General features: G+C 72.0%; 45 protein-coding genes and 2 pseudogenes (1 of these 47 running past the window's edge). 14 read left to right on the top strand and 33 right to left on the bottom strand.

The features are described from left to right. The 7 genes from AB0F62_RS27070 to AB0F62_RS27040 all read right to left on the bottom strand — a co-directional run. Window positions 1–453: the start of a substrate-binding domain-containing protein gene (locus tag AB0F62_RS27070; protein ID WP_361804388.1), read on the bottom strand. It extends 651 nt beyond the left edge of the window; 453 of the gene's 1,104 nt are visible here — the first part of the coding sequence; it begins with the start codon at window positions 451–453; the stop codon falls past the left edge of the window. Window positions 454–599: 146 nt separating this feature from the next. Beyond that, a complete protein-coding gene (locus tag AB0F62_RS27065) occupies window positions 600–1,796 on the bottom strand; it encodes an ROK family transcriptional regulator (RefSeq protein ID WP_361804385.1) in 1,197 nt (398 codons plus the stop codon). Window positions 1,797–2,022: 226 nt separating this feature from the next. Further along, window positions 2,023–2,955 (bottom strand): carbohydrate ABC transporter permease, encoded by a 933-nt coding sequence (locus tag AB0F62_RS27060; RefSeq protein ID WP_361804382.1) that lies wholly within the window; start codon window positions 2,953–2,955, stop codon window positions 2,023–2,025. Window positions 2,956–2,970: 15 nt separating this feature from the next. Then, on the bottom strand, window positions 2,971–3,903 hold the full coding sequence (locus tag AB0F62_RS27055) for a sugar ABC transporter permease (RefSeq protein WP_361804379.1): 933 nt from the start codon (window positions 3,901–3,903) through the stop codon (window positions 2,971–2,973). 105 nt (window positions 3,904–4,008) lie between these two features. Continuing rightward, window positions 4,009–5,400, bottom strand: a complete 1,392-nt coding sequence (gene ngcE / locus AB0F62_RS27050; protein ID WP_361804421.1) for an N-acetylglucosamine/diacetylchitobiose ABC transporter substrate-binding protein — start codon at window positions 5,398–5,400, stop codon at window positions 4,009–4,011. Window positions 5,401–5,666: 266 nt separating this feature from the next. Next, entirely contained in the window at window positions 5,667–8,381 is a 2,715-nt protein-coding gene (gene acnA, locus AB0F62_RS27045) for an aconitate hydratase AcnA (RefSeq protein WP_361804376.1), read from the bottom strand. 388 nt (window positions 8,382–8,769) lie between these two features. Continuing rightward, window positions 8,770–9,597, bottom strand: a complete 828-nt coding sequence (locus AB0F62_RS27040; RefSeq protein ID WP_361804373.1) for an isocitrate lyase/phosphoenolpyruvate mutase family protein — start codon at window positions 9,595–9,597, stop codon at window positions 8,770–8,772. 132 nt (window positions 9,598–9,729) lie between these two features. Here AB0F62_RS27040 and AB0F62_RS27035 point away from each other — a divergent pair, with 132 nt between their 5' ends. From AB0F62_RS27035 to AB0F62_RS27010, 6 genes are all read left to right on the top strand, one after another. Continuing rightward, window positions 9,730–11,220, top strand: a complete 1,491-nt coding sequence (locus tag AB0F62_RS27035) for an AlkA N-terminal domain-containing protein (protein WP_361804370.1) — start codon at window positions 9,730–9,732, stop codon at window positions 11,218–11,220. A gap of 9 nt (window positions 11,221–11,229) precedes the next feature. Further along, window positions 11,230–11,730, top strand: a complete 501-nt coding sequence (locus AB0F62_RS27030) for a methylated-DNA--[protein]-cysteine S-methyltransferase (protein WP_361804367.1) — start codon at window positions 11,230–11,232, stop codon at window positions 11,728–11,730. 14 nt (window positions 11,731–11,744) lie between these two features. After that, window positions 11,745–13,274, top strand: a complete 1,530-nt coding sequence (locus tag AB0F62_RS27025; protein ID WP_361804364.1) for a UDP-N-acetylglucosamine 1-carboxyvinyltransferase — start codon at window positions 11,745–11,747, stop codon at window positions 13,272–13,274. Window positions 13,275–13,492: 218 nt separating this feature from the next. Beyond that, complete coding sequence (locus tag AB0F62_RS27020) at window positions 13,493–14,419, top strand: hypothetical protein (protein ID WP_361804361.1); 927 nt, start codon at window positions 13,493–13,495, stop codon at window positions 14,417–14,419. A gap of 51 nt (window positions 14,420–14,470) precedes the next feature. Then, window positions 14,471–16,315 (top strand): HSP90 family protein, encoded by a 1,845-nt coding sequence (locus AB0F62_RS27015; RefSeq protein ID WP_361804358.1) that lies wholly within the window; start codon window positions 14,471–14,473, stop codon window positions 16,313–16,315. Continuing rightward, window positions 16,315–19,230: a hypothetical protein gene (locus AB0F62_RS27010; RefSeq protein WP_361804355.1), complete on the top strand. Its 2,916-nt coding sequence runs from the start codon at window positions 16,315–16,317 to the stop codon at window positions 19,228–19,230. The genes AB0F62_RS27015 and AB0F62_RS27010 overlap by 1 nt, the downstream gene beginning before the upstream one ends. Before the next feature lie 94 nt (window positions 19,231–19,324). Here the strand turns inward: AB0F62_RS27010 and AB0F62_RS27005 are convergent, their stop codons facing one another. Beyond that, a complete protein-coding gene (locus tag AB0F62_RS27005) occupies window positions 19,325–19,723 on the bottom strand; it encodes a RidA family protein (protein ID WP_361804352.1) in 399 nt (132 codons plus the stop codon). Next, window positions 19,720–20,826: an acyl-CoA dehydrogenase gene (locus tag AB0F62_RS27000; protein WP_361804349.1), complete on the bottom strand. Its 1,107-nt coding sequence runs from the start codon at window positions 20,824–20,826 to the stop codon at window positions 19,720–19,722. The genes AB0F62_RS27005 and AB0F62_RS27000 overlap by 4 nt, the downstream gene beginning before the upstream one ends. 95 nt (window positions 20,827–20,921) lie before the next feature. Here AB0F62_RS27000 and AB0F62_RS26995 point away from each other — a divergent pair, with 95 nt between their 5' ends. The 3 genes from AB0F62_RS26995 (at window position 20,922) to AB0F62_RS26985 (ending at window position 23,980) form a co-directional block, all read left to right on the top strand. Further along, complete coding sequence (locus AB0F62_RS26995; RefSeq protein ID WP_361804346.1) at window positions 20,922–22,526, top strand: AMP-binding protein; 1,605 nt, start codon at window positions 20,922–20,924, stop codon at window positions 22,524–22,526. Window positions 22,527–22,530: 4 nt separating this feature from the next. Continuing rightward, entirely contained in the window at window positions 22,531–23,355 is an 825-nt protein-coding gene (locus tag AB0F62_RS26990) for a PaaX family transcriptional regulator C-terminal domain-containing protein (RefSeq protein WP_361804343.1), read from the top strand. A gap of 64 nt (window positions 23,356–23,419) precedes the next feature. Then, the gene (locus AB0F62_RS26985; protein ID WP_361804340.1) at window positions 23,420–23,980 is read left to right on the top strand and encodes a Uma2 family endonuclease; all 561 of its coding nucleotides are present in this window, start codon (window positions 23,420–23,422) and stop codon (window positions 23,978–23,980) included. Window positions 23,981–23,993: 13 nt separating this feature from the next. On the opposite strand, the gene AB0F62_RS26980 is transcribed toward AB0F62_RS26985, so the two are convergent. The 11 genes from AB0F62_RS26980 to AB0F62_RS26930 all read right to left on the bottom strand — a co-directional run bounded on the left by AB0F62_RS26980 (window position 23,994) and on the right by AB0F62_RS26930 (window position 37,963). Continuing rightward, on the bottom strand, window positions 23,994–26,261 hold the full coding sequence (locus AB0F62_RS26980) for a bifunctional salicylyl-CoA 5-hydroxylase/oxidoreductase (protein WP_361804337.1): 2,268 nt from the start codon (window positions 26,259–26,261) through the stop codon (window positions 23,994–23,996). 2 nt (window positions 26,262–26,263) lie between these two features. Beyond that, on the bottom strand, window positions 26,264–27,091 hold the full coding sequence (locus AB0F62_RS26975) for an enoyl-CoA hydratase family protein (protein ID WP_361804334.1): 828 nt from the start codon (window positions 27,089–27,091) through the stop codon (window positions 26,264–26,266). A 98-nt stretch (window positions 27,092–27,189) separates the two neighbouring features. Further along, a complete protein-coding gene (gene argF / locus AB0F62_RS26970; RefSeq protein WP_361804331.1) occupies window positions 27,190–28,194 on the bottom strand; it encodes an ornithine carbamoyltransferase in 1,005 nt (334 codons plus the stop codon). Between the two features lie 131 nt (window positions 28,195–28,325). Further along, entirely contained in the window at window positions 28,326–29,549 is a 1,224-nt protein-coding gene (locus tag AB0F62_RS26965; RefSeq protein WP_361804328.1) for an arginine deiminase, read from the bottom strand. 75 nt (window positions 29,550–29,624) lie between these two features. Then, on the bottom strand, window positions 29,625–32,171 hold the full coding sequence (locus AB0F62_RS26960) for a polynucleotide kinase-phosphatase (RefSeq protein ID WP_361804325.1): 2,547 nt from the start codon (window positions 32,169–32,171) through the stop codon (window positions 29,625–29,627). Then, the gene (locus AB0F62_RS26955; protein WP_361804322.1) at window positions 32,168–33,625 is read right to left on the bottom strand and encodes a 3' terminal RNA ribose 2'-O-methyltransferase Hen1; all 1,458 of its coding nucleotides are present in this window, start codon (window positions 33,623–33,625) and stop codon (window positions 32,168–32,170) included. Before AB0F62_RS26955 ends, AB0F62_RS26960 begins: the two co-directional genes overlap by 4 nt. Next, on the bottom strand, window positions 33,616–34,581 hold the full coding sequence (mmuM, locus tag AB0F62_RS26950) for a homocysteine S-methyltransferase (protein ID WP_361804319.1): 966 nt from the start codon (window positions 34,579–34,581) through the stop codon (window positions 33,616–33,618). Before mmuM ends, AB0F62_RS26955 begins: the two co-directional genes overlap by 10 nt. A gap of 31 nt (window positions 34,582–34,612) precedes the next feature. Further along, window positions 34,613–35,536, bottom strand: a complete 924-nt coding sequence (locus tag AB0F62_RS26945) for an LLM class F420-dependent oxidoreductase (RefSeq protein ID WP_361804316.1) — start codon at window positions 35,534–35,536, stop codon at window positions 34,613–34,615. A 214-nt stretch (window positions 35,537–35,750) separates the two neighbouring features. Continuing rightward, window positions 35,751–36,206 carry a DUF6099 family protein gene (locus AB0F62_RS26940; protein WP_361804313.1) on the bottom strand — a complete coding sequence of 152 codons (456 nt, stop codon included), beginning with the start codon at window positions 36,204–36,206 and terminating at the stop codon, window positions 35,751–35,753. Window positions 36,207–36,345: 139 nt separating this feature from the next. Beyond that, complete coding sequence (locus tag AB0F62_RS26935; protein ID WP_361804310.1) at window positions 36,346–36,678, bottom strand: nucleotide pyrophosphohydrolase; 333 nt, start codon at window positions 36,676–36,678, stop codon at window positions 36,346–36,348. Between the two features lie 10 nt (window positions 36,679–36,688). Beyond that, a complete protein-coding gene (locus AB0F62_RS26930) occupies window positions 36,689–37,963 on the bottom strand; it encodes an ATP-binding protein (RefSeq protein ID WP_361804307.1) in 1,275 nt (424 codons plus the stop codon). 102 nt (window positions 37,964–38,065) lie between these two features. Here AB0F62_RS26930 and AB0F62_RS26925 point away from each other — a divergent pair, with 102 nt between their 5' ends. Next, window positions 38,066–38,608, top strand: coding sequence for a DUF1697 domain-containing protein (locus AB0F62_RS26925; RefSeq protein ID WP_361804304.1), 543 nt, complete (start codon window positions 38,066–38,068; stop codon window positions 38,606–38,608). 39 nt (window positions 38,609–38,647) lie between these two features. On the opposite strand, the gene AB0F62_RS26920 is transcribed toward AB0F62_RS26925, so the two are convergent. From AB0F62_RS26920 to AB0F62_RS26910, 3 genes and pseudogenes are all read right to left on the bottom strand, one after another. After that, window positions 38,648–39,643, bottom strand: a complete 996-nt coding sequence (locus AB0F62_RS26920; RefSeq protein WP_361804301.1) for a PHB depolymerase family esterase — start codon at window positions 39,641–39,643, stop codon at window positions 38,648–38,650. Window positions 39,644–39,710: 67 nt separating this feature from the next. Continuing rightward, window positions 39,711–39,866, bottom strand: a pseudogene (locus AB0F62_RS26915) (GTP-binding protein); the annotation flags it as partial. 198 nt (window positions 39,867–40,064) lie between these two features. Further along, window positions 40,065–41,078 carry an alcohol dehydrogenase gene (locus AB0F62_RS26910; protein WP_361804298.1) on the bottom strand — a complete coding sequence of 338 codons (1,014 nt, stop codon included), beginning with the start codon at window positions 41,076–41,078 and terminating at the stop codon, window positions 40,065–40,067. A gap of 147 nt (window positions 41,079–41,225) precedes the next feature. On the opposite strand from AB0F62_RS26910, the gene AB0F62_RS26905 reads away from it, so the two are divergent. Continuing rightward, on the top strand, window positions 41,226–41,618 hold the full coding sequence (locus tag AB0F62_RS26905; protein ID WP_361804295.1) for a PPOX class F420-dependent oxidoreductase: 393 nt from the start codon (window positions 41,226–41,228) through the stop codon (window positions 41,616–41,618). Window positions 41,619–41,667: 49 nt separating this feature from the next. Here AB0F62_RS26905 and AB0F62_RS26900 read toward each other — a convergent pair whose 3' ends face one another. Both AB0F62_RS26900 and AB0F62_RS26895 read right to left on the bottom strand, forming a co-directional pair. Continuing rightward, window positions 41,668–43,341: an acyl-CoA dehydrogenase family protein gene (locus tag AB0F62_RS26900; protein WP_361804292.1), complete on the bottom strand. Its 1,674-nt coding sequence runs from the start codon at window positions 43,339–43,341 to the stop codon at window positions 41,668–41,670. Window positions 43,342–43,370: 29 nt separating this feature from the next. Beyond that, window positions 43,371–43,988: a TetR/AcrR family transcriptional regulator gene (locus tag AB0F62_RS26895; protein ID WP_361804289.1), complete on the bottom strand. Its 618-nt coding sequence runs from the start codon at window positions 43,986–43,988 to the stop codon at window positions 43,371–43,373. A gap of 479 nt (window positions 43,989–44,467) precedes the next feature. Here AB0F62_RS26895 and AB0F62_RS26890 point away from each other — a divergent pair, with 479 nt between their 5' ends. Further along, entirely contained in the window at window positions 44,468–46,138 is a 1,671-nt protein-coding gene (locus AB0F62_RS26890) for an ATP-binding protein (RefSeq protein ID WP_361804286.1), read from the top strand. 216 nt (window positions 46,139–46,354) lie between these two features. On the opposite strand, the gene AB0F62_RS26885 is transcribed toward AB0F62_RS26890, so the two are convergent. Next, a complete protein-coding gene (locus tag AB0F62_RS26885; protein ID WP_361804283.1) occupies window positions 46,355–47,698 on the bottom strand; it encodes a class I SAM-dependent RNA methyltransferase in 1,344 nt (447 codons plus the stop codon). Window positions 47,699–47,774: 76 nt separating this feature from the next. Beyond that, a complete protein-coding gene (locus AB0F62_RS26880; RefSeq protein WP_361804280.1) occupies window positions 47,775–49,826 on the bottom strand; it encodes an APC family permease in 2,052 nt (683 codons plus the stop codon). 137 nt (window positions 49,827–49,963) lie between these two features. On the opposite strand from AB0F62_RS26880, the gene AB0F62_RS26875 reads away from it, so the two are divergent. Both AB0F62_RS26875 and AB0F62_RS26870 read left to right on the top strand, forming a co-directional pair. Beyond that, entirely contained in the window at window positions 49,964–50,632 is a 669-nt protein-coding gene (locus tag AB0F62_RS26875; RefSeq protein ID WP_026251763.1) for a TrkA family potassium uptake protein, read from the top strand. Then, entirely contained in the window at window positions 50,629–51,306 is a 678-nt protein-coding gene (locus tag AB0F62_RS26870; protein ID WP_361804277.1) for a TrkA family potassium uptake protein, read from the top strand. The genes AB0F62_RS26875 and AB0F62_RS26870 overlap by 4 nt, the downstream gene beginning before the upstream one ends. Before the next feature lie 77 nt (window positions 51,307–51,383). Here AB0F62_RS26870 and AB0F62_RS26865 read toward each other — a convergent pair whose 3' ends face one another. The 6 genes and pseudogenes from AB0F62_RS26865 to AB0F62_RS26840 form a co-directional block, all read right to left on the bottom strand. Further along, on the bottom strand, window positions 51,384–52,142 hold the full coding sequence (locus AB0F62_RS26865; protein WP_361804274.1) for a DUF3159 domain-containing protein: 759 nt from the start codon (window positions 52,140–52,142) through the stop codon (window positions 51,384–51,386). Between the two features lie 3 nt (window positions 52,143–52,145). Continuing rightward, window positions 52,146–52,544: an OB-fold nucleic acid binding domain-containing protein gene (locus AB0F62_RS26860; protein WP_361804271.1), complete on the bottom strand. Its 399-nt coding sequence runs from the start codon at window positions 52,542–52,544 to the stop codon at window positions 52,146–52,148. A 39-nt stretch (window positions 52,545–52,583) separates the two neighbouring features. Further along, entirely contained in the window at window positions 52,584–53,267 is a 684-nt protein-coding gene (locus AB0F62_RS26855) for a response regulator (RefSeq protein ID WP_361804268.1), read from the bottom strand. Between the two features lie 58 nt (window positions 53,268–53,325). Further along, on the bottom strand, window positions 53,326–55,869 hold the full coding sequence (locus AB0F62_RS26850) for a sensor histidine kinase KdpD (RefSeq protein WP_361804265.1): 2,544 nt from the start codon (window positions 55,867–55,869) through the stop codon (window positions 53,326–53,328). Between the two features lie 830 nt (window positions 55,870–56,699). Beyond that, the gene (gene kdpC, locus AB0F62_RS26845) at window positions 56,700–57,329 is read right to left on the bottom strand and encodes a potassium-transporting ATPase subunit KdpC (protein WP_361804262.1); all 630 of its coding nucleotides are present in this window, start codon (window positions 57,327–57,329) and stop codon (window positions 56,700–56,702) included. Between the two features lie 21 nt (window positions 57,330–57,350). Beyond that, window positions 57,351–57,671: pseudogene (locus AB0F62_RS26840) on the bottom strand (potassium-transporting ATPase subunit B); the annotation flags it as partial.

Here is a 57,671-nt window from a genome sequence, read left to right as displayed (position 1 = left end):
CTTCTCGTTGTCGAAGGAGACGTACGCGGAGACCGGACCCTGGGCGAGGCGGTCGTACGCGATGACCTTGATGCCCTTGTCGACGGCCGCCTGGACCGAGGACTTGATGGCCGCGGCGTCCTGCGCGCTGATCACGATCACCTTGACACCCTTGGTGATCATGGTGCTGACCTGCTGGGCCTGCTTGCCGGAGTCGCCCGCGGCGTTCGCGTACTGGACGTCGCAGTCCGCGCACAGCTCCTTGACCTTGGCCTCGAACAGGGGCTTGTCGAACTTGTCGTAGCGCGCGGTGACGCTGTCGGGAAGCAGCAGACCGATGGTCTTGCTCTTGCTGCCGGCGCTGCTGCTGCCGCCGTCCGCCTTGTCGTCGCCGGCCTTGCCGCACGCAGCAACGGAAAGGGCCATGGAGACGGCCGCGGTGCCGATCACGACGCGACGCATCATTGCGTTCATGTGGGGTTGCCTCCCTGACAGGGCCGCAAGAGACTGCGGCCGAGGTGAGCGTGAGTCAACTCGGCCACAGGCTTGACGTCAAGAAGTAAATACTTAACGAGATGGCAACGGTGCGTTTCGTTATCTAGATGAACGCAGAGTGATCTCTACGACACAGCCACCGCTGCGGGAACATTAGCATCCAAAAGGGTCGAATCCCCCACCTCGCTGAGGGCCAGCGCGAGAGCGCCCAGCACCTCCGCGCGGGCCCCCAGACCCCCTGAGACGACCGAGAGGCGGCGGGCGGCACTGGGGATCGCGTAGCGCGCCACGGACTCCCTTATCGGGGCCAGGACCAGCTCCCCGGCCTCCGCCAGGTCACCACCGAGCACGACCCGGCTCGGGTTCAGAAGATTGGCGAGGCTCGCGACGCCCATGCCGATGTGCCGGCCGACGTCCGCGATGACCCGGCGGCAGCCGGGGTCGCCCTCCCTGGCCAGCTGCACCATGCGCGCCAGGGTCAGGTCGGGGCCGTGGCTGCCGCGCAGCAGGTCCAGCACGTAGCGGGCGGCGGTGAAGGTCTCCAGGCAACCGCGGTTGCCGCAGCGGCAGACCGGGCCGGACTCGTCCAGCGTGATGTGGCCGATCTCGCCGGCGGTGCCGCCGGGCCCGCGGTAGATCCGGCCGTCGATCACCAGCCCCGCGCCGACACCGCTGGCCACCTTGATGTACGCCAGGTCCTTCACCCCGCGGCCGCCGCCCCAGACCAGCTCGCCCAGCGCCCCGAGGTTCGCGTCGTTGTCCACCTGCACCGGCATGCGCAGCCGCTCGGCCAGCTCGTGGCGCGGGTTGATGCCGCCCCACCCCGGCAGGATGGCGGTGGACCCCAGCGCGCCGGTCTCGACGTCGATCGGGCCCGGGACGCCGAGACCCACGCCGATCACCTTGTCGGCGCCGATCCCGCTCGACTCGATGAGGCGCGCGACCAGTTGCTCGGCCCGGTCGAAGCCCTCGGACGCCGAGGCGTCCACGTCGATCGGCTCGGACTGCTCGGCCAGCACCTGGTGGGCCAGGTTGCCGACCGCGACCCGCAGGTGCGAATGCCCGAAGTCGACGCCCACGACGACGCCGGCGTCCCCGGACAGGGTGACCGCGCGGGCCCGGCGGCCGCCCGAGGACGTGGGGGTGACCTGCACGGTGCCGTTGTCGCGCAACTCGCGGACGATGTTGGAGACCGTCGCCGCGGACAGCCCCGTCGTACGGGCGATCTCCGCCTGCGTCAGCGAACCCGCCAGCCGTACGGCCCGGACCACCCGTTCCAGGTTGGCCCGGTGCAGCGACGACTGGGATCCCGGAGTCTCCACGACCATTCCACTCCTGCCGAACCGGACGGGAGCCACGCCGATGAGACCCCGTCGTCTACAACATGTGAACTCTAAGCAAGCCTTTTGGCTCGCGTCCCGTCAAGGGGGAGAACCAGACCGCTCACGGAATGCCCAAAAAATCCGGAAGCGGCCCCGCATGTGGCGGGACCGCTTCCGCTCCGCGCCCGGACGACCCGGACGGCGGCGACGTGGAGTGACCGAACGACTACTTCAGGGTGCCGGCCGTCAGACCGGCCTGCACCTGCCGCTGGAAGGAGAGGTACACGACGAGCACCGGCAGCATCGCGATCGTCATGCCGGCGAAGAGCGCCGGGTAGTCGCCCGAGTACCCCTGCTGCTGCGCCAGGTTCACCAGCCCCTGGGCCAGCATCGAACGGTCCGGGTCGCTGCTGGACTGCTGCTGCTGCAGGGTCATCGGCAGGATGTACTGGTTCCACTGGCCCAGCACGTTGAAGATGCCCACGCTGATCAGGCCCGGCTTCGCCATCGGCAGCATCACCTGGAAGAAGGCCCGGGTGTGCGAGCAGCCGTCGATCATCGCCGCCTCGTGCACCGCGGTGGGCAGCGTTCTGAAGAACGAGTGCATGAAGAAGACGGTGAAGGGCAGCGAATAGGCGATGTAGACCAGGATCAGGCCCTGGTAGGTGTTGAGCATGCCCAGGTTGCTGACCATGAAAAACAACGGCACGAGGGCGAGGTACACCGGGAACATCGCGCCGCCGACGAACAGGTAGAAGATGATCCGGTTGCCGGGGAACTCGTAGCGCGCCAGCACATACGCGGTCATCGAGCCGAGGAGCATCGTCAGCGGCACGGAGAACACCAGAACGATCACGGTGTTCACGAAGAAGTCGCCGATGCCCTTCTCCCAGGCCCGGGAGAAGGCGTCGAAGGACCAGTGCGAGGGCCAGGACCAGGCGCTCGCGCCGATCTCCGAATTGTTCTTGAAGGAACCGAGGACGATCCATCCCAGGGGCAGGAGGATCATCACGCCCCACAGGACCAGGAAGCCGTGCGAGAAGACGTTGAGCGTCGCGCCGCCGTCGGCGAAGCGTTCCCGTTCCGTCTTCCTGCTGCTGATGACGGGGGGCCGCTCGAGGACGGGCACCGGGGTGGGCTGCTTGATGGGAGTGGCCATGGGATGCGCTCCCGCTCAGTACTCGATGCGATCGCGGCGGCTGAGCCGCAGCGCGATGGCGGAAAGGATCAGGGTGAGGAAGAGGATGACGACGCCCATGGCACAGGCGTAGCCGCTCTTTCCGAAGGTGAGGAAGTTGCGCATCAGGTAGGTCGCCATGACCTCACCGTGGTAGTCCGGGCCGCCGCCGAAGCTCGACCCCGGGGTGAGGACCGAGGCCAGTACGAAGAAGTCCATCGCGGCGATGGCCAGGTACACCCAGGCGGTCTGCACGCTGTCCCACAGCAGTGGGAGCGTCACCTTGTAGAAGGTCTGCAGACGGCCGGCGCCGTCCAGCAGGGCGGCCTCGTAGATGTCCTTGGGAACGGACTGCATGGCCGCCGAGAACAGCACCAGATAGAAGCCGACACCGGCCCAGATCTGTACGCCCAGCAGGCACCACATCACCAGGTTGGGACTGTTCAGCCATTCGATCGGGGCGTTCGGATCCTCGAGGTGCAATTTGATGAGGATGCCGTTCAGCAGGCCGCTTCCGTCACTGCGGTAGACCGCCTGGAACAGCACGACGAGAATCGCGACGGAGAGCACCTGGGGGAAGAAGAAGACCACCTTGTAGAAGGCGGATCCGTGCACGCCCCGGACACCCGTGGTGCCACCGCGGCCGCCCACGTTGAGCATGAAGGCGAAGAAGAGCGCCAGCAGGATCGTCACCAGCGGCAGGAACACCAGCAGCAGCACATTGTGCTGCAGCGCCTGCAGGAATACGTGGTCCCGGAAGAGCGTCGTGTAATTCTCCAGACCGACGAAATGCATCGTCTGGGACTGACCGGACCAGTCGGTGAGGGAGTACCCGAACGTCTGGAGGTAGGGCCAGATGACGAAGACGACGTAGAGCACGACCGGAATGAAGAGGAATCCCGCGATGAACGGGTACTTGCGATAGCGCATGGCGCTGCTCCTGCCATCGGGTGGATCGTCGCACCGGGGTCCCGAACGCCCCCTGGTCCATCAGGGGGCACCGGGACCCCGGTGCGCAAGGGCCGGTGGGAACGATTAGCCCTTCTTGGCCTTCTCGGCCGCGGCCTTGACCCGCTTGAGCCACTCGGCGGGCTTGATGCGCTTGGCCATCAGCTCGGCGCTGGCGTTCTGCACGTCCGTGTCGAAGGCGCTCTGCGTGTTGGGGTAGTTGTAGTTGAAGACGTTGCTCCCGGCCGCGCCGAGCGCCGTGACGGTGGACTTGGTGCCCGGGCGCAGCTGGACGTCGGAGCCGACGCCGTCCTTGAGCACGGTCAGCGAGTTGGCCGTCTGGGCGAACTTGCTCGACGCTTCCTTGGTGAGCATGATCCGCAGGAACTCCAGGCCGCCGGCCTGGTTCTTGGCCTTCTTCGGGACGATGAAGGGCTCACCGGCGCCGGCGCGCATCGCCTCGAAGGGCAGCTTGTCGCCGTCGAGCGAGGGGATCGGCAGGAAGGTCATCTCGAAGTCCGACGGGGTGGCCTTCAGCTGCTCGTTCTCCAGCCACGAACCGCAGGGGATGAAGGCGGCCTTGCCCTCGTTCCAGGCGGTCTGGGACTCGATGTGCGTCATGCCGTTGGTGCCGGGGAGCAGGTAGCCCTTGTCGGCGATCTGGTAGACGGCCTCGACGGCCGCCTTGGCGGCGGGCTCGTCCCAGACGGTCGGGTCCATGTCGTCGATGCGCTTCACCAGGTCCGGACCGCCGTGCTTGGCGATGAGGTCCATGACGACGATGTTGATGTAGTACGGGTACTTGCCCTGGTGGCAGAAGGGCGCGATGCCGGACTTCTTGATCTCCTCACAGAGCGACATGAAGTCGGCCCAGGTCTTGGGCGCGGTCCAGCCCTTCTCCTTGAAGAGCTTGCCCGAGTACCACAGGCCCCAGACGGTGTAGATGTAGGACAGCTGGTACATCTTGCCGTCGTCGAAGCTGCCCGTCTCGATGGTGCCGGGCTGCAGGACGTCCCGGACCTTCTTGCTCGGGTCGTCGAGGTAGGGCGCGTCGAGAAGCGGGGTGAGGTCGGTGAGCTGGCCGCTCTTGTAGAGCACGTCCAGCTTGATCTGCTGGGCACCGGAGTCGTCGATGACGTCCGGCGGGTTGCCGGCGTTGAAGCGGGGCTGGAGCTTGCCAGTGATCTCCTGGGTGCCCAGGTGGCTGATCTTCGCTCCGGAGAACTTCTTCTTGTAGATCTTCTCGAACTCGATGGCGTACGCGTCTCCGTAGCCGCCCTTGAAGATCACGACGTCCAGAGGGGCGTCGTTGGCCACGCCGAACGGGTTCTCCTTGGACTTCTCGCCCTTCTCGGTGCCCTTGTCGTTGCCGCTGCCGCTGGACGCGCAGGCACTCAGCAGACCCGCGGCGGGAGCGGCCAACAGGCCCACCGCTGCGGCCCGCTTGATCAGATCGCGCCGGTTGACGTCGGATCTCATGCTCAAGTCCTCACCTTCCCCAGGACCCATGCGGTGCGGAGTTGAATCTGTGCACGGGCCACGCACCCGTTGTTCCCCCCGCGCAAGCCCGCGTTCAGCGGGCCTCCTGGACGCCGACAGGTATAGTCCACTTCCCGCGAGGTGGGCAAGGTCATACGCGCTTTTGACGGACAGCTTTCCCTAGTTGAGACCTGCCGGTAACGCGAACGGGCCCGCACCCCGGGCGGGGGTGCGGACCCGTTCGTCGTGCCCGGCGGCCGTGATCCTTACTTGCGGATCAGGGAGCGCAGGACGTACTGCATGATGCCGCCGTTGCGGTAGTAGTCCGCCTCACCGGGGGTGTCGATGCGGACCACGGCGTCGAACTCGACGCCGGTGTCGGTCGTCACCTTGACGGTGCGCGGGGTGGTGCCGTCGTTGAGCTCGGTGATGCCGGTGAACGAGAAGGTCTCCTCACCGGTCAGGCCCAGCGAGTCCGCCGAGGCGCCCTCGGGGAACTGCAGCGGCAGAACACCCATGCCGATCAGGTTCGAGCGGTGGATGCGCTCGTAGGACTCGGCGATGACGGCCTTGACGCCCAGCAGCGCGGTGCCCTTCGCGGCCCAGTCGCGGGAGGAGCCGGAGCCGTACTCCTTGCCCGCCAGGACGACCAGCGGGGTGCCGGCGGCCTGGTAGTTCTGCGACGCGTCGTAGATGAAGGAGACCGGGCCGCCCTCCTGCGTGAAGTCGCGGGTGAAGCCGCCCTCGGTGCCCGGCGCGATCTGGTTGCGCAGGCGGATGTTGGCGAAGGTGCCGCGGATCATGACCTCGTGGTTGCCACGGCGGGAGCCGTAGGAGTTGAAGTCGCGGCGCTCCACACCGTGCTCGGTGAGGTACTGGCCGGCCGGGGTGTCGGCCTTGATGGCGCCGGCCGGGGAGATGTGGTCGGTGGTGACCGAGTCGCCCAGCTTCGCCAGCACACGGGCACCGGCGATGTCGGTGACCGCGTCCGGCTCCATGGTCATGCCCTCGAAGTACGGGGGCTTGCGGACGTAGGTCGACTGCGGGTCCCACTCGAAGGTGTTGCCGGTCGGGATCGGCAGCGACTGCCACTGGGCGTCGCCGGCGAAGACGTCCTGGTAGGAGGTGCTGAACATGTCCTGGCCGATCGCGGAGGCGACGACCTCGTTGACCTCCTGCTCGGAGGGCCAGATGTCCTGCAGGAAGACCGGCTTGCCGTCGGTGTCGGTGCCGATGGCGTCCTTGGTGACGTCCACCTTCATCGAGCCGGCGATGGCGTACGCGACGACCAGCGGCGGGGACGCCAGGTAGTTCATCTTGACGTCCGGGTTGATCCGGCCCTCGAAGTTGCGGTTGCCCGACAGGACCGAGGTGACGGCCAGGTCGTGCTCGTTGACGGCCTTGGAGACCTCGTCCGGCAGCGGGCCGGAGTTGCCGATGCAGGTGGTGCAGCCGTAGCCGACGAGGTTGAAGCCCATCTTGTCCAGGTACGGGGTGAGGCCGGCCCGGTCGTAGTAGTCCATGACGACCTTGGAGCCCGGGGCCAGGGTGGTCTTCACCCACGGCTTGCGGGTCAGGCCCTTCTCGACCGCCTTCTTCGCCACCAGGGCGGCGGCGACCATGACGTACGGGTTCGAGGTGTTGGTGCACGAGGTGATCGCGGCGACGGTGACGGCGCCGTGGTCGATCTCGTAGGTCGACCCGTCGGGGGCGGTGACCACGGTCGGGCGGGTCGGCACGCCGTTGCTGGCGGCCGGGGCGTCGGAGGCCGGGAAGGACTCCTTGCCCGCCTCGTCGGCGTCGTCCACGTAGTTGCGCACGTCGCTCGCGAACTGCTCGGCGGCGTTGGCGAGGATGATGCGGTCCTGCGGACGCTTGGGACCGGCGATGGAGGGTACGACCGTGGAGAGGTCGAGCTCCAGCTTCTCGGAGAAGTCCGGCTCGGCGGCCGGGTCCAGCCACAGGCCCTGCTCCTTGGCGTACGCCTCGACGAGCGCGAGCTGCTGCTCCGAACGGCCGGTCAGCTTCAGGTAGTTAATGGTCTCCGCATCGATCGGGAAGATGGCCGCGGTGGAGCCGAACTCCGGCGACATGTTGCCGATGGTGGCGCGGTTGGCGAGCGAGGTGGCGGAGACGCCCTCGCCGTAGAACTCGACGAACTTGCCGACGACACCGTGCTTGCGCAGCATCTCGGTGATGGTCAGCACGAGGTCGGTGGCGGTGGTGCCGGTGGGCAGCTCGCCGGTCAGCTTGAAGCCGACGACGCGCGGGATCAGCATGGAGACCGGCTGGCCGAGCATGGCGGCCTCGGCCTCGATGCCGCCGACGCCCCAGCCGAGCACGCCGAGGCCGTTGACCATGGTGGTGTGCGAGTCGGTGCCGACGAGGGTGTCGGGGTACGCCTGACCGTTCCGGACCATCACCGTGCGGGCCAGGTGCTCGATGTTGACCTGGTGGACGATGCCGGTGCCCGGCGGGACGACCTTGAACTCGTCGAACGCGGTCTGGCCCCAGCGCAGGAACTGGTAGCGCTCCTTGTTCCGGCCGTACTCCAGCTCCACGTTCTGCGCGAACGAGTCCGGGGTGCCGAACTTGTCGGCGATCACGGAGTGGTCGATGACCAGCTCGGCCGGGGCCAGCGGGTTGATGCGGGACGGGTCGCCGCCCAGCTCCTTGACCGCCTCGCGCATGGTGGCGAGGTCGACCACGCACGGCACGCCGGTGAAGTCCTGCATGATCACGCGGGCCGGCGTGAACTGGATCTCCTGGCTCGGCTGCGCCTGGGAGTCCCAGCCGCCGAGCGCGCGGATGTGGTCGGCCGTGATGTTGGCGCCGTCCTCGGTGCGGAGCAGGTTCTCCAGCAGCACCTTCAGGCTGTAAGGGAGGCGCGCGGAGCCCTCGACCTTGTCCAGCCGGAAGATCTCGTACGACTCGTCGCCCACCTGCAGGGTGCTGCGGGCGTCGAAGCTGTTCGCCGACACGACAGTCTCCTTCGTAACTTTGCGCGTACCACCGCAATGCTGCCGCTACGGCCCCCCGGGCCGATCCGCTAAGGTAAGGCTAACTAAGGTGAGCCTTACCTCTGGCGGCAGCGGTGCGCCTCGGCAGATATCTCGATGTCGAGATAACTCTAATACATCACCGCTGCGGGGTCATGCGCCGGGCCGCCTGTGTGCGGTGTCACCCTGCCCCGTGCGCCCGGACCACGGTCGGCCAGGGCTGCCCGCGGCGGCACCCCGCACCCGTCCCCCCACGCCTTCCCGGACGGCCCCCGGGCATTCGGGGACCGGACGGCCCGCGGCTTCGTCCGGGCACCGCGCGTCGGCGTGACGTCCGGCCCGGCCGCCGGACGTCACGCCGGCACCGCCCTCACGCCTCCGGGCGCAGCAGCGCGTTGAGGTCGCCCCAGGGGATGCCGCCCTCGACGGCGGTGTAGGTGCCGGCGGCCGACAGCTCACGGGCGGCGCGGTCGACGAGGGCGTACGCGGCTTCGGCGACGGCGCTGCCGAGGCTGACGCGGGCGGCGCCGGCGGAGGCGAGTACGGACACCGGCGGCGCTCCCGGCCCGGCGAGGATGCCGACGGGCGCGTCGATGCCCTCGGCCAGGGCGCCGACGACGGCGGGGTCGGTCACGCCGGGCACGAAGACGCCGTCCGCGCCCGCCGCGATGTACTGGGCGGCGCGCTCCAAGGTCTCCGCGAGATCCCCGGGGCCGCGCAGGAAGGTGTCGGTGCGGGCGTGCACGAACAGCGGCACCCCCGCCTCGTCGGCGGCGCGCCGGGCGGCGGCGATGCGGGCCGCCTGGTCGGCGGCCGCGCGCAGCGGCCCGGGGCCGCCCTCGTACGAGTCCTCGATGTTGACGCCGACGGCGCCCGCGGCCAGGACGGCCCGCACGGTGGCCGCGACGCCCTCCGGGTCGGCCGCGTAGCCGCCCTCGATGTCGGCGCTGACGGGGACCGCGACGGCCGCGGCGACCCGCGCGGTCAGTTCCAGCGCGAGTCCCGGGTCGACGTGGCCGCCGTCCGCGGTGCCCAGGGTCCAGGAGACCCCGGAACTGGTCGTGGCGACGGCGGCGGCCCCGGCGCGCTCGGCGACGCGGGCACTGGCGGCGTCCCAGGCGTTGGCCAGCAGCAGCGGGCGGCCCGGGACGTGGAGGGAGCGGAAGAGTTCGGCCTTGGCCTTGAGTTCGCTGATCACGGACCGCAGTCCATCACCGCTCCGCGGGGGCGTCCGGCGGATTTCCGACACCTGCGTCCCGGGGCGCCCCGCCGCACGTCGATGTCGCATTCTCGCTAGCCCCGGCCCCGCCCGGCCGCCGATGCTGAGGGGGTGCACGAGGACTTCGAGCGCTGTGTGCGCGCCGTTCAGTCGAAGGACTCCCGTTTCGACGGGTGGTTCTTCACCGCGGTGCTGACCACGCGCATCTACTGCCGGCCCGGCTGCCCGGCCGTGCCGCCCAAGCCGCGGAACATGACCTTCTACCCGAGCGCGGCCGCCGCCCAGCAGGCCGGGTTCCGCGCCTGCAAGCGCTGCCGTCCCGACGCCGCCCCCGGATCCCCGCGGTGGAACGAGCGGGCGGACCTGGTGGCCCGCGCGATGCGGCTGATCGCGGACGGGGTGGTCGACCGGGACGGTGTGCCCGGGCTGGCGGCCCGCCTCGGCTACAGCACGCGCCAGGTCGAGCGGCAGCTGCGCGCCGAGCTGGGGGCCGGGCCGCTGGCCCTCGCCCGGGCGCAGCGGGCGCAGACGGCCCGCCTGCTGGTCGAGACCTCGGCACTGCCCATGGCCGACGTCGCCTTCGCCGCCGGCTTCAGCAGCATCCGCGCCTTCAACGACACCGTGCGCGAGGTCTTCGCGCTCACCCCGACCGAGCTGCGGACCCGGGCCGCCCGCCGGCGCCACCGCGCCCCGGCCGCGGACGTCTCCGGGTTGCTGACGCTGCGGCTGCCCTTCCGGGCGCCGCTGTGCCCCGACAACCTCTTCGGGCACCTCGCCGCGACCGCCGTGCCGGGCGTCGAGGAGTGGCGGGACGGCGCGTACCGCCGCACGCTGCGACTGCCGTACGGCCATGGGATCGTCGCCCTGCGGCCCGGGTCCGACCACATCGTCTGCCGGCTCTCCCTCACCGACTGGCGGGATCTGTCGCACGCGATCAGCCGCTGCCGTCGGCTGCTCGACCTGGACGCCGACCCGGTCGCCGTGGACGGGCTGCTGCGCGAGGATCCGCTGCTCGCGCCGTACGTGGACAAGCACCCCGGCCGCCGGGTGCCGAGGACGGTGGACGGCGCGGAGTTCGCGGTCCGCGTGGTGCTCGGCCAGCAGGTGTCGACGGCGGCGGCGCGCACCCTGGCCGGGCGCCTGGTGACGGCCCACGGCGAGCCCGTGGCCGACCCCGAGGGCGGGCTGACCCACCTCTTCCCGGCGCCCTGGACGCTGACGGCCCTGGATCCGGAATCCCTGGCGATGCCGCGCAGCCGGCGGGCCACGCTGGCCGCGCTGGTGGCGGCGCTCACCGAGGGCGGCCTCGACCTGGACGTCGGCAGCGACTGGGAGAAGGCGCGGGAGCGGCTCACCGCGCTGCCCGGCTTTGGCCCATGGTCGGTCGAGGCGGTCGCGATGCGGGCGCTCGGCGACCCGGACGCCTTCCTCCCCACCGATTTGGGTGTACGGCTGGCCGCGGAAAAACTGGGCCTCCCGGGCACCCCCGCCGCCCTCGTCCGGCGGGCCGCGGCCTGGCGGCCGTGGCGCGCGTACGCCGTCCAGCACCTGTGGGCGACCGGCGACCACCCGATCAACGTCCCCCCCACCGAAGGAGCCTGAAGCACGCTCATGTCTGCTCGCACACACACCCTCATCGACAGCCCGGTCGGCCCGCTGACCCTGGTCGCGACCGACGGCGTCCTGTCCGGTCTCTACATGACGGGGCAGCGCCACCGGCCGCCGGAGGAGTCCTTCGGCGAGCGCCACGACCCGGCCGGGTCCCCGTTCGCCCGGGCCGCCGAACAGCTCGGGGCCTACTTCGCGGGCGAGTTGACCGCCTTCGACCTGCCGCTCGACCTGCGCGGCACCCCCTTCCAGCAGCGCGTCTGGGCGGGTCTGCGGGCCATCCCGTACGGCACGGTCATGACATACGGTCAGCTCGCGGACAAGCTCGGCAGCCCCGGTGCGTCGCGCGCCGTCGGGCTCGCCAACGGACGCAACCCGGTCGGCGTCATCGTGCCCTGCCATCGCGTGGTCGGCGCCTCCGGCGGCCTCACCGGATACGGGGGCGGGCTGGAGCGCAAGCGCTACCTACTGGACCTCGAACTCGGGTTGACATCTCATATGTGAGATACTCTCTCCTCATGGGAGACGACTACCTCGCACGCATCGGCAAGCTCATCCGTGACGCCCGCCAGCACCGGGGCTGGACCCAGTCGCAACTGGCGGAGGCTTTGGGAACCAGCCAAAGCGCGGTGAACCGTATTGAACGCGGGAACCAGAACATCAGCCTTGAGATGATCGCCCGAATCGGTGAAGCACTCGACAGCGAGATCGTCTCTCTCGGCTACGCGGGCCCCATGCATCTGCGCGTCGTCGGCGGGCGCCGGCTCTCCGGCTCCATCGACGTCAAGACCAGCAAGAACGCGTGCGTCGCGCTGCTGTGCGCCACGCTGCTGAACTCCGGGCGGACCACCCTGCGCCGCGTCGCGCGGATCGAGGAGGTCTACCGCATCCTGGAGGTGCTCAACAGCGTCGGCGTGCGCACCCGCTGGATCAACGACGGCAACGACCTGGAGATCGTCCCGCCCGCCCGCCTGGAGCTGGACGCCATGGACACCGACGCCGCCCGCCGCACGCGCAGCGTCATCATGTTCCTCGGCCCCCTGATGCACCGCACCGACCGCTTCCGCATCCCGTACGCGGGCGGCTGCGACCTCGGCACCCGTACCGTCCAGCCGCACATGACCGCCCTGCGCCACTTCGGCCTGGAGGTCACCGCCACCAGCGGGATGTACCACGCCCGGGTCACCCCCTCGGTGGCCCCGCGGCGGCCGATCGTGCTGACCGAGCGCGGCGACACCGTGACCGAGAACGCGCTGCTGGCCGCCGCCCGGCACGACGGGGTCACCGTCATCCGCAACGCCAGCTCGAACTACATGGTCCAGGACCTGTGCTTCTTCCTGGAGGAGCTGGGGGTGCGGGTGGACGGCATCGGCACCACCACGCTGACCGTGCACGGCGTCAAGGACATCGACCGGGACGTGGACTACGCGCCGTCGGAGGACCCGGTGGAGGCCATGAGCCTGCTGGCGGCGGCCGTGGTCACCGAGTCCGAGCTGACCATCCGCCGAGTGCCGGTGGAGTTCCTGGAGATCGAGCTGGCGGTCCTGGAGGAGATGGGCCTGGACCACGAGCGCTCGCCCGAGTACCCCGCCGACAACGGCCGCACCCGGCTGATCGACCTCACGGTGCGCCCCTCCAAGCTGCGCTCCCCCATCGACAAGATCCACCCCATGCCCTTCCCGGGCCTCAACATCGACAACGTGCCCTTCTTCGCGGCCATCGCCGCCACGGCCCAGGGCTCGACCCTCATCCACGACTGGGTCTACGACAACCGCGCCATCTACCTCACCGAGCTGACCCGGCTCGGCGCCAACGTCAAGCTGCTGGACCCCCACCGGGTCCTCGTCGAGGGACCCACCCGCTGGCGCACCGCCGAGATGATGTGCCCGCCGGCCCTGCGGCCCGCCGTGGTGACCCTGCTGGCGATGCTCGCCGCCGAGGGCACCTCGGTGCTGCGCAACGTGTACGTCATCAACCGCGGCTACGAGGAGCTGGCCGAGCGGCTGAACTCCATCGGGGCGCAGATCGAGACCTTCCGCGACATCTGACCCGTCCCGCCCCTCCCGGCCGGGAAACCGGCTACTCCCCCGCAAGGCGGCCGTGATAGTCATGCTCCGGGCCGCGATCATGGCCCATGGGGGAGGAACCGCCAGGCCAGGAGGGGGTCTGCAAGGTGACGGTCGGAGGGGGTCCCGCGAGCGGGACGGTGGACGGGGGCACGAGGAGCGGATCGGCGTTCTCGCTGAGACGCTGGGCGCCGCGTCCCGTGGCGCGGCTGAGCCCGGCACAGGGGAACCCGCGGCTCGCACGACTGCTCGCGGCGGCCAAGGCGGCCGACTGGCCGGCAATGCGCGAGGAGCTGTCGGCGGTGGCCGACGACGGCGAGCGCGGCTGGCTGATCGCGAACGCCACGGAGGTCGCGGGCTACGAGCAGTGGATGCCCAAGGCCGTCGAGAACGAGCCCGATTCGGGCCTGGCGCTGCTGGTGGCCGGTGCCCGTCAGGTCGCCTGGGCCTGGGAGGCGCGGACCGGACTGCGGGCCAAGCACGTCTCGCGTGAGCAGTTCCGGATCTTCCACGAGCGCCTCGAGGTCGCCGAGGACCTGCTCTACCGGGCCGCCGAGCTCGAACCCGGCTGGGCGTCCCCCTGGTACTTCCTGCAGATGTCGGCGCGGGGGCTGCAGCTGGGCCAGGACATCTCCCGTCTGCGCTTCGAGGCCGCCGTCCGGCGGTTCCCGGAGCACCTGGGCGCGCACCAGCAGCAACTGCAGCAGGTCTGCGCGAAATGGGGCGGCTCCCACGACGAGATGCACGCGTTCGCGCGCGCGTCCGTGCGGGGCGCCCCCGAAGGCAGCGTGCTGGGCGTGCTCGTGGCGGTCGCACACCTGGAGCACTGGCTCGACCTCGACGGCACCACCGACAGCGCGTACATGCGGCGGGGCGACGTCGTCGCGGAACTGCACGCGGCCGCCGACCGCTCGTACCGGCACCCCGCGTACGGAGAGCCGGTCAGCCGGCTGGGCACCCTTAACACCTTCGCCCTGGCCTTCACCCTGGCCGGCGAGAAGAAGGCGGCCGCGGCGGCCTTCACCGCCACCGGCGGACTGGTCACGGAGTTCCCGTGGCAGTACCTCGACGGCGACGTCCCGGTCTCGCCCTACCGCACCATGCGGTTCCGCGCCGGACGCCCCTGACCGCCCCGCGCCCCGTTCCCCGTCCCGCGCTCCGCCCGGAAGGCCTTCTCGGTGTCCCAGTCCCCGTCAGCGCACACGTTCCAGGTCGACCTGCGCGGCCTGGTCGACCTGCTCTCCCACCACCTCTACTCCAGCCCCCGCGTCTACCTGCGGGAGCTGCTGCAGAACGCCGTCGACGCGATCACCGCCCGGCAGGCGCTCCAGCCCGGCGCCCCGGCCAGGATCACCGTGCGGACGGGGGACACGCTCAGCGTCACCGACACCGGTGTCGGGCTGAGCGAGGCCGACGTGCACACCTTCCTCGCCACCATCGGGCGCAGTTCCAAGCGCGCCGCCGACGGCGAGCTCGAGGCCGCCCGCGGCGACTTCATCGGCCAGTTCGGCATCGGCCTGCTGGCCTGCTTCGTGGTGGCCGACGAGATCACCGTCGTGAGCCGGCCCGCGACCGCCCCCGGGGCCCCCGCCGTCGAGTGGCGCGGCCGCTCGGACGGCAGCTACACCATCCGCACGCTCCCGCCGGACGCGCTGCCCGAACCGGGCACCCGTGTGACGCTGACGCCGCGCGCGGACGGCACCGAGTGGACGCGACCCGACCGGGTGGTCTCCCTCGCCCGGCACTACGGCAGCCTGCTGCGGCACGAGGTGACCGTCGTCGACCCCGGCGGCGGCACCACACGGATCAACGACACCGCGCCCTGGGAGCGCCGCCACGGCTCCCCGCTGGCCCGCCGCGAGGCACTGGCCGAGCACTGCCGGACGACGTTCGGCTTCACCCCGCTGGACACCATCGACCTCGACCTGCCGGTCGCCGGGCTGCGCGGGGTGGCCTACGTCCTGCCGACCGCCGTGAACCCGTCGGAGCGGGCCGGGCACCGGGTGCACCTGAAGGGCATGCTCCTCTCGGACCGGGCCGCCGAACTCCTCCCGGAGTGGGCCTTCTTCGTCCGCTGCGTCGTGGACGTCACCAGCCTGCGCCCGACGGCCTCCCGCGAGGCGCTGTACGAGGACGAGACGCTCGCTGCCGTCCGTGACGCCCTGGGCGCCCGCATCCGCGACTGGCTGACCTCGCTCGCCGCGAGCGACCCGGCGCTGCTCCAGCGCTTCATCGACAGCCACCACCTCGCCGTCAAGGCCCTGGCCCGCTACGACGACGAACTGCTGCGCATGCTGCTGCCCTGGCTGCCCTTCGAGACCACGGACGGCAACGTCACCCTGGAGGAGTTCTCCCGAACCCACCGCACGGTGCTGGTCACCCGCAGCGTCGACGAGTTCCGGCAGGTCGCCCCCATCGCGGCGGCGGCCGGACTCGGCGTCGTAAACGGCGGTTACACCTACGACCGGGACCTGGTGCACCGGCTGCCCGAGATCCGGCCCGGCACCACGGTCACCGATCTGGACCCGGCCACCGTGACCGCGCACCTCGACCCGGTCGACTCCGCGGCCGAACTCGCCGCCGCCTCCTTCCTGGCGGTCGCCCGCGAGGTCGTCGGCCAGTACGACTGCGACGTCGTCCTGCGCGCCTTCCAGCCGGTCACCGCCCCCGCGCTGCTCCTGGACAACCGCGAGGCGCGCCACGAGCGCACCCGGGCCGGTCTCGCGGAGGACAGCGACGGGCTCTGGGCGGACATCCTCGGCTCGCTCCGGACCGAGGCGCCGCGGGCGCAGCTCGTCCTCAACCACCTCAATCCGCTGGTGCGCCGGGCCGCCACCGTCACCGAGCGCGGGCTGGCCCTCACCACGGCCGAGGCCCTGTACGGGCAGGCGCTGCTGCTCACCCGCCGCCCTCTGAAGGCGTCGGAGAGCGCGCTGCTGAACCGCGCCTTCATCGGCCTGCTCACCCACGCCATGCACGACCAGGACACCCCCGCGTCCGGGCCGGACGCCAAGGAGCACTGATGCTGGACACCCCCGAGGCCGTGTTCGAGGCGCTCCGCGAGAACAACGAGCGCCCCTACGGAACGCCCCGCACCGTGACCGCCGAGGAACTGGTCGAGGCGGCCGAGCAGTTCGAGGAGAAGGACGTCCTCGTCACGGCGCTGCTCGAACTCATGTCGGCGTACGAGTACGCCGCCGAGCACCGCAAGTCGCCGGTGGCCTTCGCCCGGATCCTGAAGCTGTGGGAGGAGGTGCCCGGCTCCTTCAGCGAGTGGGAGGCCCGCCAGGTGCTGTGGCGCCACAAGTGGGTGACGACCTCGCTGCTCCAGGTCCCGGACGTCCCGCTGACCGCGGTCCACGGGTGGGTCGGCCAGATGGGCGAGCGCTACCGCGCGGCCGGCGAGGGCCTGCAGCCGGTGGCCGCCATGCGGCACCGGATCGCCGCCCACACCGGCGCCGACCGCGAGGCGGCCTGGGATCTGTGGGTCACCCGGCGCCGGGAGCGCCTGAGCGACTGCGAGGCCTGCGAGACCCGCCACCAGGCACTGCACCACCTCGCCTCGGGCGACGACGAGCGGGCCCTGCGGACCTGGGAACCGGTCCTCGGCGGTGGCCAGAGCTGCGAGGAGGAGCCGGGGGTCAGCCAGGCCCACGCCCTGCTGCCGCTGCTGCGCCTCGGACGCGCCGACGAGGCCCGCTCCCACCACCTGACGGGCTACCGGTCCGCCCGCGGGCGGATCGGCATGGCGGAGGAGGTCGGTCTCCACCTGGAGTTCTGCGCGCTGTCCGGCAACGAGGGCCGGGCGCTGGAGATCCTCGCGGAGAACCGCCCGCTCTTCGACACCACCGGGGCGCCGCTGTCGCTGCTGGGCTTCCTCACCGGCGTCCAGGTGCTGACCGGGCGTCTGGTCGAGGACGGGTACGACGAGACTCCCGTAGCCGGGCCGCTGGGCCGCGGCTGGACGGCGCGTGAGCTGCTGGACCATGTGCGCGAGCAGGGTGACGCCCTCGCCGCGGCCTTCGACCGGCGCAACGGGACCGGCACGGTCGGAGAGCGCCGCCGCGCCCGGCTCGCCGGGCGCCCCCCGCTCGCCGAGCCGCTGCAACTCGGCCTGCGTACCGCGGGCGTACCGTCCCGCGTGGCCGGAACCGCGGTGCCGGCCCCTGCGAGGCCCGTGCCGGACGTCCCCGAGGACTTCGTCGAACTGGTCGAGCGGGCCCGTGAGATGGCCGAGGCCGCCCGCCCCGGCGATGAGGTGCTGTGGCGGCGGATCGCCGGACGCATCGAGGCCGCGGACCATGTCCACGACCCCCGGCTGGGACCGGAGGAGCGGCTGCGGGGCGAGCTCGCGGAGCAGCGCGCCTTCGCCTCCTCCCAGGACGAGAGCCGCGAGGAGGCCAGGGCGGCGCTCGCCGAGGCACGCGAGCTGTTCGCCCGGGCCGGCATGCCCGAGCGCGTCCTGGCGACCCGGGCGCGGCTGGCCTCGGTGGGCGTGGAGCCCGGCCCGGAGGCCGTCGAGGCCCGGGCGGAGCTGGACACCGTGCTGGCGGAGGCGCGCGCGCTGGCGGACGAGGACTCCACCGCCGCCCGGCTCGCCTACTGCGTCGTCCTGCAGTGCCGCGCCTTCCTCGCGCACACGGAGGCGGCGGACGCCCTGCCGGACGTCCCGGCGGAGCTGCGCGAGCGCTTCGAGGCGGTCACGGCGGAGGCCCTGGCGGAATCGGCGCGGCTCGGCGTCCCGGAACGCACCGTCAACACCCGGGTGTACGTCGCCGATCTCGCGGCGCGCTCCGGGGACCTCGACCGGGCCGCGCGGGAGCTGCGGGCCGCGCTGGAGGCCGCCGAGGCGGCCGGGACGCCTTGGCGCACCACGCGTCCGCGGGGTCTGCTCGGCCAGATCCTGCTCCAGCAGCACCGCGCCGAGGAGGCCGTGGAGCAGCTGCACGCCGCGCTCGCCTCGGCCACCGCCCACGGCGACACCGCGTTCCCGGTGGCACGCACCCACGCGCTGCTCGGGCACGCCGCCGCCCACGCGGGGGACCTGACCTCCGCAGTGCGCCATCTGTCAGAGGGCGCCGCGCGGCTGGACCGCGAGGGCGACCCGTCCGGCGCCGCCGGGATACGGGTGGAGCTGGCGGAGGTACTCGCCCGCTCCGACCGGCAGGCGGACGCCGTCGCCGTGCTGGAGTCACTGGTCTCCGACGAGGCGGCCGCCGGCCTGGACGAGCGGGCGCTGGCCCAGGCCCGGCTGCTGCTGGCCCGGGGCCTGCGGGAGCTGGAGGAGCACCGGGCCGGCGCCGAGCAGTTCCTGCTGCTGGCCGACGCCGTCGAGCCGTGGGAGGAGCAGTTCACGCACACCCTCGTCGCCTCCGAAGCCGCCGTCGCCCTGCTCGAGGCGGGCCGCGACGAGGCGGCGCGTACCGCGTACGACCGTGCCGTCGCCTCGCACGCGAAGGCGCCGAACCCCCACGCGGTCGCGGAGATGATGCGCATCTTCGCCGTGTACGCCACGTCGGCCGACGAGGCGGACGGGGCCGGCGGCCTGGAGACCGCCCTGGAGCACCTGCGGGCGGCGGAGGAGGTGCTGGCGGCCGTCGCCGAGGACGACGAGGAGGTCGCCCTCTGGTACGAGCAGGGCGCCACGCACTACCAGCGCGGCCGGGCCTATGCCGCCGCCGAGCGCTTCCCCGAGGCCCTGGCCGAGCTGGAGCGGGCGATCGCCGCCCACGACCGGGGAGGACCCCAGGGCGAGGCGCCGCGCGCCGAGGCCGTCCGGGTCGCCGCCCTGGTCGAGGCGAACGGCCTGGGCCGGCGCGACGCGGCCGTCTCGCGGCTCGGCGCCGCCATCACCCGGTGCAGGGCGGCGGGGCTCGACCACGCGGTCGAGATCCTCTCCCACGTGCGGCAGGAGGTGTCGTCGCGCCGCGGCGGCTGACCCCCGCGGTACGAACGTGGCGACCGCCCTCGCCGGGCGGTCGCCGTTCGTGCGGAGGGGGGACACCGGCACGGGGGCCGGCCCGGACCGCGGGTCAGGTGAGCACGGCGAGGCCGTCGAGTTCGACCATGGCCTCCTCGTCCCACAGGCGGGTGATGCCGATGACCGCCATCGCCGGGTAGTCCCGGCCGGCCAGGGCGCGCCAGATGCGGCCCAGTTCGGGCGCGTGGTCGCGGTAGGCGGCGACGTCGGTGGTGTGGACGGTGAGCCGGGCGAGGTCCGCGGGGGTGCCGCCGGCCGCCTCGAGTGCCGTGAGCAGGTTGATCAGGGCGTGCTCGAACTGGGCGGGGAGCGTGTCGCCGACGACCTTGCCCGCGGAGTCCAGCGCGGTCTGGCCCGCGAGGAGGACGAGGGTGCGGCCGGTGGCGGTGACGGCGTGGCTGAACCCGGTGGGCGGGGAGAGCTCGGGCGGGTTGATCCGGTGCAGGGTCATGCGAACAGCTCCTTGGCGATGATCGACCGCTGGACTTCGGTGGCGCCTTCGTAGATACGCGGTGCGCGGACCTCGCGGTAGAGGTGTTCGAGCAGATGCCCGCGCTCCAGGGCGCGGGCCCCGTGGATCTGGACGGCGGAGTCGACGGCGTACTGCGCGGTCTCGGTGGCGAAGAGCTTGGCCATGGCGGAGCTGCGGGCGGTCCCGGGGGCGCCGCAGTCGTAGGCCGCGGCCGCGGCGTAGACCAGCAGGCGGGCGGCCTCGGTGCGGGTGGCCATCTCGGCGAGGGTGTGGGAGACGGCCTGGAGGTCCTTCAGGGGCGCGCCGAACGCCGTGCGCGAGGCGGCGTGGTCGGTCGCCGCGTCGAGGGCGGCCTGCGCCATGCCGACGGCGAAGGCGCCGACGCTGGGACGGAAGCGGTTGAGGGTGGTCATCGCGACGCGGAAGCCCCGGTCGCGCTCCCCGATGACGTCGCGTTCCCCGACCGGTACGGCGTCGAAGCACAGCCGTCCGATGGGGTGCGGAGAGAGCATGTCGAGGTGTTCGCCGGTGAGCCCCGGACGGTCGGCGGGGACCGCGAAGGCGGTGACGCCGCGGGCGCCGGCGCCGGGGGTGGTCCGGGCGAAGACCGTGTAGAGGTCGGCTTCGGGGGCGTTGGAGATCCAGCACTTCTCGCCGGTCAGCCGCCAGCCGCCCTCCGGCGCGGGTTCCGCGGCCAGTTCCAGGGCGGCGGCGTCCGAGCCGGCTCCGGGCTCCGTGAGCGCGAAGGCCGCGACGGCCTCGCCGGAGACGATCCGCGGGATCCAGCGGGCGGCCAGCTCCGGGGAGTCCAGCAGCGGGTGGGCGCCCAGCCCCTGGAGGGCGAGCGCGGTCTCGGCCTCGGTGCACTCGCGGGCCAGGGACTCCCGCAGCAGGCACAGCTCGAGGGCGGTGCCGGGGAAGAGCCGGGCGAGCAGGCCGAGTTCGCCGAGGGCGGCGAGCAGGGGTCGGTTGACCCGCCCGGGTTCGCCGGACTCCGCCAGCGGCCGCAACCGCTCGGCGGCCCAATCGCGGACCTGCGCGCACCACTTGAGCTGTTCCGGATCGAGCGCGAACGATGCCACGCGGCACCTCCCGTATCGCGTACCGTTGACTGCCGTCACAAACACGTTACGCTGAATCCGTCCGCAACCAGGTGCCAACGAGGGGCGAACCCGCCATGGACCTGCTGCCATCAGCACACGTGGACACTTTCCCGCGGGATCACCTCCCGCCGCGTGACCAGTGGCCCGTCCTGACCCGAGACCTTCCCGAGCTGGTCTATCCCGACCGGCTCAACTGCGGCACCGAACTCCTGGCCGCGGGCGTGCCCGACGCGCCGTGCCTGCGCATGCCGGACGGCGAGGTCTGGTCGTACGCGGACCTGCGCGCCGCGGCCGACCGCATCGCGCACGTGCTCGCCGACGACCTCGGGGTGGTGCCCGGCAACCGCGTGCTGCTGCGCGGGCCCACCACGCCCTGGCTGGTGGCGTGCTGGCTGGCCGTCATGAAGGCGGGCGCCGTCGCGGTGACCGTGCTCGCGGCGCACCGCCCGCACGAACTGGCGACGATCTGCGAGATCGCCGCCGTCCGGCACGCGCTGTGCGACATCCGCTCGGTCGACGACCTCGCCAAGTGCGAGGCGCCCGGGCTGCGCATCGCCACATACGGCGGCGAGGCGCCGGACGACCTGCTGCGCGTCGCGGCCCGCAAGCCGGACTCCTTCACCCCGGTGGAGACCTCGGCCGACGACGTGGCGCTGATCGCCTTCACCTCCGGGACCACCGGACGGCCCAAGGGCTGCATGCACTTCCACCGGGACGTGCTGGCGATCGCCGACACCTTCTCCGCGCACATACTGCGGCCCACCGCCGCGGACGTGTTCGCCGGCAGCCCGCCGCTGGGCTTCACCTTCGGGCTGGGCGGGCTCGTCGTCTTCCCGCTGCGCGTGGGGGCGTCGGCGCTGCTGCTGGAGCAGGCCGGCCCCGAGCAGCTGGCCCGGGCCGTCGCGGAGCACGGGGTGACGGTGCTGTTCACCGCGCCCACCGCCTACCGGGCCATACTCGCCTCGCACGGCTCCCGCGACCTGTCCTCGCTGCGGCGCTGCGTGTCGGCGGGCGAGAACCTGCCCGAGGCGACCTGGCACGAGTGGCACGAGACCACGGGGCTGCGGATCATCAACGGCATAGGGGCCACGGAGCTGCTGCACATCTTCATCTCCGCCGCCGACGACGTGATCCGGCCGGGCACCACGGGCCTGCCGGTGCCCGGCTACCAGGCCCGGGTCGTCGACCCCCTGACGCTCTCCCCCGTCCCGGACGGCGACCCGGGGCTGCTCGCGGTGCGCGGCCCGACGGGCTGCCGCTATCTGGCGGACGAACGGCAGCGGGACTACGTCCGCGACGGCTGGAACCTGACCGGCGACACCTATGTGCGCGAGCCGGACGGCTACTTCCGCTATGTGGCCCGTGCCGACGACATGATCATCTCGTCCGGGTACAACATCGCGGGCCCCGAGGTCGAGGAGGCGCTGCTGCGCCACCCCGACGTGCGGGAGGCCGCGGTCATCGGTGTGCCCGACGAGCAGCGCGGTCAGATCGTCCGGGCCTTCGTCGTGCTGCGGGACGGCCCACCGCGCGACGAGCACACGATCGAGGCGCTGCGCGCCTTCACCCGCGAGGAGATCGCGAGCTACAAGTGCCCGCGAGAGATCGTCTTCCTGGACGCCCTGCCGCGTACGCCCACGGGGAAGCTGCAACGCTTCCGGCTGCGCGACCTACAGTGATCACGTGACCGAGCACACCCCCAGTTCGCTGATCGTGACCTTCTTCGGCGCCTACGGCCGGGCCGACGGATGGGACGGCCGGATACCCGTCGCCGGGCTGATCCGGCTGATGGGCGCGGTCGACGTGGACCCGCAGTCGGTGCGCTCGGCGGTCTCCCGGCTCAAGCGGCGCGGCCTGCTGGAGCCGGACCGCGTCGACGGCGCGGCGGGCTACGCCCTGTCCGGGGACGCCCGGCAGCTGCTCGCCGACGGCGACCGGCGCATATACGGTCACCCCGTCGGCGCAGCGGCCGGCGACGCATGGGTGCTCGCGGTCTTCTCCGTCCCGGAGAGCGAGCGCCACAAGCGGCATCTGCTCCGCTCGCGCCTGGCCCGGCTGGGCTTCGGCACCGCCGCGCCGGGCGTCTGGATCGCGCCCGCCCGCCTCCGCGAGGAGGCCCTGCACACCCTGCGCCGGCTGGGCCTCGACACCTATGTGGACCTCTTCACGGGCACCCACCTCGGCTTCGAGCCGACGGCCGCGGCGGTGCACCGGTGGTGGGACCTGGACGCCGTCGCCAAGCGCCACCACGCCTTCCTGGACGCCCACGAGCCCGTGCTGCGCGCCTGGGCCGCCCGGGAGGCGACTCCGCCGCAGGAGGCCTTCGCGGACTACCTGCGCGCCCTCGACTCCTGGCGCCGCCTCCCCTACGCCGACCCGGGCCTGCCGCCGGACCTGCTCCCGCCCGACTGGCCGGGCGGCCGCGCGGCGGCGGTCTTCGAAGGCCTGCACGCGCGGCTGCGCGACACGGGGGCGGAGTTCGCGCGGTCCCCCGACCCCACGACGTGACCGGCCTCCCCGGGTGATCGTTGGCGTAGGCACACGCCCGCACGGCGATCCAGGAGGGACGCGCATGTCGGCTCACCCCGGGCAGGGCCGCTCGACGGCGGGTGAGGCGGCCGTACTGGCCGCGTTCCTCGAACTCGTCGTGCCGGAGGGCTACCGCGCGGAACTGATCGAAGGAGAGATCGTCGTCGCCCCGCCGCCCGACGGCGACCACCAGGACGCGGTGGCCCGACTGGCTTGTGCGGTCGCCGCGGAGTCGGCCGCCGATCTCTACGTCGCGTTCACCAAGGGCCTGATCAGTCCGCTCGGACGATTCGTCCCCGACGCCGCCGTCGCCCCCACGGGGCACTTCAGGGGACAGCCGCCCTGGGCCGACCCGGCGGGAGTGGTGATGGCGGTCCGGGTGACGGCGGCGCGCCCGGCGAGGGACCGCGGCCCACGGCGACGCGGCTACGCGGCCGCCGGCATCCCCTTCTACCTGCTGGTGGACCGCACCGAGGGCACGGTGACCCTGTACAGCGAGCCGGACGCCGAGGACTACCGGCAGGACGTCCGTGTGCTGTTCGGCAAGGAGCTCGACCTCCCCGAGCCGTTCGCGTTCGCCCTCGACACCTCCGCCTTCCGCTGAGGCGGCCGCCCCCTCACACGTCCAGCGTGAGCCGGGGCCGGGGGGCGTCCGTGCGGCCCGTGGGCGGGCGGCGGCTGCCCGCCTGGTACGGGAGGGGCCAGGGGGCGCCGGGGCCGGAGTAGCCCTGTTCGGCGGCGGCGTGGAGCGTCCAGTTGGGGTCGTAGAGGTGGGGGCGGGCCAGCGCGCACAGGTCGGCGCGGCCGGCGAGGATCAGGGAGTTGACGTCGTCCCAGGAGGAGATGGCGCCCACGGCGATGACGGGTACGCCGAGCTCGTTGCGGATGCGGTCGGCGTAGGGGGTCTGGTAGGAGCGGCCGTAGTCGGGGGCCTCGTCGGGGACGACCTGGCCGGTGGAGACGTCGATGGCGTCCGCGCCGCGGGCGGCGAAGGCCCGGGCGATCTCGACCGCCTCGTCGGCCGTCGTACCGCCCTCGGCCCAGTCGGTGGCGGAGATGCGGACGGTCATCGGGCGGTCGTCGGGCCAGACCTCGCGGACGGCGTCGAAGACCTCCAGCGGGAAGCGCAGCCGCCCGGCCAGGTCGCGGCCGTAGGCGTCGGTACGCCGGTTGGTGAGCGGGGAGAGGAAGGACGACAGCAGGTAGCCGTGGGCGCAGTGCAGCTCCAGCAGGTCGAACCCGGCGCGGGCACCGCGCGCGGCGGAGGCGGCGAACTGCTCGCGGATCGCGGCGAGCCCGGCGGTGTCCAGGGAGTGCGGTACCTGGCTGACGTGGGGGTGGTACGGCAGCGGGGAGGGGGCCGCGAGCGGCCAGTTGCCCTCGGGGAGCGGCTGGTCGATGCCCTCCCACATCAGCCGGGTGGAGCCCTTGCGGCCGCTGTGGCCGAGCTGGAGGCCGATCGCGGCGCCGGGCCGGGCGTGCACGAAGTCGGTGACACGGCGCCAGGCGGACTCCTGCCCGTCGTTCCACAGTCCGGCGCAGCCGGGCGTGATCCGGCCCTCGGGGCTGACGCAGACCATCTCGGTCATCACCAGGCCGGCGCCGCCCAGGGCGCGGGCGCCGAGGTGGACGAGGTGGAAGTCGCCGGGGGTGCCGTCGGTGGCGGAGTACATGTCCATCGGCGAGACGACGACCCGGTTGCGCAGGGTCAGACCGCGCAGGGTCAAGGGGGTGAACATCGGCGGGGTGTCCGGCCCGGTGCCGAACTCCCGCTCCACGGACGCGGTGAACTCCGGGTCGCGCAGCCTCAGGTTGTCGTGGGTGACCCGGCGGCTGCGGGTGAGCAGGTTGAAGGCGAACTGCCGGGGCGGCTGGCCCGCGTACTGGTCCAGGGACTCGAACCACTCCAGGCTGGCCCGCGCCGCGCGCTGCGTGCTGGCGACCACCGGCTTGCGCTCGGCCTCGTACGCGGCCAGCGCCTCGGGGACGCCGGGCTGCTCGTGCAGGCAGGCGGCGAGGGCGAGGGCGTCCTCCATGGCGAGCTTGGTGCCGGAGCCGATGGAGAAGTGCGCGGTGTGCGCGGCGTCGCCGAGCAGCACGATGTTCCCGTGGTGCCAGCGCTCGTTGGCGACGGTGGTGAAGGCGATCCAGCGGGAGCGGTTGCCGCGCAGGCCGTGGCCTTGCAGGGCGTCGGCGAAGATCTTCTCGCAGCGGGCGATCGACTCGGCCTCGTCCAGCCGGTCCAGTCCGGCGCGCCGCCAGACGTCCTCGCGCATCTCGACGATGAAGGTGCCCGCGTCCGGCCGGTACGGATAGCCGTGGGCCTGCATCACGCCGTGCTCGGTCTCGGCGATCTCGAAGCGGAAGGCGTCGAGGACGAGGTCGGTGGCGAGCCAGATGTAGCGGCAGCGGTGCCCGGTGAGGGCGGGCCGGAAGACGGCGGCGTGGGCCGCGCGGGTGGCGCTGTTGGCGCCGTCGGCGGCGATGACGAGGTCGTGGTCGCGGGCCAGCCCTTCGGCGGCCGGGGCGAGTTCGCGACTGCGGACGGTCACGCCGAGATCGCGGCAGCGGTCGCTCAGGATCGCGAGCAGCGTGCGTCGGTCCACGGCCGCGAACCCATGGCCGCCGGAGGTGACGGCATGGCCGCGATGGTGCACGTCGATGTCGTCCCAGCGGGTGAACTCGCGTTCCAGGGCACGGAAGACGACCGGGTCGGCGTGCTCGATGCCGCCGAGCGTCTCGTCGGAGAGCACGACCCCGAAGCCGAAGGTGTCCTGCGGCGAGCCGCGGTCCCAGACGGTGATGTCGCGTTCCGGATCGATGCGTTTGAGCAGCGCCGCCGCGTACAGCCCGCCGGGGCCGCCGCCGATGATGGCCACCCGCACGGCTAGTGGCCCTTCCAGTTGGGGCTGCGCTTCTCGGTGAACGCGGCGTGGAACTCGGCGTAGTCGTCGCTGGTCATCAGCAGGGCCTGGGTCGCGGCGTCCATCTCCAGGGCGGCGCCGAGCGGCATGTCGAGCTCGGCGGTGAGCAGGGCCTTGGTCTGCTGGTAGGCCAGGGCGGGGCCGGCGGCCAGCCGCTTGGCGAGGGCGGCGGCGCTCGCGTCCGCCTGGCCGTCGTCGACGAGCTCGCTCACCAGGCCGATGCGGTCGGCCTCGGCGGCGCCGACGGTGTCGCCGAGCATGAGCAGCCGGGTGGCGTGCCCGAGGCCGACGATGCGGGGCAGCAGATAGGCGGCGCCCATGTCGGCGCCGGCGAGGCCCACCTTGGTGAAGAGGAAGGCGAAGCGGGCCGAGCGCTCGACGATCCGGAAGTCGGAGGCCAGGGCGATCACGGAGCCGGCGCCGGCCGCGACGCCGTGGACGGCGGCGACGACCGGGAAGGGGGCCTCGCGGATGGCGCGGACGACCTGGCCGGTCATGCGGGTGAAGTCCAGCAGCCCGCCCGCGCCCATGGCGAGGGTGGCGCCGATGATCTCGTCGACGTCGCCGCCGGAGCAGAAGCCGCGACCGGCCCCGGCCAGCACCAGGACGCGGGTGTCGCCGTGGTGCGGAAGCTCGGTGAGCAGGTCGCGCAGGTCGGCGTAGGCGCCGAAGGTGAGCGCGTTCAGCTTGTCGGGCCGGTCGAGGGTGACGGTGACGACGCCGTCGGCGCGCTCGACCCGCAGGTGCCGCCATTCCTCGGTACGGCCTGCGGAGCCTCGGTAGGGGCTCATGGGCACGTCCTCCTTCACGGGGGAGGCAGGCTTGCCAACACCGTGAAGTTATCACTCCTTCGTGACCGCCGTCACGAGTGCGCGATATGCGTGGCGCCTCACCCGCCGGTCAGCGTGGCGACGAGGACGGCCTTGATGGTGTGCATCCGGTTCTCGGCCTGGTCGAAGACGATGGACCGCGCCGACTCGAAGACCTCGTCGGTGACCTCGAGCGAGGTCAGCCCGTGCCGCTCGTGGATCTCCCGGGCGAGAGTCGTGCCCAGGTCGTGGAAGGCCGGCAGGCAGTGCATGAACTTCGCGTCGGGGCGGCCCGTCGCGCGCAGCACGTCCGCGGTCACGGCGTACGGCTTCAGCAGCGCGATCCGCTCGTCCCAGACCTCGGCGGGCTCGCCCATGGACACCCAGACGTCGGTGTGGACGAACTCCGCCCCCGCGACGCCCTCGGTGACGTCCTCGGTCAGGGTGACGCGGGCGCCGGTGGCGTCCGCGAGGCGCCGGGCCTCGGCGACGACCGCGTCGTCCGGCCACAGCCGCTCCGGGGCGACGATGCGCACGTCCATGCCGAGCAGGGCACCGGTGACCAGCAGCGAGTTGCCCATGTTGGAGCGGGCGTCGCCGAGGTAGGCGTAGGCGGTCTCGCCCAGCGGGGAGCGGGAGTGCTCGGCCATGGTGAGCACGTCGGCGAGCATCTGGGTCGGGTGCCACTGGTCGGTGAGGCCGTTCCACACCGGCACGCCGGCGTGGGCCGCCAGTTCCTCGACGACCTCCTGGCCGGTCCCCCGGTACTCGATGCCGTCGAACATCCGGCCCAGCACGCGGGCGGTGTCCTTGACCGACTCCTTGTGGCCGAGCTGGGAGCCCGCCGGGTCCAGGTAGGTCGTCGAGGCGCCCTGGTCGGCCGCGGCGACCTCGAAGGCGCAGCGGGTGCGGGTGGAGGTCTTGGCGAAGATCAGGGCGATGTTCCTGCCGTTCAGCCGCCGGACCTCGGTGCCCGCCTTCTTGGCCGCCTTCAGCTCGGCGGCCAGGTCCACCAGCCCGCGGAACTCCTCGGGGGCGAAGTCCAGCTCCTTGAGGAAGTGGCGGCCCGTGAGGTCGATGGCCATGGGGGCTCCTAGATCGCGGTCGGCCGGGTGCCGAACATGAGTACGCCGAACCATGGAAGTCTATACGAAGAAGCGCATCCTTATACAGTGCCGCGGGCCGGACCCGTCTGACGGCGGCCCGCGGCCCGTCGTCAGACGGGGTCCCGCTCGATGGGGCAGCTCATGCAGCGCGGGCCACCGCGGCCCCGCCCGAGTTCGCTCCCGGGGATCTCTATGACCTCGATGCCGCGCTTGCGCAGGAACGTGTTGGTGGTGACGTTGCGCTCGTAGGCCAGGACGACGCCCGGTTCCAGCGCGAGCACGTTGCACCCGTCGTCCCACTGCTCGCGCTCGGCGGAGTGGACGTCCTGGGTCGCGGTGAGCACGCGGATGTCGTCGAGGCCGAGGGCGGCCGCGATCGCCCGGTGCATGTGCTCCGGCGGGTGGTCGGTGACCTTCAGGTCGCGCTCCCCCGCACCGGGTTCGATGGTGTACGAGCGCAGCATGCCCAGGCCCGCGTACTTGGTGAAGGTGTCGCCGTCGACCATGGTCATCACGGTGTCCAGATGCATGAAGGCGCGGCGCTTGGGCATGTCCAGGGCCACGATCGTGGTGGCCGACCCGGCACTGAACAGGCGCTGGGCCAGCATCTCCACGGCCTGCGGGGTGGTGCGCTCGCTCATGCCGATGAGCACGGCGCCGTTGCCGATCACCAGGACGTCCCCGCCCTCGATGGTGGACGGGTAGGCCGCCTGCCCCTCGGACCACACGTGGAAGGAGCCGCCCGCGAAGAGCGGGTGGTGGCGGTAGATCGCCTCGTAGTGGATCGTCTCGTGCCAGCGGGCGGGCCAGCGCATCGCGTTGATGCTGACCCCGTCGTAGACCCAGGCCGAGGTGTCCCGGGTGAAGATGTGGTTGGGCAACGGGTTGAGCAGGAAGTCGTCCACGTCCATCACATGGAAGCGGACCGAGGTCGGCTCGGCGAAGCGCGCCAGGAACTCCCGCTTGGTCACGCCGCCGACCAGCGCCTCGGTCAGCTCGGCCGCGGACAGCTCGTCGAAGGCGGCGCGCAGGTGGTCGGTGACCACCGGGCCGTACTCCTTCTCGTGGAAGACCCGGTCCAGCACCATGCGCCGGGCCTCGGGCAGGGCCAGCGTCTCCCGCAGCAGGTCACCGAAGAGGTGCACGGCCACGCCCCGGTCGCGCAGCACGTCGGCGAAGCCGTCGTGCTCGGCGCGGGCCCGGCGCACCCACAGGACGTCGTCGAAGAGCAGGGCGTCCTTGTTCGACGGCGTGAGCCTTTTCAGCTCCAGGTCGGGGCGGTGGAGGATGACGCGGTGCAGCCGCCCTGCCTCGGAGTCCACATGGAATGCCATGGAGCTAGACATTCCCACTTGGCAAGGGTTTACCGCCAGGGAGGGGCGGGCACCCAGGTGCCCGCCCCCCACCCCTCACAGCCGGGGGTCCACCGGCTCGGACTCCAGGGCCAGGACGGCGAAGACCGCCTCGTGCACCCGCCACAGGGGCTCGCCCGCGGCCAGCCGGTCCAGCGCCTCCAGGCCCAGCGCGTACTCGCGCAGCGCGAGGGAGCGCTTGTGGCCCAGGGCCCGGGAGCGGAGCCTGGCCAGCTGGTCGGGCCGGGTGTACTCCGGTCCGTAGATGATCCGCAGATACTCCCGGCCGCGGCACTTGATGCCCGGCTGGACCAGGCGGTTGCCGTCCTCGGTGCGCACCAGGGCCTGGAGCGGCTTGACGACCATGCCCTCGCCGCCGGCCTCCGTCAGCTCCAGCCACCACCGGGTGCCGGCCGCCACGGACTCCTCGTCCGCGGTGTCGACCGTGATCCGGCGGGTCTCCTGGAGCAGCCCCGACGGGTCGTGCGCCACCAGCCGGTCGATCAGCCCCAGCTGCTCGCCGTGCGGGAGCGCGGCAAGGCTGCGGCCCTGGACGGCCAGGATCTGGAAGGGCGCGAGGCGCACCCCGTCCAGGCCGTCGGTCGTCCAGCAGTAGCGCCGGTACGCCTCGGTGAAGGCCGCGGCGTCCGCGGAGCGCCCACGCTGCCGCTCCAGCAGGCCCGCCACGTCGGTGCCGCGCGCGGCGGCGGCCTCCAGCGCGGCGAGGGCCTGCGGGAACACCGCGCCGGAGGCGGCGCCCACCGCGGCGTACTGTCTGCGCAGCAGGCCGGATGCCTTCAGCGACCAGGGCAGCAGCTCGGCGTCGAGCAGCAGCCAGTCCGTGCCGAGCTCCTCCCACAGCCCGGCGGCGGTGACCGACGCCCTCAGCCGGTCGAGGACCTGCTCGGTGACGGCCGGGTCGTCGAAGAACGGGCGGCCGGTGCGGGTGTGCAGGGCGCCCGTCACGCCGTCGGCCACCCCGAAGCGCTCGCGGGCCGTCGCCTCGTCTCGGCAGACCAGCGCCACGGCGCGGGAGCCCATGTGCTTCTCCTCGCACAGCACCTGGCCCACGCCGTCCGCGCGGTAGGCGGCGAACGCCTCGTGCGGATGCTCCAGATACCCCTCGAGCTGCGAGGTCGCGCAGGGCGACATCGTCGGCGGCAGGTACATCAGCAGGCGCGGGTCGACCGCGAAGCGGCTCATGACCTCCAGCGCGGCGGCCGCGTTCTCCTCGCGGACGGCGACCCGGCCCTGGTGCACGGTCTCCACGATCCGGCGGCCGGTGACGTCCGCGAGGTCGAGCGGCCGCCCGTCGTGGCCCCCGGGGGCCTCGGCGGCGAGCGGCTTGGCCGGCTCGTACCAGACCCGCTCGGCGGGGACGTCGACGATCTCGCGCTCGGGCCAGCGCAGGGCCGTCATCCGCCCGCCGAACACGGCGCCGGTGTCGAGGCAGATGGTGTTGTTGATCCACGAGGTGCTCGGCACGGGTGTGTGGCCGTAGACGACGGCGGCGCGGCCCCGGTAGTCCTCGGCCCACGGGTAGCGCACGGGCAGGCCGAACTCGTCGGTCTCGCCGGTGGTGTCGCCGTACAGGGCGTGCGAGCGGACCCGGCCGGAGGTGCGGCCGTGGTACTTCTCGGGCAGGCCGGCGTGGCAGACGACCAGCTTGCCGCCGTCGAGGACGTAGTGGCTGACGAGTCCTTCGATGAACTCGCGCACCTGCTCGCGGAAGGCGGGGTCCTTGGCGTCCTCCTTCTCCAGCTGCTCGATCGTCTCGGCGAGGCCGTGGGTGTGCTGGACCTTCTTGCCCTTGAGCCAGCGGCCCAGCTTGTTCTCGTGGTTGCCGGGCACGCACAGGGCGGTGCCGGCGGCGACCATGCCCATGACGCGGCGCAGCACGCCGGGGCTGTCGGGGCCGCGGTCGACGAGGTCGCCGACGAAGACGGCCGTGCGGCCCTCGGGGTGCGCGCCGTCGACGTAGCCCAGCTTGCCCAGCAGGGTCTCCAGCTCGGAGCTGCAGCCGTGGATGTCGCCGATGATGTCGAACGGGCCGGTGAGCTCGCGCTTGTCGTTGTAGCGGCGCTCCAGCACGACCTCGGCCGCCTCGACCTCCTCGACGCCGCGCAGGATGTGGACCTTGCGGAAGCCCTCGCGTTCCAGCTGCCGCAGGGAGCGGCGCAGCTCGCGCTGCTGGCGCTGCACGACGTGCCGGGGCAGGTGGGCGCGGTCGGGACGGGACGCGTTCCGCTCGATGCAGACCTGCTCGGGGACGTCCAGGACGATCGCGATGGGCAGCACGTTGTGTTCACGGGCGAGCCGGACGAGCTGACGGCGGCTCTCCTGCTGCACGCTGGTGGCGTCGACCACGGTGAGCCGGCCGGCGGCCAGCCGCTTGCCCGCGATGTAGTGCAGCACGTCGAAGGCGTCGCCGCTGGCGCTCTGGTCGTTCTCGTCGTCGCTGACCAGGCCGCGGCAGAAGTCCGAGGAGATCACCTCGGTGGGCTTGAAGTGGCGCCGGGCGAAGGTGGACTTGCCGGAGCCGGTGGTGCCGATCAGGACCACGAGGGACAGGTCGGTCACCGGGAGGGTGCGCTTGCCGGTCATGCGGACGTGACCTCCTTCGCGGTCATCGTGAAAACTGCCATCTGGGTCGGCGGGCCGACCTCCGGGTCGTCGGGGCCGACGGGAACGAACCGCACGTCGTAGCCGTGCCGTCCGGCCACCTGCCCGGCCCACGAGCGGAACTCCTCGCGGGTCCACTCGAAGCGGTGGTCGGCGTGCCGGGCGTGCCCGGCGGGCAGCGTCTCCCAGCGCACGTTGTACTCGACGTTCGGCGTGGTCACGACCACGGTCGCGGGACGTGCCGCGCCGAAGACGGAGTACTCCAGGGCGGGCAGCCGGGGCAGGTCGAGGTGTTCGACGACCTCGCTCAGTACCGCGGCGTCATAGCCCTTGAGCCGTGCGTCGGTGTATGCCAGGGAGCCCTGCATCAGCCGGACGCGGGAGGACTGCCGTTCGCCCATGCGGTCCAGCCGCAGCCTGCGCGCGGCCTCGCCCAGAGCCCGCGCCGACACGTCGACGCCGACGATCTCGGTGAAGCGGACGTCCTTGAGCAGCGCGCCGACCAGCTGGCCCTGGCCGCAGCCGAGGTCGAGGACCCGGCTCGCTCCGGCGTCGCGCAGCGCCGCCAGGATCGCCTCGCGTCGCTGCACCGCCAGCGGCAGCGGCTTCTCCTCGGTGTCCACCTCCTCGTCGACCGCGTTGTCCAGTTCCTCGGCCTCGCTGTCGTCGGCCTCGGCGAGCCGGGCGAGTTCCAGCCGCTCCATGGCCTGCCGGGTCAGCGACCAGCGGCGGGACAGATAGCGGCTGGTGATCAGCCGCTGCTCCGGGTGGCCGGCGAGCCATCCGTCGCCCATCCTCAGCAGTTTGTCGACCTCGTCGGGCGACACCCAGTAGTGCTTGGCGTCGTCCAGCACCGGAAGCAGCACATACAGATGCCGCAGTGCCTCGGACAGCCGCAGCTCGCCTTCGAGCACCAGGCGTACGTACCGCGACTCGCCCCACTCGGGGAACCGCTCGTCCAGTGCGACCGGTTCGGCCCCGACGGTCCAGCCCAGGGGCTCGAAGAGCCTGCGGACCAGGGCGGATCCGCCGCGCGCGGGCACGGCGGGGATCTCGATCCGCAGCGGCAGCGGCTGCGCCGCCCGCTCCGGGCGGGCGTCGCAGACACCCCTCAGGGCGCTGGCGAACACGGTGCGAAGGGCGACCGCGAGCAGCGACGAGGCCGCGTACGGACGGTCGTTGACGTACTGGGCGAGCGCGGAGTCGGGGGCACCGCCCCGGCCCTTGCCCCGGCCCCGCCGGACGAGCGCCACGGGATCGACCTCCAGCAGCAGCGCGGCGGTGCACTGTTGCTCGGACGCCATGGGGTAGAAAACGTGGGCGTCGCCGTAGGAGGTCGAGAAGACCTGGGCCTTCTCCGGATGCTTGTGCAGCAGGAAGCCGAGGTCCGTGGCGGGCGTACCGCCGCTGCCGGTGGTCGTTATCGTCAGGAACACCGCCCGAGTATCTCCCGGTCACCACGGCTCCGACCAGGGAATTTCCCCGGCCGCGGGGCAAGTGCGGAGACAAGGGCGGATATCTGCCCGGGGCCGACCCGGCAGCATCCGCCGATGAGCCGCGCCCCGGCCCGTTCCCAGTCGACCGCCCGTGCCGGGTCGAAGGCGGAGCCGCCTCGCCAGTCGCGGGCCCGCTCGTCCCAGGCCTCGCCGCTGTTGGGGTACACGACCACGGGCCGGTCCACGGTCGCTGCGGCCGTCTCCACCGCCTGGGCGGCGTCCGCGGGGTCGCAGCAGTTGACGCCGACGCCGATCACCGCGTCCGAATCCGCCGCGATCCGGAAGGCCGCCTCCAGCGGCTGGCCCGCCCGGGTCGTCTCCCCCGTGACGGTATAGCTCAGCCAGACCGGCACCCCGAGCCCGTCGACGGCCCTGAGCAGCGCCTCCGCCTCGTCGGTGTCCGGCACGGTCTCGAGCGCCAGCACGTCGGGACCGGCCTCCGCCAGCGTCTCGATCCTCGGCCGGTGGAAGCGCTCCAGCTCCGCGACGGTCAGCCCGTAGCGGCCGCGGTACTCGCTGCCGTCCGCGAGCATCGCGCCGTACGGTCCCACGGAGGCCGCCACCCACACGTCGTCGCGGTCGCGGGCGGCCGCACGGGCGAGGGCGACGCTGCGCCGCAGCAGGGCGGTCGCCTCCTCCCGTCCGATGCCGCGCGCGGCGAAACCCTCGTAGGTCGCCTGATAGCTGGAGGTGATGAGCACCCGCGCGCCCGCCCGCACATAAGCGGAGTGCGCCGCCTCGATCTGCTCCGGCGCGTCGGCGAGCAGCCGGGCCGACCAGAGCGCGTCGGACAGATCGCAGCCCTGGTCGGCGAGCTGGTTGGACAGGCCGCCGTCGAGGACGACGGGGCCCTCGGCGAGGGCCTGTGCCAGGGGCCGGCCGGGTGTCGCGGGCATCGCGGATGCTCCTTGCGGTGGTGTGCCGGGGTCAGCCGAGCTGCGACTGGACCTCGGAGGCGATCAGCTCCAGGTGCCCGAGGTCGCTCAGGTCCAGGATCTGCAGGTAGAAGCGGGTGGCACCGAGCTCGGCGTAGCGGCCGATCCTGTCGACGACCTCGGCCGGGGAACCGGCGAGGCCGTTGGCCTTGAGCTCGTCGACCTCGCGGCCGATGGCGGCGGCCCTGCGGGCGACCTCGGCGTCGTCCTTGCCGGCGCACACGACGAGGGCGTTGGAGTAGACGATGTCGTCCTTGCCCCGGCCGTGCTCCTCGGCGGCCTCCCGCACCCGGGTGAACTGCCGGGCGGTGTCCTCCAGCGAGCCGAAGGGCAGGTTGAACTCGTCGGCGTAGCGGGCGGCGAGCCGCGGGGTGCGCTTGGCGCCGTGCCCGCCGATGAGGACGGGGAGCTTCGCCTGGGCCGGCTTGGGCAGCGCGGGCGAGTTCTCCAGCGTGTAGTGGGCGCCCTTGAACTCGAAGGTCTCGCCGGCCGGCGTCTCCCACATGCCGGTGACGATGGCGAGCTGCTCCTCCAGCCGCGCGAACTTGTCCTTCGGGAACGGGATGCCGTACGCGGTGTGCTCCTCCGCGTACCACCCGGCGCCCAGGCCCAGCTCGACACGGCCGCCGGACATCTGGTCCACCTGCGCGACCTGGATGGCGAGGACGCCGGGCAGCCGGAACGTCGCGGCCGTCATCAGCGTGCCGAGCCGGATCCGCTTCGTCTCGCGGGCGATGCCCGCCAGGGTGATCCACGCGTCGGTCGGCCCCGGCTGACCGTCCACATCGCCCATCTTGAGGTAGTGGTCGGAGCGAAAGAAGGCGTCAAAACCGAGATCCTCGGTCGCCTTGGCGACCGAGAGCAGGGTGTCGTACGAGGCCCCTTGCTGGGGCTCGGTGAAGATTCGAAGATCCATGCTTCCATCCTGCACCTCTTCATTCAGATTCGATCGCCAACCGGTCACGTGTGGTGCTTCCTCGGACAGCGCACCCAAAGGGAGAATTCCCAATTCCGGGTACGCCGCGTCGGCTTACGAGGGAGAGGCATCAGAGACGGGGCCCGGGGCGGCGGCCGCAGCCATGGGCCGACCGGGACCCGGGCGAGCCTGAGCCGCCGCCCCGGCCACGCGCTCACGCGCCCTCCCGCTGCCGTGCCTCGACCGCCCGCAGCAGCACACCCACCCGGTCCTTGGACTCGTCGGCGGCGTCGACCGCCTCGATGCACTGCCAGTACTCCGTCGCGCTCTCGGCGGTGCAGGCCACCGAGACCAGGGCCATGCCCAGCTCCGACAGCAGCTCACGCAGCTCGCGCAAAGCCCCGGCCGGCTCGCGCACTTCGGTGAGCATGGCCGCACGCAGCGGGCCGGACGCGACCCCCGGCGGCCCCGTGGCGCCGCAGGCCCGGCCACCGGCCTCGCAGACCGCGAAACCCGGCGTCCGCAGCTCGGGCGCCCCGTGAAGGGCGAGATGGCTGCCGACGGCCTCCGCCAGCGCCTGCACCTGCCAGGCCTCCGCCATCAGCTCCCGCTCGGTCCCGCCGCTCTTCAGCGCCTCCCGCGTGGCCCGGATCAGCCGCACCGCGTCCATCGCACACCTCCACCCCGTCGATCCCCGCTCCTCACTCAGAGTGACGGATCACGACGCGCGGTGGAAGTGGCCTGTTCCCGCCTGTGGACAACGTGCTCACCCGCACGCGTGAACGAGTACGCCGGCCCGCGGCCGTACGTCAGTCCCCGGCCCCCGGCAACGGAAAGCGCAGCTCATTGCGGTCGATCTTGGCGGACAGCGCCTCGAGCACGTCGACGCCCAGTACCTCGCAGAACTGCAGCAGATACGCGAGCACGTCCGCCACCTCGTCCCGCACCCGGTGCGCGCTGTCCGCGTCGTCCATGACCCGGGCCGCCTGCTCGGGCGTGAGCCACTGGAAGATCTCCAGGAGTTCGGAGGCCTCAACGCTCAGGGCCACGGCCAGGTTCTTCGGCGTGTGGTACGGCTCCCAGCGCCGGGCCGCCGCGAAGGCGGCCAGCCTGCGCTGCAGCGCGTGCAGATCCTCGGTCACACCCGCAGGTCTACCGCATCGCCGCCGCTGCCCGCTGCGGGGCCTGCGGGTCCGGCGAGAGCCCCGCGGCCGGGGAGGCGGGGCCCGCCCCCTGGGCCGGTACGCGTTCCCGGCCCTCCTCGGCGCTCCCGAGGCGCAGCAGGGCGACCCCCTCCGCCCCCTCCGCGACCGCGGCGTCGTGGACCGTTCCCAGCAGCCTGATGTGACCGCGCTCGGCGACCTGTCCGGCCAGCGCCAGCAACTGCCGGGACTGCGCCCGGTCCAGACCCGCGTCCATCCCGTCGGCGAGCACCGTGAGCACCTGCACGGCGTCCGGCACCTCGCCGCTGGTGTCCACCGCCAGCACCCCGGGCCCGGTGAGCAGCACCAGCGCCAGCGCGAGGAAGCGCAGTTCCCCGTCCCCGAGCCGGTCCACCGGGACCAGCCCCAGCGGCCCGCGGTCGACCGCCGCCAGCACCGACTCCGCGTACGTCCCCCCGGCCGTCTCCGGGTCCCCTGCGGGGATCACCGTCAGCCCCTCGACGGGCGGGCTGCACACCGCCCGCAGGGCGCCGACCAGCGCCGCGTGCCGTGTCCGGCACTCGCCCTGGGTGCGGCGCAGCACCGCGGACAGGTTGTCGCAGCCGCCGCGGAGCAGGCCGTCGGCCACGCGGGCCGGCTTCCGCATCGCGTACGGCCGGGGGTCGACGGGGAACACCCCGCGCAGCGCGAGCACCGTCTGCTCCGCGGCGGCGAGCACCAGCCGCTGCCCCTCGGTGGTACCCGCGACGCGCAGCGGCAGCAGGGAGGTGGCCAGCCGGTCGTCGGGCAGCGGGGCCCGGGTCACCGGGACGAGCCCCGCCGTGTGCCAGGCCGCCTGGACGGTACGCCGCCCGGGGTCGCGCAGCGCGGTGGCGAGCAGGGTCTCCCCGGCGCCGGTCAACCGCTCGCCGACGATCCGCAGTTCGGGTTCGGTCTGCACGGCGACGTCGAGCGTCACGGGCCCCACCGCGCCGTCCACCGTGCAGCCGATGCGGAAGCCGCGCCGTCCCTCCGCGTCCGGCCGGGCGGCGTGGGGCACACAGGTCGGCACTCCCCCGCGGACGCCCTCGAACGCCGTCCCGAGTTCCTCACCGGCGGCGAGCCGCCCGAGCAGGCCGAGCCCCTCCAGAACGCTGGACTTGCCGGTCCCGCTCGCCCCGGCCAGCAGGGTGAGCGGGCCGAGCGGGAAGCTCGCGCCGCGATGCGACTTGAACGCGGAGAGCCGCAGTTCGGTGACGACCGGGCGGTCGCTCTTCGTGCTCATGGACGCGAACGTAGCGGCGGCGCCCGGTGCCGAACCGTTCCGCCGGGCCATCGGTCCTCCGAAAGTGGGTAAGCCCGGCGAGGCGATGGTTAATGTGGCGTGGTGACCGGATACGTGGCGCTCCTGCGCGGGATCAACGTCGGGCCGACGACCAGGCTCCCCATGCAGGATCTGAGCCGGCTGCTGGAAGGAATCGGCGGCAGCTCCGTGCGCACCCATCTGCAGAGCGGCAACGCCCTGTTCGAGCACGAGCAGGCCGACCCGGGGAAGCTGGCGGAGGCGCTGGAGTCGGCCATCGCCGCCGCGTTCGACGGGCGGAAGGTGCCGTGCGTCGTCCGCGAGGCGGCCGACCTCGACCGGATCGTCGAGGGGAACCCGTTCGACATGGCGGGCGTGGACCCGGCGCGCTTCCTGGTCGTCTTCCTGTCCGGGCCGGTCGAGCCGGACCGGATCGCGGATCTCGACCCGGCCGGCTTCGCTCCCGACGCATTCCGTCCCGGCGAGCGCGAGATCTATGTGCACTGCCCGGACGGCGTGCAGAAGAGCCGGCTCTCCCAGGCGCTGTGGGAGAGGCGACTCGGCCTGACGGCCACGGCGCGCAACTGGAACACCGTGACCCGCCTGGCGGCGATGGCCGCGGAGTGACGGGGCGGGGCCGGCGCGCGCCCCGTCAGCCCGGCCCGCTCAGCCCAGGCCCCAACCCGTCCCGAGCCGGTACGCCGCGCAGAGGTTGACGTCGAGCATGTAGGCGGCGGCCGTGCCGCACTGGGCCGCCCCGCTGCCCGGGTCGACGGGCTGGCCGTGGCCCATGCCCGTGATGCTGTACGTCTCGACGACGGCGGCGCCGGAGGCGTCCTTGTACGTCCGGCGCGGGAAGCCCGCGACGGTGTCGGAGGCGTCGGCGGTCTGGTCGGTGCCGTGCACGTCCGTCCACTGCCGTACGAGGTCGTCCATGTTGACGGGCTTGACCGTGTAGTCGGCGGTGCCCTGGAAGACGGTCAGCCGCGGCCACGGTCCGGTGTACCCGGGGAAGGCGGCCCGGACGCGGTCGCCCCACTGCTTCGGGGACTGTGTCGCGCCGACGTACATGCACACATACGGCGAACCCGCCGCCTGCGCGCAGCCGTACGGCAGCCCGGCGACCACGCCGCCCGCGGCATAGGTGTCCGGATACGCCGCCATCATGACCTCGGCCATCGCACCGCCCGCGGAGAGCCCGGTGACGTACACGCGGGCCGGATCGGCCCCGGCGTCGGCGACCTGGCGGGCGGTCATCTGCCGGATGGAGGCGGCCTCGCCCTGGCCGCGCGCGATGTCGCCGGTCTGGAACCAGTTGAAGCACTGGCTGAGGTTGTTGGCCGAGGTCTGCCCGGGCAGCACCACCGAGAAGCCCCAGCGGTCCGCCAGGGCGGTCCAGCCGCTCTGCGTCCCGTACCCCTGGGCGTTCTGCGTGCAGCCGTGGAGGGCGACGACCACGGGCCGGCCCTGCGGCAGCCCGGCGGGCGCGTAGCGGTACATCCTCAACGCCCCGGGGTTGGCGCCGAAGCCGGTCACCTCCTCGATCGTTCCGGCGGCGTGTGCGGGACGGGCGGGCACGAGCGCGGCGAGGAACGCCACGAGGACGGCGAGCAGGGCGGCACAGGGGCGGCCCCGGCGGAGTGCGGCTCTGAGTAAGGTCATGCGCCGGACGGTAGGAGCGCCCCGGTGGCCGCGACATGGCCCGGGGCACCACATCACGGGCGTCGCGCGTGGTGCCCCGGACCGCCTCGACAGTGCCCGCATCGCCTCGGTGCCGCCCGGACCACCGAGGGCGGCGCCGGGGTTCGTCGATGACGCCGGCGGTGTGCGGCAGCCGTTCGGTCAGGCTGGTCTTGCCCGTGTCAACATGCGCCAGGATTCCCAGGTTGAGCAGATGCGTGGAATGCCATGTCCTCCGAATGGGTGATGAATTCGGGCTGGGTGGACATGTGCAGCCCTCGCATGATCACGACCCCCGGGTCGTAGGGCTCTTTCGGCGGTGCCGGTGACGGCAGTCCGGCAAGGGCGCCGGGCGGGGGCAACCCGATCACCCCGGCCGGCGGCAGGTACGCGGTGCCGGGTCTCAGGGAATGACGACCATGCGGAAGCGCGCGGCCCCGGACATCATGCGGGCGAACGCCTCGTTGATGCCCTCCAGCGGCATCGTCTCGGTCATCGGGCGGATCCCGGCGAGCGCGCTGAAGTTCATGGCGTGCTCCACGTCGCGCGAGGTGCCGGACGGGTGTCCGACCACCGTGCGGGAGGGCAGGATCAACTGGGCCGGGGTGATCGGGACGGGCTCGGAGTCGATCCCGACGAGGACCAGCTCTCCGCCGGGCAGGAGTCCGTCCACCCCCGCCGCCATGGCCTGCGAGTTGGAGGCGGTGGCGAGCACCACCCTGGCCCCGCCGAGCTCCTGCAGCGCCTTGGCGGTGTCCGTGGCGGCGCTGTCGATGTAGTGATGGGCGCCGAGTTCCATGGCCAGGGCCCGCTTGTCCTCGCCGCGCGCGACGGCGACGGTCTCGAGGCCGGACTTCGCCGCGTACTGGACGGCCAGGTGCCCGAGGCCGCCGATGCCGATCACCGCGACCAGGTCGCCGGGCCGGGCGGCGCTCTTGCGGAAGGCGTTGTACGTGGTGACGCCGGCGCAGCCGAGCGGCGCGGCCTCGACGGCGGTGAGCCCCTCGGGAATCCGGGCGAGGGCGTTGACCGGCGCGACCATGTGGGTGGCGTAGCCGCCGTCGTACGCCCAGCCGGGTACCTGCAGGTTCCGGCAGACGATGAAATCGCCCTCCCGGCAGGGCGGGCAGTGCCCGCAGTGGCCGCCGAACCAGCCGACCTCCACCCGGTCGCCGACCGCCCAGTACCGCACGCCCTCGCCGAGGGCGTCGATGCGCCCGGCCACCTCGTGGCCCGCGACAAGGGGGAAGGACAGGTTGGGGAAGGCGTTGTGGACCATGCCGGCGTCGCTGTGACAGACACCGGACGCCTCGACGGCGATGCGCACGTGTCCGGGGCCCGGCTCGGGCAGTTCGCGCTCGACGATTTCGAATGGTCCGCCCGGTTCGGAGACCTGGGCCACCCGCATGGAGTTCATTGCCCGTCCGGTGTGTGAGGGGTGTGGCGCGTGTGGCGCCCTGTGCACCCATCGTGGCCCGGGAAGCGTGATTTCTCGCGTCGAGCACCGGTCGCGGGGGCCCGTACGGCGGGGCGTAGGCTGCGCGCAACCGACCAAGGGATCATCGTGGAACTCCCCGCCGACCTGCTCGACCTCCTGCACCGGCCGAGCCTGTGCTTCCTGGCGACGACCATGCCGGACGGCTCGCCGCAGCTGACCCAGACGTGGGTCGACACGGACGGCGAGCACGTGCTCGTGAACAGCGTGCAAAGCCATGTGAAGACACGGAACATCGCCCGGGACCCGCGCGTGGCCGTCGCCGTCTCCGACCCGGACGACCCGTCACGCTACTTCCAGGTCCGCGGGCGGGTGCGCGAGGTGACCACGGAGGGCGCGGTCGAGCACATCGAGAAGCTCTCGCACGCGTACACCGGCGGGCCGTACCCCTGGTACGGAGGCCGCGACCAGGTGCGCGTGATCTTCGTGATCGAGGCCGAGAGCATCAGCGGTACGGCCTGACCGCGTGGGTCCGCGGGCCGCCGGCGGCGACCGCGGACCCCGGGCCCGTTCACCCCGTGGCGCCCGGTACGCGCTCGATGACGGCGGCCAGGTCCGTACCGGTCGGGAGCGTGCCGAAGGCCAGGCCCCGGTCGCCGGCGAGACGGGAGGCGCAGAAGGCGTCCGCGACCGCGGCCGGGGCGTGCCGGACGAGCAGCGAGCCCTGCAGCACCAGGGCGAGGCGCTCGACGAGACGGCGGGCCCGCAACGGGGCGTCCTCGGTGGGCACGAGTTCGCCCTGCACCTGACGCCATGCGGCGTCGAGGCGTGCGTCCGCGCCGGCGGCGGCCTCGATCTCGGCGCGGAAGGCCTCCAGGGAGTCCGGCTCGCGGGTGAGGGCGCGCAGGACGTCGAGGGCGTTGACGTTGCCTGAGCCCTCCCAGATGCCGTTGAGCGGGGCCTCGCGGTAGAGCCGGGGCATGCCGGACGCCTCGTCGTAGCCGTTGCCGCCCAGGCACTCCAGGGCCTCCGCGACCGCCGCGGGCTGCCGCTTGCACACCCAGTACTTGCCGACCGCGGTGGCCAGCCGCAGGAACGCCCGCTCCTGGGCGTCCCCGCGCCGGGCCCGGTCGACGGCTCCGGCCACGCGCAGGGCGAGGGTGGTGGCCGCCTCGGACTCCAGGCCGAGGTCGGCGATGACGTTGCGCATCAGGGGCTGGTCGATGAGCCGGGCCCCGAACACCGAGCGGTGCCGGACGTGGTGGGCCGCCTGGGCGAGCGCGGCCCGGGTGCCCGAGGCGGAGCCGAGGATGCAGTCGAGCCGGGTCATGGTGACCATCTCGATGATCGTGCGCACGCCCTGCCCCTCCGGGCCGACCGGCCAGGCGACGGTGTCGTCGAACTCCGGCTCGCTGCTGGCGTTGCTGCGGTTGCCGAGTTTGTCCTTCAGCCGCTGGATGCGGAAGGTGTTGCGGCTGCCGTCCGGCAGCACCCTGGGCACGAGGAAGCAGGACAGGCCCCCGGGGGCCTGCGCGAGGACGAGGAACAGGTCGTTCATGGGCGCGCTGGTGAACCACTTGTGCCCGCGCAGCCGCCAGGTGCCGTCCGGCTGCTCGGCGGCGGTGGTGGTGTTGGCCCGTACGTCGGTGCCGCCCTGCTTCTCCGTCATCCCCATGCCGGCGAGGAGGCCGCGCTTGGCCGCGGGGGCGCGCAGGCCCGGGTCGTAGGCGCGGCTGGTGAGCAGCGGCTCGTACACCGCCGCCAACTCCGGGGCCGCGCGCAGCGCCGGGACGACGGCGTAGGTCATGGACACCGGGCAGCCGTGCCCGGCCTCGGCGGTGCTCCACACCATGAAGCCGGCCGCGCGGGCCACGTGCGCGCCGGGCCGGTCGTCGGCCCAGGGGGCGCCGCCGAGTCCCTCGGTGAGGGCGACCTCCATGAGCGCGTGATACGAGGGGTGGAAGTCCACCTCGTCGACGCGGTTGCCGTACCGGTCGTGGGTGCGCAGCACCGGCTCGTACCGGTTGGCCTCCTCGGCCCAGCGCTGTACCTGCTCCGATCCGGCGAGCCGGCCCAGCCGGTGCAGGTCGTCGAGGTACCACCCGGCCCCCTCGCGGCGCACGCCCTCCAGCAGGACGATGTCGTCGGCGACGTCGTGCCCCACCAGCGGCGGCGGCTGGTTGGTCACCTCGTGCGTACGCGCCGTGGGGTTGCTGCGCGGCGCGGTGTCTGCGATCGCGGTCATGGCAGTCGGGCCCTTCGTGGTCGTGGGAGTCAGACGGCGGGCGCGGCGCCCGCGCAGCGCAGGGACATCGCCACCAGTTCGGTGACGAGGTGGTCGGCGGCCGCTCCCTCGGCGGGGGCGGCCAGCGGGTCCACCAGGACCTCGCCGATGGCCCCGGTCAGCGCCGCCGCGGTGACCTCCGGGTCCTGGGCGGGCAGGAGTCCGGCGGCGATCCCCTCGCGGATCACCTCGGCGAAGACGGCGCGGTAGCGACGCCGGAAGACGAGCCGTTCCACGCCCACCGCCGGTTCCGCGGGGGCCGCGAGCAGGGCGTGGGCCAATCCCCGGTTCTCCATGGCGCGGCGGGCGAAGACGGTGACCCCCAGGGTCAGCCGCCGGACCGGGTCGCCGCCGCCGTCGCGCAGCACCTCGCCGAGGACCTCGGCCTCCCGTCCCGAGGCGCGGCGGAACACCTCGACCGCGAGCGCGCCCTTGGAGGGGAAGTGCTGGTAGACGGTGCCCACGGACATGCCCGCCGCGGCCGCCACCGCGGTGACGGAGGCGTTCGCCCAGCCCACATCGGCGACGACGGCCGTGGCCCGCGCCACCAGGTGCTCCCTGGCGGCGGCCAGGCGGTCCTGCACTGCGGGCGTCTTGCGGTAGGCCATGGAACAAGTGAAGCACCGTTCAGAGCTTCAAGCCACCCCGGGACGAACACTCAGCCCTCCCCGTCGCCCATCCCCAAAGCGCACGCCGGGACCAGGACGGGCCCATCAAGGGGCCCCGTTTCCCTTGCGTGTGAGCTCGGCCAGTAGGGCCACCACCGTGGCAGCTCCCGCGACAGCGGCACCGGCTTCTGGTGCGTACACGGTAAAGACCGTAACGAGGACACCGGCCAGCAAAAGGACAGCAATGCGCACACTCCCGGGTTTCATCGACATTCGCCTTCCGTACGGGACAAGACCAGGACGTGGCTACAGCATGTGCCCATCGCGGGGGACCCTGACGAGTCGGGACGCCTCCTGACAGCTTCGGCCAAAATTGCCCGCTCCCAACACGATCTCGGCCGAGAGTTGGGGATCTCGTGCGCACCTGTCGGTCCATCTGATTGACAAGGTCAGGCACAGGGCCGACGGAAGGGGATTACATGGTGGGCGTCCAGTCTTGGAGGCAGCCCGACTTGCACGAACGCCCGGTCCTCAAGAAGCTCAATGAGGGCCTGCACGACCTACGGTTGGACGCAGGGCTTCCGTCTGCGCGCAGCATCCGTGACCGGATCGGGAGGGATGCGCAGGACTACTGGATCGTGAACCATCAGGCCGTTCTGGACACCTTTCAGAAGTCAGACCTCCCCAGGCTGGGACGTCTGGAGCTCATCGTCACGGTCTTGTCCGAGGACGCGGGTCGCAACGACACCACAGCCGAAGTCCAGCGATTCAAGGACCTGTGGAAGCAGGCATACGACGAGATGGTCGCGCAGGCGTACGTGCAACCGCCAACGGAATCCCTTGCGTCTGGCGGCGACGACGGAACGAAGGCACCCGCCAAGTCCGCGCAAGAACAGCCCGGCCAAGACGCCGGAGAGACGCGACGGCAAGCGGCGCAGGACCCGCTGGCCGATGCAGAGAAGCCTTCTAACAACGATCACGCCGCCGCATCCGTCAACTACGCCGAAGAGTCCCTTAAAGGGCTGATCATCAACGCCGCTCAGGCCTTGTGGTACGACAAGGACGCGCTGAGCGTCTTCCTCGGGGTCGTGCGTCGGAGCGAGGGGTTCGTTCGGTTGGCTGACGCAGCGGCAGAACGAAGGCCGGCGAACGCCACGTTCTACGGGGTCAAGAGCAGGGAGTTCGAGGTGGATCACACCCCTGCGAGACATGAACTGGTCCTGCTGCACCGACTTCTCAACAAGCGCAGGACCAAACTCAGTATGACCTTCACTGCCCTAGGGCAACAGACCGGTGTCTCGTCGGACGATTGGATCCGTTGGTACACCCACGACGAGCTTCCGCGTCGTGAGGCGATCGTCGCCTTCTCACACGTGACCCATCTGCCCCTTGAAGATCACGCCCTCCTACTGGGGCTTTGGGACGCGGCCCACGAAGCACTTGACGCAAAGCGACGCTTCGAGGCTCTACCGACAGGAATCAGCTTCGATGAGGCGTGGTCGATGCGGGATCCGACCACGCCGAAATCGTGGGCTCTCGCGGGCGTCGCAGGAGAGGAACGTCGCGCCTGCGGCCCTGACCTCACGACCGGAATCGCTCCGGCTTTCACTGTTGCGGGACCGCCAAGGTCGGGGCGGTCCACAGTCTTGGTGAACATCGCGCGCTCCCTGATCGCCGTCGGCACCCGCGTCGTACTAGCCGCACCTGAATCATCCCCTGTACGAGAATTGGCCGACCAGAATGGCGTGGTGGCCTGTTTCGTACGCGACGGCCTCCGGCCCGAGGAACTGGAGGAAACCTTGTCGTCGGCGTCCCCCGAAAGACCGGTCGTCGTGGTGATCGACGACGCTGATGCACTCGCCAAGTGCGAGGCAGGGCGCCTGCTGGAAGGACTGGTGCAGCATGGCTTCGAAGAAGGTACAGCCCTGGTGGTGGGCCGCCGCGAGGGCAAGATCCCGTTCGGCTCCGGCTGGCTCAAGCAAACGCAGAAGGCCCATCGCGGTCTTCTGCTTTCCCCGCAGGAACGGACTGCGGGCAACCTGATCGGCGTCAGAATCGGCGATTCCGTGATCGGATGGCCGATCGTCCCCGGCCGGGGCTGGCTGCACCTCGGAGACGGCAAGATACTACCTGTGGCCGTACCGGGGTGAGGACTCTCCACGGCGACTCGGCTTGACGTCGGCTGCGCTGCCTATGGCACCGTAGCCGGCCTTCTCTGTCAGCAACTACACATCTGCCTCGCCGCACGCGGTCCTGCAGCACGCAAGCAAATCCAACTGATCATCAGGGTAAGAGTCACTCAAGCGCTTCGGCCACGACGCCCGCACTGCACTAGTGCGCACCCAGAAATGCGCAGGCCAGCACCGTTACTTCGCCGGCTCCAGGATCGCCACGCACTCCACGTGGTGCGTCATCGGGAAGAGGTCGAACGCGCGCATCCGCCGCGGGGTGTAGCCGGCCGCGGCGAAGTAGCCGAGGTCGCGGGCGAGGGCGGCGGGGTCGCAGGCGACGTAGGCGATGCGGCGGGGTCCGAGGGAGGCGACGTGCTCGACGGTGGCGCGGCCCGCGCCGGTGCGGGGCGGGTCGAGGACGACGAGGTCGGCCTCGGTGATCCCGGTGCGCGGCAGCACCGACTCGACCTTGCCCTGCTCGATGCGGACCCGGTCGAGGTCGGCCAGGTTGTGGCGGGCGTCCTCCACGGCGCGCTTGCCGGACTCGATGCCGAGGACGGCACCGGTCTCGCCGACCCGCTCGGCGAGGGCGCCCGCGAACAGGCCGACGCCGCAGTACAGGTCGAGGGCGGTCTCGCCCTTGCGCGGCATGAGGCCCTGCATGACGGCCTCGACCAGGAGCTCGGCGGCCTTCGGGTGGACCTGCCAGAAGCCGCCGGAGCCGACGCGCCAGGTGCGGTCGATCGCGCGCTCGCGCACGAAACCGCGGCCGTGCACGCGGTGGACGCCGCCCTGTTCGTCGACCCGCAGGACGGAGACGGGACGGTCCAGTTCGACGATGGGGAGCCGGCCGCCGGGGCGCGGGGTGACGATCACCTGGCGGTCGGAGGAGCCCGTGGCGGCGATGGCCTCGACCGAGGCGATGCCCGGCCAGTCGCGGGACTCGACGCCGAGCTCGGAGACCCCGGGAGCGGCGATCAGGCAGCGGTCGATGCGCTCGACCTCGTGCGAGCGGTGCCGGCGCAGGCCCGCGTGGCCCTCGGCGTCGACCGCGTACTGGACGCGGGTGCGCCAGGCCGGGACCTCGCCCTTGGCGACCTTGTCGCCCGGGGCCGGCTCCACGGTGCCGTCCCAGCCGGCCTGCTCGGGGGTGAGGTGGGCGAGCCGCTCCAGCTGCTCGGTGATCACCTGCACCTTGAGCCGCCGCTGGGCACCGGGGGCGGCGTGCTGCCAGTCGCAGCCACCGCACTTGCCGGGGCCGGAGAAGGGGCAGGGCGCCTCGACGCGGTCCGGGGAGGCCTGCAGGACCTCCACGGCGTCCGCGCGCAGGAAGCGCGAGTCCGGACCGCCCTCGGTGATCTCGGCGACGACCCGCTCGCCGGGCAGCGCGTGCCGTACGAAGATCACCTGCGGCCGGTCGTGGCCCGGCAGGACGGTCCGCGCGATGCAGTGGCCGCCGTGCGCCACCGGGCCGACCTCGACCTCGTAGCGCTCGCCGACCAGGGCGTCGGCCTCGGGGGCCTTCGTACGGTGCTGCATGACGGAACAGGCTCCTGGGGCAGAGGACGGGGAAGGACGGCAGCTCACCAGTCTACGGCCCGCCGCCGCCCCCGGATCACGCCCGCCCGCTGGGCTCCCGGTCGCGCTGCGGGCGGACCGCCTCGCCGCGCCGTACGGAGCCGGGGGCGTTCCACTCGGCGCCCTTGCGGGCCCGGACCTTGGCCCGCTCGGAGGACTCCAGCTGCCAGGGCACCGAGGTGACCATGACGCCCGGGGTGAACAGCAGCCGCCCCTTGAGCCGCAGGGCGCTCTGGTTGTGCAGCAGGTGCTCGTACCAGCGGCCGACCACGTACTCCGGAATGAAGATCGACACGACGTCGCGCGGGCTGCTGCGGCGGAGGCTCTTGACGTAGTCGATGATCGGCCGGGTGATCTCGCGGTAGGGCGAGTCCAGCACCTTCAGCGGTACGTCGATGCCGCGGCGCTGCCACTCGGCCTGCAGGGCCTTGGTGTCCGCCGGGTCCACGTTGATGCTGAGCGCCTCCAGCGTGTCCGACCGGAAGAGCTTGGCGTACGACAGGGCCCGCAGCGTGGGCTTGTGCACCTTGGAGACCAGGACGATGGAGTGCACACGGGAGGGCTTGACCTCCTCCTCGCTGCGCTCCTCGGCGGCCGCGAGCTCGCTGGAGACGCGGTCGTAGTGGCGCCGGATGGCGGTCATCATGCCGTAGAAGAGCACCATGCCGAGGACGGCGACCCAGGCACCGTGGGTGAACTTGGTGAGCAGCACGACCACCAGGACGAGCCCGGTGAAGAAGGCTCCGAAGGTGTTGATCGCCCGCGAGCGGACCATGTGGCGGCGCACGGCGGGGTCGGTCTCGGTGGCCAGATGCCGGTTCCAGTGCCGGACCATGCCGATCTGGCTGAGGGTGAAGGAGACGAAGACGCCGACGATGTAGAGCTGGATCAGCCGCGTCGAGTCGGCCCCGTAGATGTAGACGAGCACGCACGCGAAGGCGGCGAGCAGCACGATGCCGTTGCTGAAGGCGAGCCGGTCGCCGCGGGTGTGCAGCTGGCGCGGCAGGTAGCGGTCCTGGGCGAGGATCGAGCCGAGCACCGGGAAGCCGTTGTAGGCGGTGTTCGCGGCCAGGAAGAGGACGAGCGCGGTCGCCCCGGCCAGGAAGATGAAGGGGATCGAGCCGTCGCCGAACACGGCGGAGGCGACCTGGGCGATCACCGGGTCCTGGGTGTAGCCGGGGCCGACCGGCTTGCCGTCGACGAGCAGGTCGGCGGCCGGGTTCTCGGCCATGCGCACATTGGTGTTGATGGCGAGCGCGATGATGCCGCAGAACATCGTCACGGCGAGCACGCCCATCAGCGTCAGGGTCGTGGCGGCGTTCTTCGACTTCGGCTTCCGGAAGGCGGGCACGCCGTTGCTGATCGCCTCGACGCCGGTGAGCGCGGCACAGCCGGAGGAGAAGGCCCGCAGCAGCAGGAAGACCAGCGCGAGATTCGCGAGGTTGCCGTGCTCGGCCTTGATCGTGAAGCCGGAGGTGGGGGCGTGCATCTCGTGGCCGGTCGCGATCCGGAAGATGCCCCAGGCCAGCATGCAGAAGACGCCGAAGACGAAGGCGTAGGTGGGGATGGCGAAGATCGTGCCCGACTCGCGCACGCCGCGCAGGTTCATCAGCATCAGCAGGATGATCATGCCGATGGCGCCCAGCACCTTGTGCTCGACGAAGAAGGGCACGGCGGAGCCGAGGTTCTCCACACCGGAGGCGACCGACACCGCCACGGTGAGGACGTAGTCCACGAGCAGGGCGCTGGCCACGGTGAGCCCGGCGCGCGGGCCGAGGTTGGTCGTCGCGACCTCGTAGTCACCGCCGCCGGAGGGGTACGCGTGCACGTTCTGCCGGTACGAGGCGACGACGGTGAACATCAGCACGACGACCGCGACCGCGATCCAGGGGCTGAAGTGGTAGGCCGACACTCCCGCGATCGACAGGACGAGGAGCACCTCTCCGGGCGCGTACGCCACGGACGACAGCGGGTCGGAGGCGAAGACGGGGAGCGCCAGCCTCTTGGGGAGGAGCGTCTCTCCGAGCCTGTCGCTGCGGAGCGCCCGCCCGATCAGGATCCGTTTCGGAAGGTCGGTCAGTTTGGACACCCCGCGATGTTAGAGGATCGTCAAGATTTCCGATCCCCCGCCCACCTATCAAGGGGTTACGTGCGTGTGTAGCTTTGGGCGCGGTCTGAGACCCTGAGAGGGATCGGCCGGAATTGTTGGCAGCCGGAAGGACGGTCGTGCACGTCGTGATTATGGGGTGTGGGCGAGTGGGTTCCACTCTCGCGCACTCCCTTGAGCAGCAGGGTCATACAGTGGCCGTGATCGACCAGGACCCGACGGCGTTCCGCCGCCTGGGCTCCGGGTTCAGCGGACGCCGCGTGACCGGGGTCGGGTTCGACCAGGACACGCTGCGCGAGGCCGGCATCGAGGAGGCGGGCGCCTTCGCGGCCGTCAGCAGTGGTGACAATTCCAACATCATCGCGGCCCGGGTGGCCCGTGAGATGTTCGGCATCGAGAACGTCGCCGCGCGCATCTACGACCCGCGGCGTGCCGAGGTGTACCAGCGCCTGGGCATCCCCACCGTCGCCACCGTCCGGTGGACGGCCGACCAGATGCTCCGCCGCCTGCTCCCGTCCGGCGCGGAGCCGCTGTGGCGCGACCCGAGCGGGGGTGTGCAGCTCGCCGAGGTGCACACGGACACCGCCTGGGTGGGCCACAAGATCAGTAGGCTCCAGGAGGAGACCGGAGTGCGCGTGGCGTTCCTCACCCGGCTGGGCGAGGCGATGCTCCCCACCTCGGAGACCGTCCTGCAGGAGGGCGACCTGGTGCACGTGATGATGCGCACAGGTGAGGTCGAACAGGTCGAGGCGGCGTTCGCCAAGGGGCCCGAGGAGGCGCACCGATGAGGGTCGCCATTGCCGGCGCCGGGGCCGTGGGCCGCTCGATCGCGGGCGAGCTGCTGGAGAACGGCCACGAAGTCCTGCTGATCGACAAGAACCCGACCTCGATCTCGGTCGAGCGGGTGCCGCAGGCGGAGTGGCTGCTGGCCGACGCCTGCGAGATCACCTCGCTGGACGAGGCGGCGCTGCAGCGCTGCAACGTGGTGATCGCCGCCACGGGTGACGACAAGGTCAACCTGGTCGTCTCGCTGCTCGCCAAGACGGAGTACGGCGTTCCGCGGGTCGTCGCCCGGGTGAACAACCCGAAGAACGAGTGGCTGTTCAACGAGGCCTGGGGCGTGGACGTCGCCGTCTCCACCCCGCGCCTGATGTCGGCCCTGGTGGAGGAGGCGGTGAGCGTCGGCGACCTCGTCCGGCTCATGCGCTTCAGCCAGGGCGACGCGAACCTGGTGGAGCTGACCCTCCCCGAGGAGGCCGCGCTGGTGGGCACCCGCGTCGGCGACGTCGCCTGGCCCGAGGACACCTCGCTGGTCACGATCATCCGCGGCCACCGCGTGCTCACGCCGTCCAAGGACGACGCGCTGGAGGCGGGTGACGAGCTGCTGTTCGTCGCCGCCCCGCACCGCGAGGAGCAACTGGAGGACCTGCTCTCGGTGCGCAGCGCCGACGCCGGGGCGTAACCGGACGGACGACGAGGGGGCGGCCGGAACCCGTGGGTTCCGGCCGCCCCCTCACGTGCGCTTCGGGGTGGGTCGGCTCAGTTGTTCGCGGCCTCGCGGTCGCCGCGTTCGGCCTTCTCGGCCCGCTCGGCCTCCTCCATCTCCGCGATCACGTCGATCGGCGGCGGCGCCTTGGCCAGGAAGATCCAGGTCAGGTAGACGCAGAGCAGGAACGGCGGGATGCCGAGGGCGACCTTGACCCAGCCGAGCTGGGTGGCGTTCCCCCAGAAGTAGAGCGGGAAGAGGATCGCCGACTTGACCAGCAGGATGATGCCCCAGGCCCAGGTGGCCTTGGTGTACGCGACGAGCCGCCCCGGGTTCCGCGTCCGCCAGGACAGGTTCTCCTTGAGGATCGGGCCGAGCAGCAGGCCGATCAGCGGATAGCGCACCAGCGCGGAGATCACATAGGCGACCGCGAGCCCGAGGGTGTAGAGCATGCCGGGCAGGTAGAAGTTCTTGGCGTCGCCCGACATCATCGCGAACAGCGCGCCGAAGGCGACGCCGAAGACGCCGCTGAAGGCGTGCTTGAGGGTCTGCCGACGGGCCAGCCGGGCCAGCGCCAGGACCAGCGAGAGGCCCAGGGCGGCGATGGCCGCGGTGTGGATGTCCCGGTTGATCGTGTAGATCAGGACGAAGACGAGGCCGGGCACCGTCGTGTCGATCATGCCCCAGACGCCCCCGAAGGCCTCCAGGAGCGCGTGGTCGGCCGCCGCCTTCGAGGCCGCCGCGTCGTGCTCCGGGCCTTGCTCGGTTTCGGTCGTGGGCTGTGCCCCGGTCCGCTTGTCGATCGACGCCACCGGCTACTCCTGTCCGACCGGACGCAATTCGTACTTGGGATTGAACAGCACCGGCCGGCCGCGGTTCATGGAGATCCGCCCCGACGCGATGATCCTTCGGCCGGGCTCGATGCCGACGATGCTGCGCCGGCCGAGCCACACCACGTCGAGCGGCGCGGAACCGTCGAACAGCTCCGCCTCCAGGGCGGGCACGCCGGCACGCGGCCGCAAGGTGACAGCGCGTAGTGTACCGGTCACGGTCACTATGTCGCGATCGTGGCAGTCGCAGATCCGCGTACACCCGACGTCGGCCGTGTCCTGCCGCAGCTCGTCGGAGTGCAGCTCCTCCTGGGAGGTGGACAGGCGATCCAGCATTCTGCGGAATCGGCCGGCCGGTCGGTCCGAACGGGTGGTACCACTCATACCTGGAAGGGTACCGGGCCCGGGTGAACGGATCACTGATCACTTCTCGAAGCGGTAACCCATGCCCGGTTCGGTGATGAAGTGTCGCGGATGCGAGGGATCGGTCTCGAGCTTGCGCCGCAGCTGCGCCATGTACACCCGCAGGTAGTTGCTCTCGGTGCCGTAGGAGGGTCCCCACACCTCCTGGAGCAGCTGTTTCTGGCTGACCAGGCGGCCCGTGTTGCGGACCAGGACCTCCAGCAGGTGCCACTCGGTGGGGGTGAGCCGGACGTCGGCCCCGTCGCGGTTGACCTTCTTGGCGGCCAGGTCGACGGTGAAGGTCTCGGTCTCCACGGTGGCGGCGCCGTCCTCGGGGCCGCCGGGCACGGCGCGGCGGACGGCGGCGCGCAGCCGGGCCAGCAGCTCGTCCATGCCGAAGGGCTTGGTGACGTAGTCGTCGGCGCCCGCGTCCAGGGCCTCGACCTTCTCGTCGGAGGCCTGGCGGGCGGAGAGCACGATGATCGGCACGCGGGTCCAGCCGCGCAGGCCGCGAATCACCTCGACGCCGTCCATGTCGGGCAGACCGAGGTCGAGCACGATGACGTCGGGGTGGCGGGCGGCGGCGAGCTGCAGCGCGGTCGCGCCGTCGTGGGCCGCGTCGACCTCGTACTTGCGGGCCCGCAGGTTGATCACGAGAGCGCGCACGATCTGCGGCTCGTCGTCGACCACGAGCACCCGGTTCATGGAGCCTGCCTTTCCTTCACGGTGAGGGGGGTGGAGCGGGGGTGCGGTGCGGGCGCGGTCAGGTCGTCGCCTCGGCGGGCAGGTCCGGCGCGGTGGGGACGCTGCCGGGCGCGGAGCGGAGGGTGAGCACCATGGTGAGACCGCCTCCCGGGGTGTCCTCGGGTTGCAGGGTGGCCCCCATGGCGTCGGCGAAGCCGCGGGCCACCGCAAGGCCCAGGCCCACGCCGTTGCCCCGGGGGGCGTCGCCGTACCGCTGGAACGGCTCGAAGATCCGCTCCTTGGCGGCGTCGGGCACTCCGGGGCCGCGGTCGACGACGCGCAGGTCCACGTGGTCGCCCAGGGCGCTGGCGGCGACCAGCACCCGGGTGCCGGCGGGGCTGTATTTGACCGCGTTCTCGACGATGTTGGCGACGCTGCGCTCGAGGAGGCCCGGGTCGACCGAGACCATCGGGAGGGTCTCGGGGACGTCCAGGGAGACACTGCCGTCGGGGACGCCGCGCAGCGCCTTGGGGACGACCTCGTCGAGGTCGACCTCGCGGATCAGCGGGGCGACGGTGCCCGTCTGCAGCCGCGACATGTCGAGGAGGTTGCCCACCAGGTTGTCGAGCCGGTCCGCGCCCTCCTCGATGGCCTCCAGCAGGTCGGCCTCGTCCTCCTCGGACCAGGCGACGTCGTCGGAGCGCAGCGAGCTGACGGCCGCCTTGATGGCGGCGAGGGGGGTGCGCAGGTCGTGCGAGACGGCCGCGAGCAGGGCGGTGCGGATCCGGTTGCCCTCGGCGAGCTCATGGGCCCTGCCGGCCTCGTCCTCCAGCCGCTGCCGGTCCAGGACGCCGGCGGCCTGGGCCGCGAAGGCGGACAGCACCCGGCGGTCGGAGGCGGGCAGCACCCGCCCGACCAGGGCCAGCGAGAGGGTGTCGCTCACCGGCACCTCGACGTCCGCGTCCTCGGGGCGCAGGCACTGACGGCTGCCGACGCCGGCGGCGCAGGTCCACGCGTCGTGCTCACTGGCCCGCTCCAGCAGGGACACGGCCTCCATGCCGAAGGTCTCCCGGACCCGTTCCAGCAGGGCTTCCAGGGAGTGCTCGCCGCGCAGCACGCTGCCCGCCAGGTACGACAGGATCTCCGCCTCGGACTGGAGTCTGGCGGCCTGGTGGGTGCGGCGGGCGGCCAGGTCCACGACGGAGGCCACCGCGACGCCGACCACCACGAAGATCACGATGGCGATCAGGTTCTCGGGCTGGGCGATGGTGAAGGTGTGCAGGGGTGGGGCGAAGAAGTAGTTCAGCAGCAGCGAGCCGCCGACGGCCGAGACGAGCGCCGGGTAGAGGCCGCCGGCGAGGGCCGCCGCGACCGTCAGGGTCATGAACAGCAGCATGTCGGTGGCGATGCCCAGGGCGGGGTGCAGCTGGGTGAGCGCCAGGCAGAGCAGCGCGGGGCCGAGCACACCGGTCAGCCAGCCGGCGATCACCCGGGAGCGGCCGAGCTGGGCGCCGCGCGCCACGGGCAGGCCGCGGCCCTTGGCCGCGTGCTCGTGCGTGACGATGTGCACGTCGAGGTCGGGCCCCGACTCGCGGGCCACGGTCGCGCCGACGCCCGGCCCGAAGACGTACTGCCACGCGGGGCGGCGGCTGGTGCCGAGGACCACCTGGGTGGCGTTGACGCCGCGGGCGAAGTCCAGCAGCGCTCTGGGGACGTCGTCGCCCACGACGTGGTGGAAGGAGCCGCCGAGGTCCTCGACGAGGGTGCGCTGGACGGCGAGTTCCTTGGGCGAGCCCGCCGTCAGCCCGTCGCTGCGGGCGATGTGGACGGCGAGGATCTCCCCGCCGGCGCCCTTGGCGGCCATGCGCGCGGCGCGCCGGATCAGCGTCCGCCCCTCGGGGCCGCCGGTGAGGCCGACCACGATGCGCTCCCGGGCCTGCCAGGTGGTCGAGATCCGGTGGTCGGTCCGGTACTGCCGCAGGTATTCGTCGACCCGGTCGGCCACCCACAGCAGGGCCAGCTCGCGGAGCGCGGTGAGGTTGCCGGGCCGGAAGTAGTTGGACAGGGCCGCGTCGACCTTGTCGGGGGCGTAGATGTTGCCGTGCGCCATACGGCGGCGCAGGGCCTGGGGCGACATGTCGACGAGTTCGATCTGGTCGGCGCGGCGGACCACCTCGTCGGGCACGGTCTCGCGCTGCCGCACGCCGGTGATCGACTCCACGACGTCGCCGAGCGACTCCAGGTGCTGGATGTTCACCGTCGATATGACGTTGATCCCGGCCTGGAGCAGTTCCTCGACGTCCTGCCAGCGCTTCTCGTTGCGGCTGCCCGGGATGTTGGTGTGCGCCATCTCGTCGACGAGGGCGACGTCGGGCCTGCGGGCGAGCACCGCGTCGACGTCCATCTCGGTGAAGACGGTGTCGCGGTACTCGATCTCCTTGCGCCGCACGACCTCCAGGCCGTGCAGCATGACCTCGGTCCGGGCACGGTTGTGGTGCTCGACGAAGGCGACGACGACGTCGGTGCCGCGCTCCATGCGGCGGTGCGCCTCGGAGAGCATGGCGTAGGTCTTGCCCACTCCGGGGGCGGCCCCCAGGTATATCCGCAAAGTCCCGCGTGCCATGGCTCCACGTTCCGCCTCGTGGCGCGCCCCTTCCGGGCGCGTCCGACGTTAGGAATCCTATGGTCCCAGCAGCGGACAAATAGGGCGTGATGTTCCTGCGGGGTGCACGTTGACGCGTCCTTGACGCCCTCTCGCGCCGCCGCCGGTCACCGGGACCCGCGGGACTGCGCAGGCCGGACGGGGTGCGCGGAGGGGAAGGTGTCGCCGGCGGTCCGGTGGACCACCGGGGGTGCTGCTCGCGGATCCCGTGCGGCGTCGCCGCCGCGGGAAGCCGTTCGGCGGGCGGAGTGCCCGTACCGCTGAGTGCGAGTGCGGGCGCGCGGCGCCGGCGATCCGGGGTGCGGGTGCGGGTGCGTGCGATCGCCCACCACGCGGCGTCCGCCCGCCCGCCGTCCGCAGCGGCCTCGGCCGGGCGGGCGCGGTGCCGGGGCGGCCGCGCGGCGACGCCGTCAACGCGCCACGCGGCCGGCCCGGCGACCCCCCACGGAAGGGAAGCCGTCGCGGAACACGGTGCCGTCTCCTGACCCGGAATCCCCACCGCCGTCCGGATCCGGACCAGGTGGCACCTGTCGCCGCTCCGCAGCGGTGGCGGTGTGCGCCATCCGCAGCCCCCTCCGCAGCGCCGAGCGGCCCCCGCCGGCTTCCCTCCGTGCCTCCACTGTCTCCCCGCCGGACACGAAAACGCCCTCCGTTGGCGGCCCCCTGACGGTGGACCCCTCTCGCTTGACGCCCTCCTGACGCGGTCCGGGACGCGGCCGGGTCGGCGCCCCGGGCACACCGGCGCCCCCACTCGGCCTCCGGGTCACCGGGTGGGGGCACGGGGCCGCGGGTCACCCGGCCAGCTTCTCCAGCGCGATGTTGAGTTCCAGGACGTTGACGGTCGGATCGCCGAGGATGCCGAACTGCCGTCCGTCCGTGTGCTCCTTCACCAGTTCGGCGACCTTGGCGGTGCTCAGGCCGTTGGCCTTGGCGACGCGCGCGGTCTGGATGGCGGCGTACTGCGGGGAGATGTCCGGGTCGAGGCCGGAGCCGGACGCCTGGACCGCGTCGGCCGGGACCTTCGACTCCGGAACCCCGTTGAAGGCGGCGACCTCCTTCTTGCGGTCCTTCACCAGGACGGTGAGCCTCTTGCCGGTGACGGCGAGGTTGGAGGCGCTGGTGTAGGTCGGGTCGTACGGCCCGGCGCCGGTGCCCGCGTCGGCCGCCGAGGGACGCGGCTGGAACCACTTCGGGTCCGGCGCGAAGTCCTTGCCGGTGGTGAAGTTCTGGCCGATCAGCGCGGATCCCACGACCTTGCCGCCGGCCTTCACCTCGGAGCCGTTTGCCTGGTCGTGGAAGGCCGTCTGGGCGACGCCCCACACCGCGAGCGGGTAGACGACACCGAGCACGACGGTCAGCACCAGCAGCGCGCGCAGGGCGCTCCAGGACTGCCGGGCGAAATTGCGTACGGAAGTGTTCATGGTTCTCGGCACGCCCTCGCGTCAGTGGAGTCCGGGGATCAGGGAGATGAGCAGGTCGATCAGCTTGATGCCGATGAACGGGGCGATCAGGCCGCCGAGACCGTAGATCCCGAGGTTCCGGCGGAGCATCCGGTCGGCGCCGGACGGCCGGTAGCGGACGCCGCGCAGGGCGAGCGGCACCAGCGCGACGATGATCAGCGCGTTGAAGACGACCGCCGACAGGATCGCGGACTGCGGCGAGGACAAGTGCATGATGTTGAGCTTGTCCAGGCCCGGGTAGGCGACGGCGAACATCGCGGGGATGATCGCGAAGTACTTCGCCACGTCGTTGGCGATGGAGAA

The organism is Streptomyces sp. NPDC026673, from assembly GCF_040638135.1.
GTDB lineage: Bacteria > Actinomycetota > Actinomycetes > Streptomycetales > Streptomycetaceae > Actinacidiphila.
Note: the sequence above shows the minus strand (reverse complement) of the source record. Positions and strands in the feature narration are given on the sequence as shown.

Coding starts and splice junctions, on each gene's coding strand:
- AB0F62_RS27060 (WP_361804382.1), bottom strand. CDS start 2,955: ATGGCCACTCCCATCAAGCAGCCCACCCCGGTGCCCGTCCTCGAGCGG.
- AB0F62_RS27055 (WP_361804379.1), bottom strand. CDS start 3,903: ATGCGCTATCGCAAGTACCCGTTCATCGCGGGATTCCTCTTCATTCCG.
- ngcE (WP_361804421.1), bottom strand. CDS start 5,400: ATGAGATCCGACGTCAACCGGCGCGATCTGATCAAGCGGGCCGCAGCG.
- AB0F62_RS27030 (WP_361804367.1), top strand. CDS start 11,230: ATGTCTGCTCGCACACACACCCTCATCGACAGCCCGGTCGGCCCGCTG.
- AB0F62_RS27025 (WP_361804364.1), top strand. CDS start 11,745: ATGGGAGACGACTACCTCGCACGCATCGGCAAGCTCATCCGTGACGCC.
- AB0F62_RS27010 (WP_361804355.1), top strand. CDS start 16,315: ATGCTGGACACCCCCGAGGCCGTGTTCGAGGCGCTCCGCGAGAACAAC.
- AB0F62_RS27005 (WP_361804352.1), bottom strand. CDS start 19,723: ATGACCCTGCACCGGATCAACCCGCCCGAGCTCTCCCCGCCCACCGGG.
- AB0F62_RS26995 (WP_361804346.1), top strand. CDS start 20,922: ATGGACCTGCTGCCATCAGCACACGTGGACACTTTCCCGCGGGATCAC.
- AB0F62_RS26985 (WP_361804340.1), top strand. CDS start 23,420: ATGTCGGCTCACCCCGGGCAGGGCCGCTCGACGGCGGGTGAGGCGGCC.
- AB0F62_RS26975 (WP_361804334.1), bottom strand. CDS start 27,091: ATGAGCCCCTACCGAGGCTCCGCAGGCCGTACCGAGGAATGGCGGCAC.
- argF (WP_361804331.1), bottom strand. CDS start 28,194: ATGGCCATCGACCTCACGGGCCGCCACTTCCTCAAGGAGCTGGACTTC.
- AB0F62_RS26965 (WP_361804328.1), bottom strand. CDS start 29,549: ATGGCATTCCATGTGGACTCCGAGGCAGGGCGGCTGCACCGCGTCATC.
- AB0F62_RS26960 (WP_361804325.1), bottom strand. CDS start 32,171: ATGACCGGCAAGCGCACCCTCCCGGTGACCGACCTGTCCCTCGTGGTC.
- mmuM (WP_361804319.1), bottom strand. CDS start 34,581: ATGCCCGCGACACCCGGCCGGCCCCTGGCACAGGCCCTCGCCGAGGGC.
- AB0F62_RS26945 (WP_361804316.1), bottom strand. CDS start 35,536: ATGGATCTTCGAATCTTCACCGAGCCCCAGCAAGGGGCCTCGTACGAC.
- AB0F62_RS26940 (WP_361804313.1), bottom strand. CDS start 36,206: ATGGACGCGGTGCGGCTGATCCGGGCCACGCGGGAGGCGCTGAAGAGC.
- AB0F62_RS26930 (WP_361804307.1), bottom strand. CDS start 37,963: ATGAGCACGAAGAGCGACCGCCCGGTCGTCACCGAACTGCGGCTCTCC.
- AB0F62_RS26920 (WP_361804301.1), bottom strand. CDS start 39,643: ATGACCTTACTCAGAGCCGCACTCCGCCGGGGCCGCCCCTGTGCCGCC.
- AB0F62_RS26910 (WP_361804298.1), bottom strand. CDS start 41,078: ATGAACTCCATGCGGGTGGCCCAGGTCTCCGAACCGGGCGGACCATTC.
- AB0F62_RS26900 (WP_361804292.1), bottom strand. CDS start 43,341: ATGACCGCGATCGCAGACACCGCGCCGCGCAGCAACCCCACGGCGCGT.
- AB0F62_RS26895 (WP_361804289.1), bottom strand. CDS start 43,988: ATGGCCTACCGCAAGACGCCCGCAGTGCAGGACCGCCTGGCCGCCGCC.
- AB0F62_RS26890 (WP_361804286.1), top strand. CDS start 44,468: ATGGTGGGCGTCCAGTCTTGGAGGCAGCCCGACTTGCACGAACGCCCG.
- AB0F62_RS26885 (WP_361804283.1), bottom strand. CDS start 47,698: ATGCAGCACCGTACGAAGGCCCCCGAGGCCGACGCCCTGGTCGGCGAG.
- AB0F62_RS26870 (WP_361804277.1), top strand. CDS start 50,629: ATGAGGGTCGCCATTGCCGGCGCCGGGGCCGTGGGCCGCTCGATCGCG.
- AB0F62_RS26860 (WP_361804271.1), bottom strand. CDS start 52,544: ATGAGTGGTACCACCCGTTCGGACCGACCGGCCGGCCGATTCCGCAGA.
- AB0F62_RS26855 (WP_361804268.1), bottom strand. CDS start 53,267: ATGAACCGGGTGCTCGTGGTCGACGACGAGCCGCAGATCGTGCGCGCT.
- AB0F62_RS26850 (WP_361804265.1), bottom strand. CDS start 55,869: ATGGCACGCGGGACTTTGCGGATATACCTGGGGGCCGCCCCCGGAGTG.
- kdpC (WP_361804262.1), bottom strand. CDS start 57,329: ATGAACACTTCCGTACGCAATTTCGCCCGGCAGTCCTGGAGCGCCCTG.